Source organism: Kitasatospora sp. NPDC058048 (assembly GCF_042885555.1).
GTDB lineage: Bacteria > Actinomycetota > Actinomycetes > Streptomycetales > Streptomycetaceae > Kitasatospora > Kitasatospora lactacystinica.
Window position 1 is genome coordinate 1 of sequence record NZ_JBHVRT010000024.1, and the last position, 57,671, is coordinate 57,671.

At 73.7% G+C, this 57,671-nt stretch carries 43 protein-coding genes, 2 tRNA genes, 1 pseudogene and 1 riboswitch (1 of these 47 running past the window's edge); of the genes and pseudogenes, 11 read left to right on the plus strand and 35 right to left on the minus strand.

Features of this window, described 5'->3' with window-relative positions; translation table 11 throughout:
- Both ACFVVA_RS24270 and ACFVVA_RS24275 read left to right on the plus strand, forming a co-directional pair.
- Window positions 1-168, plus strand: a pseudogene (locus ACFVVA_RS24270) (ABC transporter ATP-binding protein); the annotation flags it as partial.
- A 58-nt stretch (window positions 169-226) separates the two neighbouring features.
- Window positions 227-2,785, plus strand: a complete 2,559-nt coding sequence (locus ACFVVA_RS24275) for an ABC transporter permease (protein ID WP_387692555.1) — start codon at window positions 227-229, stop codon at window positions 2,783-2,785.
- 178 nt (window positions 2,786-2,963) lie between these two features.
- On the opposite strand, the gene ACFVVA_RS24280 is transcribed toward ACFVVA_RS24275, so the two are convergent.
- The 7 genes from ACFVVA_RS24280 to ACFVVA_RS24310 all read right to left on the minus strand — a co-directional run bounded on the left by ACFVVA_RS24280 (window position 2,964) and on the right by ACFVVA_RS24310 (window position 11,337).
- Window positions 2,964-4,331 carry an NAD(P)/FAD-dependent oxidoreductase gene (locus ACFVVA_RS24280; protein ID WP_359909991.1) on the minus strand — a complete coding sequence of 456 codons (1,368 nt, stop codon included), beginning with the start codon at window positions 4,329-4,331 and terminating at the stop codon, window positions 2,964-2,966.
- Window positions 4,332-4,760: 429 nt separating this feature from the next.
- The gene (locus ACFVVA_RS24285) at window positions 4,761-5,702 is read right to left on the minus strand and encodes an exopolyphosphatase (protein WP_387692557.1); all 942 of its coding nucleotides are present in this window, start codon (window positions 5,700-5,702) and stop codon (window positions 4,761-4,763) included.
- Window positions 5,699-6,370, minus strand: a complete 672-nt coding sequence (locus ACFVVA_RS24290; RefSeq protein ID WP_387692559.1) for a DUF501 domain-containing protein — start codon at window positions 6,368-6,370, stop codon at window positions 5,699-5,701. Before ACFVVA_RS24290 ends, ACFVVA_RS24285 begins: the two co-directional genes overlap by 4 nt.
- Entirely contained in the window at window positions 6,342-6,863 is a 522-nt protein-coding gene (locus ACFVVA_RS24295; RefSeq protein ID WP_387692561.1) for a septum formation initiator family protein, read from the minus strand. The genes ACFVVA_RS24290 and ACFVVA_RS24295 overlap by 29 nt, the downstream gene beginning before the upstream one ends.
- A gap of 170 nt (window positions 6,864-7,033) precedes the next feature.
- Window positions 7,034-8,320, minus strand: a complete 1,287-nt coding sequence (gene eno, locus ACFVVA_RS24300) for a phosphopyruvate hydratase (protein WP_380634519.1) — start codon at window positions 8,318-8,320, stop codon at window positions 7,034-7,036.
- Window positions 8,321-8,647: 327 nt separating this feature from the next.
- A complete protein-coding gene (locus ACFVVA_RS24305) occupies window positions 8,648-9,553 on the minus strand; it encodes a transglycosylase family protein (RefSeq protein ID WP_387692563.1) in 906 nt (301 codons plus the stop codon).
- A 5-nt stretch (window positions 9,554-9,558) separates the two neighbouring features.
- Window positions 9,559-9,727: riboswitch (cyclic di-AMP (ydaO/yuaA leader) on the minus strand.
- A gap of 221 nt (window positions 9,728-9,948) precedes the next feature.
- Window positions 9,949-11,337, minus strand: coding sequence for a cytochrome P450 (locus ACFVVA_RS24310; protein ID WP_387692565.1), 1,389 nt, complete (start codon window positions 11,335-11,337; stop codon window positions 9,949-9,951).
- A gap of 300 nt (window positions 11,338-11,637) precedes the next feature.
- Here ACFVVA_RS24310 and ACFVVA_RS24315 point away from each other — a divergent pair, with 300 nt between their 5' ends.
- Complete coding sequence (locus ACFVVA_RS24315; RefSeq protein ID WP_387692567.1) at window positions 11,638-12,060, plus strand: SDR family NAD(P)-dependent oxidoreductase; 423 nt, start codon at window positions 11,638-11,640, stop codon at window positions 12,058-12,060.
- A gap of 4 nt (window positions 12,061-12,064) precedes the next feature.
- Here ACFVVA_RS24315 and ACFVVA_RS24320 read toward each other — a convergent pair whose 3' ends face one another.
- The 4 genes from ACFVVA_RS24320 to ACFVVA_RS24335 form a co-directional block, all read right to left on the minus strand.
- A complete protein-coding gene (locus ACFVVA_RS24320) occupies window positions 12,065-13,144 on the minus strand; it encodes a MazG family protein (protein ID WP_387692568.1) in 1,080 nt (359 codons plus the stop codon).
- 609 nt (window positions 13,145-13,753) lie between these two features.
- On the minus strand, window positions 13,754-15,382 hold the full coding sequence (locus tag ACFVVA_RS24325; protein ID WP_387692570.1) for a protein kinase: 1,629 nt from the start codon (window positions 15,380-15,382) through the stop codon (window positions 13,754-13,756).
- A complete protein-coding gene (locus ACFVVA_RS24330; RefSeq protein WP_387692572.1) occupies window positions 15,379-15,945 on the minus strand; it encodes a hypothetical protein in 567 nt (188 codons plus the stop codon). Before ACFVVA_RS24330 ends, ACFVVA_RS24325 begins: the two co-directional genes overlap by 4 nt.
- A 425-nt stretch (window positions 15,946-16,370) precedes the next feature.
- Window positions 16,371-18,563 (minus strand): N-6 DNA methylase, encoded by a 2,193-nt coding sequence (locus ACFVVA_RS24335; RefSeq protein ID WP_387692574.1) that lies wholly within the window; start codon window positions 18,561-18,563, stop codon window positions 16,371-16,373.
- Window positions 18,564-18,780: 217 nt separating this feature from the next.
- On the opposite strand from ACFVVA_RS24335, the gene ACFVVA_RS24340 reads away from it, so the two are divergent.
- Window positions 18,781-19,428: a DUF4352 domain-containing protein gene (locus ACFVVA_RS24340; RefSeq protein WP_387692576.1), complete on the plus strand. Its 648-nt coding sequence runs from the start codon at window positions 18,781-18,783 to the stop codon at window positions 19,426-19,428.
- A 133-nt stretch (window positions 19,429-19,561) separates the two neighbouring features.
- Here the strand turns inward: ACFVVA_RS24340 and mfd are convergent, their stop codons facing one another.
- The 6 genes from mfd to ACFVVA_RS24370 form a co-directional block, all read right to left on the minus strand.
- Entirely contained in the window at window positions 19,562-23,215 is a 3,654-nt protein-coding gene (mfd, locus tag ACFVVA_RS24345; protein ID WP_387692577.1) for a transcription-repair coupling factor, read from the minus strand.
- A gap of 781 nt (window positions 23,216-23,996) precedes the next feature.
- Window positions 23,997-25,466, minus strand: a complete 1,470-nt coding sequence (locus ACFVVA_RS24350) for a hypothetical protein (RefSeq protein ID WP_387692578.1) — start codon at window positions 25,464-25,466, stop codon at window positions 23,997-23,999.
- A 265-nt stretch (window positions 25,467-25,731) separates the two neighbouring features.
- Entirely contained in the window at window positions 25,732-28,455 is a 2,724-nt protein-coding gene (locus tag ACFVVA_RS24355) for an SUKH-4 family immunity protein (RefSeq protein ID WP_387692580.1), read from the minus strand.
- 85 nt (window positions 28,456-28,540) lie between these two features.
- Window positions 28,541-29,542 carry an SMI1/KNR4 family protein gene (locus ACFVVA_RS24360; protein WP_387692582.1) on the minus strand — a complete coding sequence of 334 codons (1,002 nt, stop codon included), beginning with the start codon at window positions 29,540-29,542 and terminating at the stop codon, window positions 28,541-28,543.
- A 251-nt stretch (window positions 29,543-29,793) separates the two neighbouring features.
- Complete coding sequence (locus ACFVVA_RS24365; RefSeq protein ID WP_387692584.1) at window positions 29,794-30,945, minus strand: DegT/DnrJ/EryC1/StrS family aminotransferase; 1,152 nt, start codon at window positions 30,943-30,945, stop codon at window positions 29,794-29,796.
- Window positions 30,942-32,105: a Gfo/Idh/MocA family protein gene (locus tag ACFVVA_RS24370; protein WP_387692586.1), complete on the minus strand. Its 1,164-nt coding sequence runs from the start codon at window positions 32,103-32,105 to the stop codon at window positions 30,942-30,944. Before ACFVVA_RS24370 ends, ACFVVA_RS24365 begins: the two co-directional genes overlap by 4 nt.
- Window positions 32,106-32,471: 366 nt before the next feature.
- On the opposite strand from ACFVVA_RS24370, the gene ACFVVA_RS24375 reads away from it, so the two are divergent.
- Complete coding sequence (locus ACFVVA_RS24375; RefSeq protein ID WP_359910045.1) at window positions 32,472-32,933, plus strand: YwqJ-related putative deaminase; 462 nt, start codon at window positions 32,472-32,474, stop codon at window positions 32,931-32,933.
- 60 nt (window positions 32,934-32,993) lie between these two features.
- Window positions 32,994-33,521: an SUKH-3 domain-containing protein gene (locus tag ACFVVA_RS24380; protein ID WP_359910060.1), complete on the plus strand. Its 528-nt coding sequence runs from the start codon at window positions 32,994-32,996 to the stop codon at window positions 33,519-33,521.
- A 34-nt stretch (window positions 33,522-33,555) separates the two neighbouring features.
- Here the strand turns inward: ACFVVA_RS24380 and ACFVVA_RS24385 are convergent, their stop codons facing one another.
- Complete coding sequence (locus ACFVVA_RS24385) at window positions 33,556-34,821, minus strand: sensor histidine kinase (protein ID WP_380539354.1); 1,266 nt, start codon at window positions 34,819-34,821, stop codon at window positions 33,556-33,558.
- A gap of 259 nt (window positions 34,822-35,080) precedes the next feature.
- On the opposite strand from ACFVVA_RS24385, the gene ppc reads away from it, so the two are divergent.
- Window positions 35,081-37,879: a phosphoenolpyruvate carboxylase gene (gene ppc / locus ACFVVA_RS24390; protein ID WP_387692589.1), complete on the plus strand. Its 2,799-nt coding sequence runs from the start codon at window positions 35,081-35,083 to the stop codon at window positions 37,877-37,879.
- 83 nt (window positions 37,880-37,962) lie between these two features.
- Here the strand turns inward: ppc and ACFVVA_RS24395 are convergent, their stop codons facing one another.
- The 6 genes from ACFVVA_RS24395 to ACFVVA_RS24420 all read right to left on the minus strand — a co-directional run bounded on the left by ACFVVA_RS24395 (window position 37,963) and on the right by ACFVVA_RS24420 (window position 42,916).
- Window positions 37,963-38,286 carry a hypothetical protein gene (locus ACFVVA_RS24395; RefSeq protein ID WP_387692591.1) on the minus strand — a complete coding sequence of 108 codons (324 nt, stop codon included), beginning with the start codon at window positions 38,284-38,286 and terminating at the stop codon, window positions 37,963-37,965.
- Window positions 38,287-38,431: 145 nt separating this feature from the next.
- Complete coding sequence (gene pth / locus ACFVVA_RS24400) at window positions 38,432-39,010, minus strand: aminoacyl-tRNA hydrolase (RefSeq protein ID WP_387692593.1); 579 nt, start codon at window positions 39,008-39,010, stop codon at window positions 38,432-38,434.
- A gap of 189 nt (window positions 39,011-39,199) precedes the next feature.
- Window positions 39,200-39,787, minus strand: a complete 588-nt coding sequence (locus ACFVVA_RS24405) for a 50S ribosomal protein L25/general stress protein Ctc (RefSeq protein ID WP_387692595.1) — start codon at window positions 39,785-39,787, stop codon at window positions 39,200-39,202.
- A gap of 280 nt (window positions 39,788-40,067) precedes the next feature.
- On the minus strand, window positions 40,068-41,045 hold the full coding sequence (locus tag ACFVVA_RS24410; protein WP_387692597.1) for a ribose-phosphate diphosphokinase: 978 nt from the start codon (window positions 41,043-41,045) through the stop codon (window positions 40,068-40,070).
- Between the two features lie 202 nt (window positions 41,046-41,247).
- Window positions 41,248-42,702 carry a bifunctional UDP-N-acetylglucosamine diphosphorylase/glucosamine-1-phosphate N-acetyltransferase GlmU gene (gene glmU / locus ACFVVA_RS24415; RefSeq protein ID WP_387692599.1) on the minus strand — a complete coding sequence of 485 codons (1,455 nt, stop codon included), beginning with the start codon at window positions 42,700-42,702 and terminating at the stop codon, window positions 41,248-41,250.
- Between the two features lie 143 nt (window positions 42,703-42,845).
- Window positions 42,846-42,916: transfer RNA gene (locus ACFVVA_RS24420), tRNA-Gln, on the minus strand.
- Between the two features lie 248 nt (window positions 42,917-43,164).
- On the opposite strand from ACFVVA_RS24420, the gene ACFVVA_RS24425 reads away from it, so the two are divergent.
- A complete protein-coding gene (locus ACFVVA_RS24425; RefSeq protein ID WP_387692601.1) occupies window positions 43,165-44,223 on the plus strand; it encodes an acyl-CoA desaturase in 1,059 nt (352 codons plus the stop codon).
- 212 nt (window positions 44,224-44,435) lie between these two features.
- A complete protein-coding gene (locus ACFVVA_RS24430) occupies window positions 44,436-45,038 on the plus strand; it encodes a TetR/AcrR family transcriptional regulator (RefSeq protein WP_359899730.1) in 603 nt (200 codons plus the stop codon).
- A 45-nt stretch (window positions 45,039-45,083) separates the two neighbouring features.
- Here ACFVVA_RS24430 and ACFVVA_RS24435 read toward each other — a convergent pair whose 3' ends face one another.
- Window positions 45,084-45,881: a methyltransferase domain-containing protein gene (locus tag ACFVVA_RS24435; protein WP_387692603.1), complete on the minus strand. Its 798-nt coding sequence runs from the start codon at window positions 45,879-45,881 to the stop codon at window positions 45,084-45,086.
- Between the two features lie 111 nt (window positions 45,882-45,992).
- On the opposite strand from ACFVVA_RS24435, the gene ACFVVA_RS24440 reads away from it, so the two are divergent.
- Window positions 45,993-46,490, plus strand: a complete 498-nt coding sequence (locus ACFVVA_RS24440; RefSeq protein WP_360351434.1) for a MarR family transcriptional regulator — start codon at window positions 45,993-45,995, stop codon at window positions 46,488-46,490.
- 48 nt (window positions 46,491-46,538) lie between these two features.
- Here the strand turns inward: ACFVVA_RS24440 and ACFVVA_RS24445 are convergent, their stop codons facing one another.
- The 5 genes from ACFVVA_RS24445 to ACFVVA_RS24465 form a co-directional block, all read right to left on the minus strand.
- Window positions 46,539-47,618 carry a LuxR C-terminal-related transcriptional regulator gene (locus ACFVVA_RS24445; protein ID WP_387692605.1) on the minus strand — a complete coding sequence of 360 codons (1,080 nt, stop codon included), beginning with the start codon at window positions 47,616-47,618 and terminating at the stop codon, window positions 46,539-46,541.
- 329 nt (window positions 47,619-47,947) lie between these two features.
- A complete protein-coding gene (gene galE / locus ACFVVA_RS24450) occupies window positions 47,948-48,925 on the minus strand; it encodes a UDP-glucose 4-epimerase GalE (RefSeq protein WP_387692607.1) in 978 nt (325 codons plus the stop codon).
- Between the two features lie 141 nt (window positions 48,926-49,066).
- Complete coding sequence (locus tag ACFVVA_RS24455) at window positions 49,067-49,735, minus strand: LuxR C-terminal-related transcriptional regulator (protein ID WP_387692609.1); 669 nt, start codon at window positions 49,733-49,735, stop codon at window positions 49,067-49,069.
- Between the two features lie 173 nt (window positions 49,736-49,908).
- Window positions 49,909-49,981 (minus strand) — tRNA-Thr (locus ACFVVA_RS24460).
- Window positions 49,982-50,151: 170 nt separating this feature from the next.
- Window positions 50,152-50,613 carry a winged helix-turn-helix transcriptional regulator gene (locus tag ACFVVA_RS24465; RefSeq protein WP_387692611.1) on the minus strand — a complete coding sequence of 154 codons (462 nt, stop codon included), beginning with the start codon at window positions 50,611-50,613 and terminating at the stop codon, window positions 50,152-50,154.
- 198 nt (window positions 50,614-50,811) lie between these two features.
- On the opposite strand from ACFVVA_RS24465, the gene ACFVVA_RS24470 reads away from it, so the two are divergent.
- On the plus strand, window positions 50,812-51,408 hold the full coding sequence (locus ACFVVA_RS24470) for a flavodoxin family protein (protein ID WP_387692613.1): 597 nt from the start codon (window positions 50,812-50,814) through the stop codon (window positions 51,406-51,408).
- A 51-nt stretch (window positions 51,409-51,459) separates the two neighbouring features.
- Here ACFVVA_RS24470 and ACFVVA_RS24475 read toward each other — a convergent pair whose 3' ends face one another.
- The 5 genes from ACFVVA_RS24475 to ACFVVA_RS24495 form a co-directional block, all read right to left on the minus strand.
- A complete protein-coding gene (locus tag ACFVVA_RS24475) occupies window positions 51,460-52,842 on the minus strand; it encodes an MFS transporter (protein WP_387692615.1) in 1,383 nt (460 codons plus the stop codon).
- A 148-nt stretch (window positions 52,843-52,990) separates the two neighbouring features.
- Window positions 52,991-54,283, minus strand: a complete 1,293-nt coding sequence (locus ACFVVA_RS24480) for a S8 family serine peptidase (protein ID WP_387692617.1) — start codon at window positions 54,281-54,283, stop codon at window positions 52,991-52,993.
- Between the two features lie 72 nt (window positions 54,284-54,355).
- Window positions 54,356-55,750 carry a S8 family serine peptidase gene (locus tag ACFVVA_RS24485; protein WP_387692619.1) on the minus strand — a complete coding sequence of 465 codons (1,395 nt, stop codon included), beginning with the start codon at window positions 55,748-55,750 and terminating at the stop codon, window positions 54,356-54,358.
- A 99-nt stretch (window positions 55,751-55,849) separates the two neighbouring features.
- Window positions 55,850-57,466 (minus strand): WXG100 family type VII secretion target, encoded by a 1,617-nt coding sequence (locus tag ACFVVA_RS24490; RefSeq protein WP_387692621.1) that lies wholly within the window; start codon window positions 57,464-57,466, stop codon window positions 55,850-55,852.
- Window positions 57,467-57,536: 70 nt separating this feature from the next.
- A protein-coding gene (locus tag ACFVVA_RS24495; RefSeq protein ID WP_380354720.1) for a hypothetical protein crosses the window boundary here: on the minus strand, window positions 57,537-57,671 show its final stretch. The gene runs 348 nt beyond the window's last position; the window shows 135 of its 483 coding nt (coding positions 349-483); the start codon falls outside the window, past its right edge; it ends in the stop codon at window positions 57,537-57,539.

Genomic DNA, 57,671 nt, shown 5'->3' on the forward strand with positions numbered 1-57,671 from the left:
CTCGGCCAGACCGTCGTCATGGTCACCCACGACCCGGTCGCCGCCTCCTACGCCGACCGCGTCGTCTTCCTCGCCGACGGCCGCATCGTCGACGAGCTCCACCACCCCACCGCCGACACCGTCCTGGACCGCATGCGCCGCTTCGACGCCAAGGGCCGCACCAGCTGACACCCGACCGATCCGGCCCGGCGGCCGAAGCCGCTCACCACCCTTCCCAGGACACCCCATGTATCGCACCGCACTGCGCAATGTGCTGGCCCACAAGGGCCGACTGCTGATGACGGCACTGGCCGTCATGCTCGGCACCGCCTTCGTGGCCGGAACCATGGTCTTCTCCGACACCTTCGGCAAGGCCATGCGGGACAGCAACTCCAAGAGCTACTCGGACGTCTCGGTCCAGGTGGTGGACCGCGCGGCCGGCTCCGCCGCCTCCGCCCGGCAGAAGAGCGAGGGCGGCTCGGCCGCCCTCACCGACGCCACCGTCCAGCAGCTGTCCGCCCTGCCGGGCACCGCCGGCGCCCGAGGCGTCGTCAGCGGCTTCACCGGCGTCGCCGACAAGAAGGGCAACCTGATCGGCCAGGTCTGGGCCGCCAAGGGCGCCAACTTCGCGCCGGGCCAGGACGGCAAGGACCCGCGCTACCCGATGGTCGAGGGCCAGGGCCCGAAGGCCGCCAAGGAGATCGCACTCGACCGCAAGACCGCCGACAAGGGCGGCTACAAGGTCGGCGACACCGTCCGCGTCGCCGCCAACGGCCCGGTCGTCGAGGCCAGGCTCACCGGCGTCTTCACCACCGACGACCCGGTGGTCAACACCGGCGGCTCGCTCACCCTGTTCGACCGGGCCACCGCCCAGCAGACCCTGCTGGAACCGGGCCGCTACAGCGGCATCGTGCTCACCGCCAAGCCCGGCACCAGCCAGGACGCGCTGCTCGCCCAGGCCCAGCCCGTGGTGCCCTCCGGCCACCAGTTCGACGTCGAGACCGGCGCCAAGCTCAAGGCCGACGAGCAGGACATGATCACCAGGAGCACCAGCAGCATGCGCACGATGCTCCTGGTCTTCGCCTTCATCTCGCTCTTCGTCGGCATCTTCATCATCGCCAACACCTTCACCATGCTGGTCGCCCAGCGCACCAAGGAACTGGCCCTGATGCGCGCCATCGGCGCCAGCCGCAAGCAGGTCACCCGGTCCGTGCTGATCGAGGCCCTGCTGATCGGCACCGTCTCGGCGGTGGCCGGCCTGGTCGCCGGCATCGGGATCGGCGCCGGGATGCAGTCGCTGATCGGCGCGATGAACGAGAACATGCCGAACGGCTCGCTGGTGATCAAGCCGCTCACCGTCGTGGTGACGGTCGTGGTCGGCGTCCTGGTGACGGTCATGTCGGCCCTGCTGCCCGCCATGCGCGCCTCCCGGATCGCCCCGGTGGCCGCGATGAGCAGCGGCGACCAGCCGGTCTCCCAGAAGAGCCTGGTGGTCCGCAACACGATCGGCTCGGTGCTCGCCGGCGGCGGCCTCGCCCTGATCGGCTACGGCGCCTCCACCGGCAACGACAGCGGCCGGCTGCCGGTCGGCCTGGGCGCCTTCCTGGCCCTGATCGGCGTGTTCGTCCTGCTGCCGCTGCTCTCCCGTCCGGTGGTCGCGCTGGTCGGCCCGCTGCTGCGCGGTCTCGGCGGCACCCCGGGCAAGCTCGCCCAGCAGAACGCGGTGCGCAACCCGCGCCGCACCGCGGCCACCGCCGCCGCGCTGACCATCGGTCTGACCCTGGTCACCGGGCTCACCGTGATCGGCGCCTCGGTCAACGACACCATCGACCGGGCCGTCACCAGCTCGATGAAGGCCGACTTCATCGTCGGTGCCGCCAACGGCATGAGCCTGTCCGAGCAGGTGCCCGCCCAGATCGCCAAGGCCCCCGGGGTGGCCGCCTCCTCGGCGATGACGACCTCGTACTGGGAGCTCAACGGCACCAGCAGGACGGTCAACGGCCTGGACGCGGCCGTCCTCGACCAGCTCGCCGACGTCGAGCTGACCAGCGGCTCCACCGCCGGCTTCGGCAAGGGTCAGCTGCTGCTCGACGAGGACGCCGCCAAGAAGCTGAACGTCACCACCGGCTCGGTGCTGACCGTGGCCTACCCGGACGAGTCCACCGGGCAGCTCACCGTCGGCGGCGTGTACAAGGCCGGCGGCATGCTCGGCCCGGTCATGCTGGCCAACAGCGAGATCGCCAAGCACGAGCCCAAGCCGTACGTCTCCGACGTCCTGGTCAAGGGCAAGGACGGCGCCACCGACGGCCTCAAGCAGGCGCTCAAGGACGCCACCGGCGCCAACCCGGTGATCGACGTGAAGTCCAAGCAGGACGTCCGGGACGAGTTCAGCCAGACCATCACCTTCGCGCTGAACCTGATGTACGGCCTGCTGGGGATGGCGGTCCTGATCGCGATCCTGGGCGTGGTCAACACGCTGGCGATGTCGGTCTTCGAGCGCAAGCGCGAGATCGGGATGCTGCGGGCGATCGGCCTGGACCGCAGCGGCATCAAGCGGATGGTCCGTCTGGAGTCCGTGGTGATCTCGCTGTTCGGCGCCGGCATCGGCCTGCTGCTCGGCTGCTTCATCGCCTGGGCGATCAACGGCACCCTGAAGTCCAGCCTCTCCGGCCTGACCACGGTCCTGCCGTACGGCCAGCTGGCGATGTTCCTGGCGCTGGCCGGGGTGGTCGGCCTGGTGGCCGCGATCTGGCCGGCCCGCCGGGCGTCCAAGCTGGACATCCTGTCGAGCATCAAGACCGACTGACCGGTCCCGCAACGAGAGAGGTCCCCTGCCGGAGGGTTTCGGCAGGGGACCTTCTACTTCTGTACTCCGCCCGGTCGCACGGCCGGCTGAGCACCACGGAGGTCGTGGTCCGGCAACGCTGCCGGGCGGAGGGCCTCCGACTCATACCCCGGTGCTCCCACACCGGGGTCTCAGTCGCTTACTTGCTGGCGAGTGCCTTGTCGGCGGCCGGCTTGGCGGCCTCGACGGGCTTGGTGGGCGGGGTGACCTCCTGGATCGGAAGCTGCGGCCGCTCCATCTGGGCGAGGCCGACCATCTCGCGCTTGAGGAACATCGCGAGCGTCCAGTCGGTGAAGACGCGGACCTTGCGGTTGAAGGTCGGCACCATCGCGCCGTGGTACAGGCGGTGGAACCACCAGGCCGGACGGCCCTTCAGCTTGTACTTGCCGAAGAGGATCGCCACGCCCTTGTGCAGGCCGAGGCCGGCGACCGCACCGAGGTTCTTGTGCTTGTACTCCTTCTGCGGGAAGCCGCGCATGCCGGAGATCACGTTGTCGCCGAGGACGACGGCCTGGCGGCAGGCGTGCTGCGCGTTCGGCGGGCACCAGGCGCCCTCGCCGGCGGCGAGGTCCGGCACCTGGGCGTTGTCGCCGGCGGCCCAGACGTAGTCGAAGCCCTGGACCTGGAGGGTCGGCGCGGTGTCGACGTGGCCGCGCGGGCCCAGCGGCAGGCCGAACTCGGACAGCACCGGGTTCGGCTTCACGCCGGCCGTCCACACGATGGTGGAGGCGTCCATCTCCATGCCGTTCTTCAGCATGACGTGGCCGTCGACGCAGGAGTCCATGGAGGTCTCGATGTAGACCTCGATGTTGCGCTCCTCGAGCTTCTCCTTGGTCCACAGACCGAGGTCCGGGCCCATCTCGGGGAGGATGCGGTTGGCCGCCTCGACCACCACGAAGCGCATGTCCTCGCGGCTGACGGTCTTGTACAGCTTGGCCGCGTCGCGGGCCATGTCCTCGACCTCGGCGACGGTCTCGATGCCGGCGAAGCCGCCACCGATCACCACGAAGGTCAGCGCCTTGCGGCGGATCTCCTCGTCCGTGGTGGACTCGGCCTTGTCGAGCTGGGCCATGACGTGGTTGCGGAGGCCGATGGCCTCCTCGACCGTCTTCATGCCGATGCCGTTCTCCGCCAGACCCGGGATCGGGAAGGTGCGGGAGACCGAGCCGGTCGCGACGACCAGGTACTCGAAGGGCAGCTCATAGCTGTCGCCGGCCGCGGGCTGGATGGTGGCGACCTTGCGGGCGTGGTCGATGCCGGTGACGGACCCGGTCAGCACCTCCGCCTGCTTGAGGGCGCTGCGCAGCGGCGCGACGAGGTTGCGGGGCGCGACGTTGCCGCCGGCCGCCTCGGGGAGGAAGGGCAGGTACGTCATGTACGACCGCGGGTCCACGACCGTGACGGTCGCTTCGCCGTAACGCATCTTCTTGAGGATGCGCATCGCGGCATACAGGCCGACGTAACCACCGCCGACAATGAGGATGCGAGGACGCTCCGTGGTGCTCATATCCGAAAGTATCCAGCACCGTCCGGAGCAGCCTTCGTGAGCCCGGTCACAAGATGAAGGACCCCCCGTGCTACACTGCGCGGCCGCAAAACCGGGCCCGGCACGGCGACCCCCACCCCTGGACGGCCCCGCGCGAGCGCGCGCCGGAGCACGACCGGCCTGAGCAGCAACGATCCGCACAGCGCCCGGGTTCCCGCGCATGATTTCGAATTTCAAACCTCAAGCGAGCCCTGACCTGCGATCCCATGGGCTACCCGGCCGACAGGCCTTCGGTCCCACATTTCGGACGTAGCGGGCGGGTGGGTGCGGCGAATGGCCGGATCGCCATGTGAAGAAATTCACGAACTTTTCCACCCGCGCTCGGGCGCGCCCCGGCCCCGGCCCCCCGAAAGGGGTGCCGGGGCCGGTCCGGGTAAGCCCCGCACGGGGTCAGGAGGCAATACCCCAGGCGATTCCGTCGAGGATGTCGTGCTCGCTCACGACCACCTCGGCGGCGCCGGTGCGCTCCATGATCTCCAGCAGCTCCAGCGCCCCGGCCGCGATCACGTCCACCCGGCCCGGGTGCATCGACGGGATGGCCGCGCGCTCGGCGTGGGTGGCGGCCAGCAGCTCCCGGGCGATCCCGGCGACCCGGTCCCGGCCGATCCGCGAGTGGTGGATCGCCGCCGAGTCGTAGCCGGGCAGGCCCTGGGCGATCGCGGACACCGTGGTGACCGTCCCGGCCAGACCCACCAGGGTGGCCGCGCCGGTCAGCGGGACGACCTCCTCGGCCCGGTCCAGCTCCGCCCGCACGTGCGCCCGGGCGGCCTCGACCTGCTCCTCCGAGGGCAGCTCGGCGTCGCCGAAGTACCGCTCGGTGAGCCGCACGCAGCCGATGTTCACCGAGCGCGCCGCCTGGACGTCCTCCGAGCCGAGCACGAACTCGGTGGAGCCGCCGCCGAGGTCGAACACCAGGTACGGACCGGGGAACTGACCACCCGTCAGTTCCTTGGTGGCGCCCACGAAGGACAGGTGCGCCTCCTCCTCGCCGCTCACCACCTCGGGCTCGACGCCCAGGATGTCGCGCACGCCCTTGACGTACTCGTCGCTGTTCTCGGCGTCCCGGGAGGCGCTGGTGGCGACGAAGCGGACCCGCTCCGGGCCGACGCCGAAGCCGGCGATGATCTCCTGGTACTCCCGGCAGGCCGCGAAGGTGCGGGCCAGCGCGTCGGGGTGCAGCCGGCCGGTGCGGTCCACGCCCTGGCCCAGCCGGTTGACGATCATCCGGCGGTCGAGGTCGGCGATCTCCCCCGTCTCCGGGTCGAGGTCGGCGACCAGCAGGCGGATCGAGTTGGTGCCGCAGTCGATCGCGGCCACGCGGGTCGTGCTCACTCGGACTCCCGCTCCGCCGCGGCTTCCTCCTCGGCGCGCTTCTTCGCGGCGCGCTCGGCGGTCTTCTGCTCCTTGGCGGCGATCACGGCCTCGTGGTCCTGCTCCTTGGCGCGGTTGCGGGCGACCCGCTCACCGGCGGCCTCGACCTCCGCCGGGGAGACGCACGGGCCCTTGGCCCACCAGTCCTCCAGCATGCCGATCGCCTCGTCGCCGAGCGGGTTGACGCCCTCGCCGGCCGCCAGCGAGTGGCCGACCAGCACGTGCAGGCACTTCACCCGGTCCGGCATGCCGCCGGCGCTCGGGAAGCCCTCCAGCACCTCGATCGCGTCGCGCCGGGCGATGTAGTCCTCGTGCGCCCTCTGGTAGGAGGCCGCCAGCTCCGGGTCCTCGGCCAGCCGGGCGCTCTGGTCCTTCATCACGCCCTCCGCCTCCAGGGTGCCGATCAGCGAGGCGGCCTTGGGGCAGGTCAGGTAGTAGAGCGTGGGGAACGGCGTGCCGTCCGGCAGCCGGGGGGCCGTCTCCACGACGTCCGGGTTGCCGCAGGGGCAGCGGTGCGCCACGCCGCGCAGGCCGCGCGGCACCCGGCCGAGCTGGGCGGCGATGGCCGCGACGTCGGCGTCGGAGACGGAGGGGTGGTTCTCAGTGGTCATGGGGGGAGGTGTCTCCAACGGGGGACGGTGGGAGGGGAAGGGGGGTGGCGGGGGCCGCCGCCGCGGTGTCGGCGGCGTCCACCGAATCCCAGATGCCGGCGTACCAGGGCTTGGCGGCCTTCGTCCGGTCGGCGGCGCTTCCGGAGGCCGCGCTGCCGGAGGAGGCCGCACCCGCCGCGGACGAGGAGGGCTGGGCGGAGGCCCGGCCGGCCGGATCCACCGCGATGTACGGGGTCTCCCCCGGCACCGCGTAGTGCAGCCGGGCGCGGGCCTGCGCCTTCACGTACTCCGGGTCCTGCCAGCGGGCCTTCTCCCGGCGCAGCTGCTCGACCTGCTGGCGCGCGTGGTCGGCCTTCGCCCGCTGGGCGGAGATCTCGGCGCGCTGGGAGATGAACTGCCGCGTCGGGTAGGCGAGGATCGCCACCAGCGAACAGAGCACCAGGACGAGGACGGTCGCCCGGCTCGTGAACCGGGGCCGGGCCGCCAAGCCCGGGATCCTCCAGCCAGCCATCTCCCGTATCCCCTCCTGGTCGCGACGGTGCCCCGCCGTCCACCCTACGGGGTGAACGGCGGGGCACCGGTCAGGCGTGCGCTACCGGGAGCGCCCGGCCCTCGTGCTCGCCGTGCGGATCGCTCCGCGCGGCGGCCGGGCCCGGTCGCTCCACGGAGCGGCCGTTCCTGCTACTCCGCGGCGCGGAAGCGCGGGAAGGCGCCGCGGCCGGCGTACTCGGCGGCGTCGTCGAGGATCTCCTCGATGCGCAGCAGCTGGTTGTACTTGGCGACGCGCTCGGAGCGGGCCGGGGCACCGGTCTTGATCTGGCCGCAGTTGGTGGCGACGGCCAGGTCGGCGATGGTGACGTCCTCGGTCTCGCCGGAGCGGTGCGACATCATGCAGCGGTAGCCGTTGCGCTGGGCCAGCTCGACGGCGTCCAGGGTCTCGGTCAGCGAGCCGATCTGGTTCACCTTCACCAGCAGCGCGTTGGCGGTGCCGGTCTCGATGCCGCGGGCCAGGCGGGCCGGGTTGGTGACGAACAGGTCGTCGCCGACCAGCTGCACCTTGTCGCCCAGCTTGTCGGTCATGGCCTTCCAGCCGTCCCAGTCGGACTCGTCCAGCGGGTCCTCGATGGAGACCAGCGGGTAGGCGGCGACCAGCTCGGCGTAGTACTCGATGAGCTCGGCGGCGGTGAGGTCCTTGCCCTCGAACTGGTAGGCGCCGTCCTCGTAGAACTCGGAGGAGGCGACGTCCAGGGCCAGCGCGACGTCACGGCCGGGCACGTAGCCGGCCTTCTCGATGGCCTCGACGATGAGGTCCAGGGCCTCGCGGTTGGAGTCCAGGTTCGGGGCGAAGCCGCCCTCGTCGCCCAGACCGGTGGACAGGCCGCGCTCCTTCAGCACGCCCTTGAGCGTGTGGTAGACCTCGACGCCCCAGCGGACGGCCTCGGAGAAGGACTCCGCGCCGATCGGGGCGATCATGAACTCCTGGATGTCGACGTTGGAGTCCGCGTGCGACCCGCCGTTGAGGATGTTCATCATCGGGACCGGCAGGACGTGCGCGTTCGGGCCGCCCAGGTAGCGGAACAGCGGCAGGTCGCTGGCCTCGGAGGCGGCGTGCGCGACGGCCAGCGAGACGCCCAGGATGGCGTTGGCGCCGAGCGAGGACTTGTCCGGGGTGGCGTCCAGGTCCAGCATGGCCTGGTCGATCAGGCGCTGCTCGGTGGCGTCGTAGCCGACCAGCTCCGGGCCGATCTGCTCGATGACGGCCAGGACGGCCTTCTCGACGCCCTTGCCGAAGTAGCGGTTCTTGTCACCGTCACGCAGCTCCAGCGCCTCGAAGGCGCCGGTGGAAGCACCCGACGGGACAGCGGCACGACCCGTGCTGCCGTCGTCGAGGCCGACCTCGACCTCGACCGTGGGGTTGCCGCGGGAGTCGAGGATCTCACGGGCTACGACGACATCGATGGACGGCACGAGGCATCTCCTTGCGGAAGCAGGGTCCGGTCTGACGGTGGGTGCTGTCAGCAGGACGATTGCGGAGTCGTTACGACCAGAGCCTAACCGCCCGGGCTCCCGGGGCCACGTCCGCCTCGGTCCCGTCTCAGCGTGTGGCCCCACTACCCACCGGTAGTTCACCTGCTTGTCCCAGCTTGTCCCACCGGAGCGGGCGAATGCGGACGAAGGGGACCGGTAGGACCGGTCCCCTTCGGACGGTGGGCCGGGGCGGCGTCGGCGCCGGGTGCGGCGGGCGGGCCGGCGTCGAGCGGGCGACGTCGAGCGGGCGACGTCGAGCGGGCCGGCTCAGCCGAGGTGCAGCACCTGGCCGGGCATGATCAGGTTCGGGTCGCCGCCGACCGTGCCGTGGTTCTGCTCGTACAGCGCGTGCCAGCCGCCGGACACGCCCTGGGCGGCGGCGATGGTCGACAGGGTGTCACCGGCGCGGACGGTGTAGTCGTGACCGGCGGTCTGCGGGGCCGACTGCGCGGCCTGCGGGGCGTACTGCGGCTGGGCGGCGGCCTGGCCGGCGTACTGCTGGTAGACGCTCTGGTGGCTGGTCCAGTACCAGGCGCCGTTGCTCTGGTACCAGTACACCTTGGCGTCGGCGTCCCAGCCGGCCTTGCCGGAGAAGCCCGGGGTCTGCGGCTGCGCCTGCTGCTGCGGGGCGGCCTGCTGGACCGGCTGCGCGGCGGGCTTCTGGGCCTGCTTCTGGGCGGCGGGCTGCTGCGCGACCGGCTTCTCGGCCGGCTTGGCGGCGGGCTTCGGGGTCTGCTGCTTGGCGGCGGACTGCGGCTTGGCGTCCGAGGAGGTGTCGACCGCGGCCGGGGCGCCGCCCTTGGTCAGACCGGCCTTCTGGGAGCAGACCGGCCAGGCGCCCGGGCCCTGCGAGGCCAGCACCTTCTCGGCGACCGAGATCTGCTGGGCCTTGCTGGCCTGGTTGGCCTGCGGCGCGTAGGCGGTGCCGCCGTACGCCTTCCAGGTGCTGGAGGTGAACTGGAGGCCGCCGTAGAAGCCGTTGCCGGTGTTGATGCTCCAGTTGCCACCGGCCTCGCACTGGGCGACGGCGTCCCAGGTGGAGGCGGGGGCGGCGGAGGCGCCGGTGGCGGTGAGGAGCGGCATCGCGAGTCCGACGCCGGCCACACCGGCGACGGCGATGGCCTTCTCGGCCTGGGTGCGACGACGGTGACGGCCAGTTCCAACGAACAGCATGAAGAGGTCCCTCTCCGCACGCCTGCGAGGTGAGCTGTCGGGTTCGGACCGGGAGGTGGCCCGGCCGCCGTATGCGGAAACGATTCCGCTCGGGCGGCTTCACCCCAAGCCGTGGGGAGACGGCAACAAACCTGGTTCCCCCGCCCCTGCCCAGGGTTCTGGTCGGTTTCCCGTGACGCGGCGGGCAGGACTCGGCGTTCCGCGTACGAGGTCCGCAGCTGCGAACTCCAGGGAGAGTAGACAGATCATCAGACCAATCACAAGCTCATATCGTCGATATCACACAATAATTACGGCGTGTGTTCGATCGCCTACCAACGGCGGTGTTATGTCCGGATTGATGGGTGTTCACACCCCCGTCGGCAGGTGGTTCACGACGTCCCGTCAGTGCGATCTCAGCACGTCGGAGGCGTGGCGGGAGTGTTCGGAGAGGCCTGCGGAGAGGCCTGCGAAGGCGCGTGCGAAGGGGTCTGCGGAGAGGCGTGCGGGGAGCGGCTCTCCGGACTGAATTCCACCGGCAGTTCGCGCAGCCCACGCATGATCAGACCACCGCGCCACCGCAGGTCGTCCGCGTTTTCCGCGAGCCGGAGATCGGGCAGCCGGGAAAGCAGCGTGGTCAGCGCGGCACGGCCCTCCAAGCGGGCGAGCGGAGCGCCGATGCAGTAGTGGATGCCGTGCCCGAAGCCCAGGTGGGGGTTGTCCGTCCGGGCCAGGTCCAGGGTGTTCTCGGCCGCGAACCGGGCCGGGTCGCGGTCCGCCGCGGCGAGCACCACCAGCACCGGGTCACCGACCGGGATGTCCACCCCGCCGATGGCCAGCGGACGGGTCGCGAACCGCCAGGTCGCCATCTCCACCGGCCCGTCGTAGCGCAGGAGTTCCTCGATCCCGGTCTCCAGCAGCGCGCTCTCCCCGCGGGCCACCGACTCCTGCAGCAACCCGCGCTGCTCCGGATTGCGCAGCAGGGCGTACGTGCCGTTGCCGATCAGGTTCACGGTGGTCTCGAAACCCGCGAACAGGAGGATGAAGGCCATCGCCGCGGCCTCGTTCTCGGTCAGGTGCTCACCGTGGTCACTGGCCCGGATCAGACCCGAGATCAGGTCGTCCCCGAGGTCCGCGCGCTTGCGGTGGATCAGCTCCAGCAGGTACGCCCGCATCCGCTTCACCGCCCGCCCCACGCCGCCGCGCTGGCCGCCGCCGTGACCCGGCTTCGTGTGGCGCACCATCATCCCGGCCCAGTCCCGGAAGTCGTCCTGGTCCTCGGCCGGCACGCCCAGCAGGTCGCAGATCGCGTAGATGGGGAGCGGGAAGGCGAACTCGTGGATCAGGTCCGCCGAACCGCGCTGCGCGAAGCCGTCGATCAGCCGGTCGGTGAGCTGCTGCACCCGCGGCTCGAACTCGGCCACCCGGCGCGGGGTGAACGCCTTCGACACCAGCCTGCGCAGCCGGGTGTGGTCCGGCGGGTCGATGTTCAGCAGGTGGGTCATCAGGTCCGCCTGCCGCTCCCCCGGGATGCCCACCCGGCCGGTGCGGTGCGCCTGCTCGCTGTGGTGCGCCGGGTTCTTCGACAGCCGGCTGTCGGCGAGCGCCTGCCGGGCGTCCGCGTACCGGGTCACCAGCCAGGCCTCCACCCCGCTCGGCAGCGTGGTGCGGTGCACCGGGGCGTGCTCGCGCAGCCAGGCGTAGGCGGGGTACGGGTCGGAGGCGAACTCCCAGGTGAACAGCTGCGGGGCGGTGGCGTCGGACGGCGTGGCGGCGGGCCGGGCGGAGTCGGGCTGAGCTGGCATGGACCGACCGTATCCGGTGCGACGGGCACGCCCCGCCCCGGCGGGCCGCCGCTCCTCCCGCCGACGGTCCGCGGCCGTCCTGCCGATGCTCCATGGACGGCCCATGGACGGTTCATGGACGGCTCGTTGACTGTCCGCGGACGGTCAATGGACAGCTCTTGGCCGACTCTTGGCCGCGGTGCGGGCGTGAGCCTGGTCACCTGCGGGGTAATCCCTGTTGCGGAGGGTCAGGACGTGCCTACGATCCTCCGCAGTACGCGTGGGCGCCGGTGCGGTGTCGTCCACAGGGAGGAGCAGGCCATGCGGGTCAGCGGGTCAGTCGTCGTCATCGCGGTCCTCGACGGCGGTTCGGGCGCGGGACTCGCCCGCCGGTTCGCCGCGGCCGGCGCCTCCGGAATGCTCATCGCCGACCAGTACGTCGGCATCGCCGAGGACCTCGCCGCCGAACTCGACCGGCCGGGCTGCCCCGTCGTCGGCGTCTGCGGCGACATCCGCCGCCCCAGCGACGTCGCCGCCCTCGTCGACACCGCCGAGAAGCACCTCGGACCGATCGACCTGTTCGCCGTGGCCGGCCCGGACGGCGAGCGGATCATCTCGCTGGCCGAACTGCCCGACCACCTCGACCTGGAGCGGCTCGCCGAACTCGTCGTCCTCGTCGGCGAGGCCATCGGCGAACTCGTCCCGCCGCAGCGGTGCCCGGAGCACACCGCCACGGCGGCCTGAGCGCCTACTTCCCGTCGGACTCCCCGGCCGGGTCCCCGTCGGGCTCTCCGGCCGGCTTGAGGCCTTCGGCCGCGCGCACCGCGTCCCGGTAACCGCGCGCGGCCGACCGCAGCGCCGCGTCCACGTCCACCCCGGCGTCGTGCGCCCGCTGCGCCACCGCGAGCAGCAGCCGGCCCGCCGAGTCGGCGGTCAGCTCGACCGGCAGCTCGTACGACTCGTCCGGCACCCCCGTGAAGCCCGCCCGGCGCACCCGGGACACCAGCTTCGCCGTGTACGCCAGCGCGGGCAGCCCGGCCGGCACACCGTCCAGCACCGACTCGCGGTCCGCCTTCTCGGCCGCCTTCAGCTGCTCCCAGTTTGCCTCCACCTCGGCGGCGCCGCCGGCCTCGACGTCCCCGAACACGTGCGGGTGCCGGTACATCAGCTTCTCGACGATGTCCCCGGCCACGTCGTCGACGGTGAACGGCTCGGTCGGGTGCTCCTCTGCGATCCGGGAGTGGAAGAACACCTGCAGCAGGACGTCGCCCAACTCCTCGCGCAGCGCCTCCCGGTCCCCCTCCTCGATCGCCTCGACCAGCTCGTACGCCTCCTCGACCAGGTACTTCACCAGGCTCTCGTGCGTCTGCTCGGCGTCCCAGGGGCAGCCGCCCGGGGAGCGCAGCCGGTCCATCACCGTCACCAGGTCCAGCAGCCGCGACCCCGGCAGGTCGTACGAGCCGGGCAGCACCTCGATCTCCGGCACCTCGCCGGCGTGCTCCACCGCCAGCCTCGCCAGCGCGTCGGTCAGCCCCGGATCCCCGTCCGGACTGCCCAGCCACACCGTCGGCCCGGCCCCGGCCGGCTGCCCGGTCAGCAGCCGCGCCAACGCGGGCGCCGACCCGGCCGGCACGACCTCCACCACCACCCCGGCCTGCCGCACCGCCGCCACCTGCGGATGCCGCTCGTCCCCCACCAGCACCCGCCCCGCCGACCGCAACGCCTCCCACGCCGGCCACGCCAGCAGGCCGGGAGCCACCCGGTGGGTGGTGGTCAGCAGGATCAGCTTCGCGCCCGGAGAATTCGTCGGCACAGCATTCGTCGTCACCCCCCGAACCTACCCCCGCACCCCCACCCCGCCCGCCCGTTCCCCGCCCCGGGGCTCCCTTCCCGGGCATGGACCCCACCCACCCGCGCAAGCGCAGCCCCCTGTGCTCACCGCAGCCCGTCGACTCCCCGCCCCGGAGTGCCGGCCGGGCCCGTCCCGGTCCAACGCGGGAAGCCAACACGCGGGCCGGGATGAGGGCCGGTGGAGGAGCCGTGCGTCCCGACAGTCCGGGGCTTCAGGCGGGCTGGAGCCGCTGGGGAATCTCCGAAGAGGGCACGACGGCACACCTGGGCCGGTACGGCGCCACTGCTGATGCGCCGAGGCCAGGGCTTTCCAGTGGCCGGCCCGCGAGGATCGAGGCTGCTGCACAGGTCGGCGGCGCAACCCCACCGGCCGTGCCGGGCCCGGGAGTCGGGCCGGCACGGAACCCCGGCGACAGCAGTGGGCGTCGGGGCCGGGGCAGCACAACGACCCCACCGGCGGCGCCCGGAGCCGACACCCGGGAGCCGGTACCCGGAGCCGACACCCGGGAGCCGGTGCCCGGGGCCGGGACCGCATCCCCACCGGCGGCGCCGGGAGGCGCAACGGTCCGGGACCGGGGTGGTGGGGTCAGTGCGGGGTCGGGGGCCAGGGGGTGGAGGTGGGGGTGAGGGTGGAGAGGGACTGGCGGAGGCGGCGGACGGTGGGGTGGTGGGGGCCGTCGCGGCGTTCGCGGTCGAGGAGGAGGGGGAGCAGCCACTGCCAGGCGTTCTGGGGGTCGCCGGTGGCGGCGAGGTGGAGGCCGATGCGTTCGCGGAGGTCGTAGGCGCGCTCGGGGTCGGTGTCGAGGCCGGATTCGAGGCGGGCGGTGTGGGCGGTGAGGAGGGCCTGGTACTCGGTGAGGGCTTCGGCGCCGTGGCCGAGCCGGTCGAGGCAGATGGCGGCGCGGTAGCGGTGGTCGAGGCCCTGGGGGCCGTGCGGGCCGCCGTCGGCGGTGGCGGCGAGGCGGCGGTACTCGGGGAGGGCCTGCTGGGGGTGGCCCTCGTGCAGGAGGGTGCGGGCGTAGATGGTGCGGATGGTGCGCACCAGGGGTGCGGCGGCGCCGAGTTCGGCCTCGGCCCGGGGCAGCAGGCGGGCGGCGAGGCCGAGCACCTCGGTGTGGCGGCCGGCGTCGACCAGGTCGGAGAGCCGGGCGCACTCGGCGCCGAGGTCGGATTCCGCGGGGACGGGCGGAGGTGTCGCGGGGGCGGGTGGCATGAGGAAGGGCCGTGACTCGGAGCGGACCACGGGCGCCGGGGCAGCCGCCGCGGCCGGCGGCTGCGGCTGGTGCGGGTAGCGGAAGGGGCGGGCCGGGTCCGGCAGCGGGGTGTAGCGGGGCTGCGGGGCGCCGTCGGCCGGGGGCAGCAGCGGGAGCAGCCGCGCGTACACGCTCCGGGCGTCGGCGGGGCGGTCGGCGGGCCGCTTGGCAAGCAGGTCGAGCACCAGCTGTTCCAGCGGCTGCGGCACGTCGGGGCGCAACTCCCGCAGCGGGACGGGTGGTTCGTCGACGTGTCGGCGCAGGACGCCGAGGGCGGTGGGGGCCCGGAACGGCTCCTCGCCGGCGAGCATCTCGTGCAGCAGGCAGCCGAGCGCATAGAGGTCGCTGCGCGGGTCGGTGGTGGCGGCGAGGGCCTGTTCGGGGGCCATGTAGGAGGGGCTGCCGACGGGTACGCCGGTGAGGGTCAGCCGGGTGGTCTCGGTGTCGAGGGCGGTGGCGATGCCGAGGTCGAGCAGGACGGTGCGGCCGTCCTCGCGGACCATGACGTTGCTCGGCTTGAGGTCGCGGTGGACCACCGGGATGGCGTGGACGGCGGCCAGCGCGGTGCACAGCTGGGCGGCGACGGCCGCCGCGCGTTCGATCGGGAAGGGCGCGTCCTCGGCGATGAGGTCGGCCAGGCTGACCCCGGGGATGCGCTGCATGACGAGGTAGAGCTCGCCCTCGTCCTCGCCCGCGTCGAAGACGGTGACCAGCCCGGGGTGGTCGAGCGCGGCCGTGATCCGGCACTCGCGCAGGAAGCGGCGGCTCAACTCGTCGCCGTGGCGGGCCCGTTCGCCTCCGGAGCCGGTCCCGCCGGGGAGCAGGTGCTCGGGGCGGAGCAGTTTGACCGCGACCGGGCGGTGCAGTCGTTCGTCCTGGCCGGCCCAGACCTGGCCCATGCCGCCGTGGCCGATCTTCTCGGTGAGCCGGTAGCGGCCGGCGATCAGCCGGGTGGCGGTCACGGCCGGTCCTCGCGGGCCTGGCGGCGCAGCAACTCGCCCAGCTCGCGCAGGTCGTGGGCGGTTTCGGGGGCGGGGGCCGAGGGGGCGGGGGCCGAGGGGGCGACGGCAGCGGTCGCGGTCGGCGCGACGGGAGCGGGCACGGGGGCGTGAGCGGGCACGGGGGCCTGCGTGGGCGCCCCGTACCCGGGCACGGTGGCCCCGTACGGCGAGACGTTCGGCACCGCGTACGGCGAGAGGACCTGCGGAGCGGCGTGCGGCACGGCCTGCGGCGCCGGAGGCCCGGCCAGCCAGACCGCGCGGCTGTCCATCACCAGGAAGTGAGCCGTCGGCAGGAGCCACAGCACGGCCAGCGTGATCTGGCCGGTGATGTCGGCGGTCGGGTCCTTCAGGGTGCCCGCGACCCCGGCGGAGACGATCATGGCGAGCAGCAGCGCGCAGAACACCGCCGCGCCGAGGATGTCGTACGCCCGTCGGCGCCGGACCGCCAGCAGCAGCGAGGGGACGACCCCGAGCAGGCCGAAGGTGACCAGCGGGGCCAGCGCGCACAGCACCCGCACAACCACCCCGAACCGTCCGGGGATCGGGGCCGGCCCGGCCACTCCCCCCGGCCCGACCGCTCCCCCCGGCCCGACCGCTCCCCCCGGTGCGGGCGAGCCCGGCACCGGGCCCGGCGCGTACCCCGGCGCGTACCCCTGCCCGGGCCCCGGCCCGTACGGCGCCCCGCCGGGCGGCGGTCCGAACTGCCCGGGGTACTGCCCTGACATGCGCGCTCCTGAGCTGGTGAGGACCGGCACCGAGGGCGGTGCGACCGGTTCCGCACACCGTACCGCCCGGCCCGGCCGCTCCGGAGGGCTTCCGTCCGCCCGCTGCCGCATCGGTATCCCGCCGGTACCGCGCCGCTACTGAGCCGGGGTCACCTGCGGGCGCGCGGCGCGGGTCCTGCCGGATCGGGCCCCCGCGGACCCGGCCCCGGCCCGCGGGGCGGGTGTCAGTCCGGCGGCGCCAGGGTGCCGGTCGCCAGGGCGTCGGTGGCGGCCTGGGCGAGGCTGCGGCCGAGGGCGGCGGCCTGGGCGAGGGCGGTGTCGAAGGCGGCGAGGCGGGCGAAGGCGGCACCGAGTCGCTGCTGGGCGGGGAGCGGGAGGCGGGGCAGTTCGACCCGTCGGATGTCGAGCCGGGCGGTGGTGGTGGCGTGGCTGGCGGCGCGCCGGGTGCCGGCGGTGGAGCGGAACTGGCCGGCCAGGAACTCGGGGTCGAGGGCGGCCGGGTCGGGCCGCAGGAGGTGGAGCTGGCGGCCGAGGGCGGCGCCGACCAGCGGGCCCTCGGCGGGGACGACCCGGGCGGTGCCGCCGCCGAGGGCGGGGACCAGGACGTCGCCGGGGCGGGTGCGGACGTCCCCGGCCGGGCCGGGGCCTGCGGCCAGGACGGCGCTGGGCGCGGCGCCGGTGGCGAGGTCCTGGTCGGTGACGACGGGGGTGCCGCCCGAGCCCGCCCCGGCCGGCCGGGTGGCGGCGCCGGTGCCGGAGGAGTGCACCTCCAGCGCGCCGCCGCGGACCAGCTCGCCGATGGTGACCACCCCGACGGGAGCCGTACCGGACGCCCCGCCGGGCGCCGCGCCGGCCACCCCGCCGGACGCGGCACCTGACGCGGCGCCGGGCCGCGGCAGCAGCGCAACCGGGTCGGGCAGGCCGGCCAGCAGCTCGGCCAGCCGGCCGCCGAGGTGGGAGAGTTCGGCCGCGCCGCCGAGCGGGGCGGCGGGCGGGACGTGCCGGGCCGGGGAGAGGTCGGTCTCGTCGTCGAGCAGGTCGATGGCGGCCATCGCCCGGTGGACGCCGGGACGGTCGGCGGGGACCGGCAGGCCCTCGCGCGCGGCGAGGTCGAAGCCGCGCCAGGCCTCCAGGACGGTGCGGCGCAGCTCGGTCCAGTCGACCTTGTCCCGGCCGCCCTCGGCGGCCTGCGTCCCGGCGGCCCCGCCCGGACCGGCGAGCGCCGCCCCGGCGTCGAGCATCAGCACCTGGCGGAAGTCGGCGCCCGGCCGGGGTGCGCGCAGCACCCACAGGTGCAGCGGGACGCCGTACGGCGGGGCGGCGCCGGCCGGCAGCGCGATGACGGCCCGCAGCGCGCCGGAGCGGAGCAGTTCGGCCCGGATGCGGCGGCCGGCCCGGCGGGCGGCGACGGTCGGCGGGAGCAGCAGGGCGGCGAGGCCGCCGGGGCGGGTGTGCGCCAGGCAGTGCAGCACCCAGGCGAGTTCGGACTCGCCGCGCGGCGGGACGAGCCCGCCGGGCCAGCGGGTGTCGAACTGCAGCTCGTCGTGGCCCCAGTCGCGCTCGTTGTACGGGGGCTGGCAGAGCACGGCCTCGAAGGTGTCGCCGGGGAAGCCGTCGGCGCGCAGGGCGTCGTCGGCCCGCAGGTCGAGCGGGAGCGGGCCGGGCTCGTCGGCGGGGGTGTGCAGGGCGATCCGGAGCCGGGCGAGGGCGGCGGTGACCGGGTCGGCGTCCTGGCCGTAGCGGCCGGTGGTCGGCGGGTGGGCGAGCAGGACGGAGCCGAGGCCGACGGCCGGGTCGAGCACGGTGGCGGGGACGCCGGCGACGGCGGCGAGCAGTTCGGCGGCCTCCGGCGGGGTGGGGCTGAGCTGCCGGGTGTTGGCCTCGGCGTACCGGGTGAGCAGCTGCTCGTACGCGCCGACCGGGCCCGCCTGCGCGGCGAGTTCGGCGAGCAGCCGGGCGAGGTCCAGCTGGGTGCTGCCGAGCAGGCCCGGGAGGCCGAGGGTGCGGGCGCCGTCGGGGCCGAAGGCGTGCACGGCGGCGCCGGTGACGGCCCGGGGCAGCGCGAGGGCGAGCCGGGTGTCGGGCCGGTCGGCGAGCCCGGCCCACTGCGCGGGCTCGCGGTGCAGCAGCAGGAGCAGGGCGCCGGCCTCGACCAGCGGGGCGGCGGGGTGGCCGGCCGGGTCGCGGAGGGTGTCGACGAGCTGCCAGACCCGCTCCAGCAGCGGGAGTTCGGCGATCTTGCCCTGGGCGCGCAGCCAGGACTCGACCTCGGCGAGCGCGAAGGCCGGGCTGGCGTCGGTGCCGCCGACCGGGCGCGGGAAGTCGGGGTGGCGGCGGCGCCAGTTGCTGACCGCGGCCCGGCCGACGCCGGCCAGCCGAGCGATCTCGGCGGCGGTCACTTCGGGACGGTCCGGCACGGGGGCTCCTTCGGTGGGGGCTGCGACCGCACAGCCGGGGCGGGGGCGGGGGCTGTGACCGCACAGCATAGCGACGCACCCCTCGATCACAGTTCACATGTGAACAGAGTTCTTTTGTGAAATCGCATTGACATGGTTCACGGCCGAGTGGTGTGATCTCTCCGTCGCCACCGAACGGGGCGGCGCAGGGAAGACCACCGATCACCGGGAGACACCCATGTCCGCGAACGCCCGCCGCACCGCCGTCCGCCGCGCCACCGCCCGGCGCGGCGCCACCCGCCGCACCGCCGTCCTGCTGCTGGGCGCCGCGCTGGTCACCCTGAGCGCGACGGCGTGCAACTCCACCGGCGGCGCCTCCGTCTCGACGGAGGCGAACCAGACCGCGGCCGCCACCGGTTCCGAGGCCGCCAAGCCCGCCGGGGACAAGCCCGCCGACACCGGCAAGGCGCCCGCCAAGCTCGGCGACACCATCGCGCTCAAGGGCAACGACCCGGCCGACACCGCCGACGTGACGCTGGTGAAGGTGGTCGACAACGCCGAGGGCGAGGACGAGTTCACCCACCCGGCCGACGGCAAGCGCTTCGTCTCGGTCCAGTTCCGGATCAAGGCGAGCGGCAAGAAGGCCTACAGCGACGTCCCGGGCAACAGCGCCAAGGTGGTGGACGCCCAGGGCCAGGCCTTCGGCAGCACGATCGCGGACACCAAGGCCGGCCCGGGCTTCCAGGTCCCCGCCAACATCGCGCCCGGCGAGAGCGCCCTCGGCTTCGTCACCTTCGAGGTGCCGAAGGACGCCAAGCTCGACAAGGCCCAGTTCGGCCTCGACAGCGGCTTCGCCCCGCAGACCGGCCAGTGGAAGCTCGGCTGACGCATCCGTTCACAGCCGGCCGGCCGCCGCACCGCGTCAACCACGGCCGGCGCCCGTCCACACGAAACGGCGGCCCCGGGGCAGAGCCCGAGACCGCCGTGAACCACCTGGAGGGCGGAGGCCCTCCGGATGCCTACTTCTTCGCCCCCGCCAGGTCGTCGAACATGGCCGACAGGAACTCGGTGCACCAGCCCAGCAGTTCCCGGCCGACCAGCGGCTTACCGCCGATCCGCCCGGTGCTCGGGCGCGGCACCAGCAGCTGCTGGGCCGCCGCCTTCACCTGGCTGCGCGGGTAGAGCCGGTTCAGCCGCAGCTGCTGGGACTCCCGCAGCTCCACCGGCCCGAAGCGGACGTTGGAGCCCTGGAGGGTGATGTCCGAGATCCCGCACCGCCGGGCGTACAGCCGCAGCGCCGCGACCAGCAGCAGGTTCTCCACCGGCTCGGGCAGCTTGCCGTAGCGGTCCACCAGCTCGTCCCGGACCTGCTGGATGTCCTCCTCCGAGTTGACCGCGGCGATCGAGCGGTACGCCTGCAGCCGCAGCCGCTCGCCGGGTGCGTAGTCGTGCGGCACGTGGGCGTCGACGGGCAGCTCGATCTTCACCTCCAGCGGCTCCTCCTCCGGCTCCCCGCCGCCCGCCAGCGACTCGCGGAACTCCGCCACCGCCTCGCCGACCATCCGCATGTAGAGGTCGAAGCCGACGCCCGCGATGTGCCCGGACTGCTCGCCACCGAGCAGGTTGCCCGCGCCGCGGATCTCCAGGTCCTTCATCGCGACGTACATGCCGGCGCCCATCTCGGTGTGCTGGGCGATGGTGGCCAGCCGCTCGTGCGCGGTCTCGGTGAGCGGCTTCTCCGGCGGGTACAGCATGTACGCGTAGCCACGCTCGCGGCCTCGCCCGACCCGGCCGCGCAGCTGGTGCAGCTGGGAGAGGCCGAAGGTGTCGCCGCGCTCCACGATCAGGGTGTTGGCGTTGGAGATGTCGATGCCGGACTCCACGATCGTGGTCGACACCAGGACGTCGAACTCCTTCTCCCAGAAGTCGACGACGACCTTCTCCAGCTGGTTCTCCCCCATCTGCCCGTGCGCGGTGGCGATCCGCGCCTCGGGCACCAGGTCCTTCAGCCGGGCGGCCGCCTTGTCGATCGACTCCACCCGGTTGTGGATGTAGAACACCTGGCCCTCGCGCAGGAGTTCACGCCGGATCGCGGCCGAGATCTGCTTCTCGTCGTACGGCCCGACGAAGGTCAGCACCGGGTGCCGCTCCTCCGGCGGGGTGGTGATGGTGGACATCTCGCGGATGCCGGTGACCGCCATCTCCAGGGTGCGCGGGATCGGGGTCGCGGACATGGTGAGCACGTCCACGTTGGCGCGCAGCTTCTTCAGCTGCTCCTTGTGCTCGACGCCGAAGCGCTGCTCCTCGTCGACGATGACCAGGCCGAGGTCCTTGAACCTGGTCTCGGAGGAGAACAGCCGGTGGGTGCCGATGACGACGTCCACCGAGCCCTCGAACAGCCCCTCCAGCACGGCCTTGGCCTCGGTGTCGGTCTGGAAGCGGGACAGTGCCTTCACGTTCACCGGGAAGTTCGCGTAGCGCTCGGCGAAGGTCGAGAAGTGCTGCTGCACCAGCAGCGTGGTCGGCACCAGGACCGCCACCTGCTTGCCGTCCTGCACGGCCTTGAACGCGGCCCGCACGGCGATCTCGGTCTTGCCGTAGCCGACGTCGCCGCAGATCAGCCGGTCCATCGGGACGGACTTCTCCATGTCCGACTTGACCTCGGCGATGGTGGTCAGCTGGTCCGGCGTCTCCGCGTACGGGAAGGCGTCCTCCAGCTCCCGCTGCCACGGGGTGTCCGGGCCGAAGGTGTGGCCGGGGGCGGCCATCCGCGCCGAGTACAGCTTGATCAGGTCGGCGGCGATCTCCTTGACCGCCTTCTTGGCCCGCTGCTTGGTCTTCGCCCAGTCCGCGCCGCCGAGCCGGTGCAGCGTCGGGGCCTCGCCGCCGACGTACTTGGTGACCTGGTCGAGCTGGTCGGTCGGCACGAACAGCCGGTCGCCGGGGTGGCCGCGCTTGGCCGGGGCGTACTCCAGCACCAGGTACTCGCGGGTGGCGCCCTGGACGGTGCGCTGCACCATCTCGACGTACTTGCCGACGCCGTGCGCCTCGTGGACGACGTAGTCGCCGGCCACCAGCGCCAGCGGGTCGATCGCGTTGCGTCGGCGCGAGGGCATCCGGCGCATGTCCTTGGTGGAGGACTTCTGGCCGGACAGGTCGGTCTCGGTGATGACCGTGAGCTTCAGGTTCTCGTCGACGAAGCCGTGCTCGATCGAGCCGCAGGAGACGTGGACGACGTCCCGGGTGGGCGCATCGGCGAGGTCGGCGACCAGGCGGGCCGGGATGCCCTCGTTGCCCAGCACCTCGGCGAGCCGGGAGGCCGGGCCGTGGCCCTCGGTCACCATGACGACCCGCCAGTCGGCGGCCAGCCGCTCCTTGGCGTCGGCGATCGCCCGGGCGGTGTCGCCCCGGTAGGCCTCGACGGCGTGCATGCCGAGGGTCAGCGTGTTGGCGTCGCCGTGCCAACCAGCGACTCCGTCGCGGGCCGGGATGCCGTCGACGGTCGACTCGCTGGTCGCGAACGGGCTGACGGACCACCAGGGAAGCCCGATCTCGGCGGCGTGCTCGCGCACCTCGGCGAGCGAGCGCAGCGAGGCGGCGGAGACGTCGATGGCCTCCAGGTCGATCGGGCGGTCCCCGCCGGACGCGGCCGCGACCCAGGAGGCGTGCAGGAACTCCTGGCTGGTCGCCACCAGGTCGGCGGCCCGGGTGCGGACCCGCTCGGGGTCGCAGACCACCGCGACCGAGCCGAGCGGCAGCACGTCGACCAGCAGCTCCATGTCGTCCACCAGCACCGGCGCCAGCGACTCCATGCCCTCGACCGCGATGCCCTCGGCGATCCTGTCCAGGATCTCGGCCAGCCCGGGGTGCTCGGCGGACAGCTCGGCGGCCCGGGCCCGCACCTCCTCGGTGAGCAGCAGCTCGCGGCAGGGCGGCGCCCACAGACCGTGCTCGGCGATCTCCAGCGAGCGCTGGTCGGCGACCTTGAAGTAGCGGACCTCCTCGACCTCGTCGCCCCAGAACTCCACCCGCAGCGGGTGCTCCTCGGTCGGCGGGAAGACGTCCAGGATGCCGCCGCGGACGGCGAACTCGCCGCGCTTCTCGACCAGTTCGACGCGCGCGTAGGCGGCGGCGGAGAGCCGGCGGGCCACCTCCCCCAGGTCGTACGACTCACCGCGCCGGACGGCCACCGGTTCCAGCTCGGCCAGCCCCTTGACCTGCGGCTGGAGCACCGAACGGACCGGGGCGACCACCACCTGGACCGGCCCGGCCGCCGGGTCGTCCGCCCGCGGGTGCACGATCCGGCGCAGTACGGCCAGCCGGCGCCCGACGGTGTCCGAGCGGGGCGACAGCCGTTCGTGCGGCAGGGTCTCCCAGGCCGGGAACTCGGCGACGGCGTCGACGGGCAACAGGGAGCGCAGCGAGGCCGCGAGGTCCTCGGCCTCCCGGCCGGTCGCGGTGACGGCGAGCACCGGGCGGCCCCGGTCCCCGGCGGCCTGCCCGGCGAGCGCGCGGGCCAGCGCGGCGATGGCGAACGGCCGGGCGGCGGGCGGTCCGACCAGGTCCAGGTGGGGGCGTCCACCGGCCGCGGCTCCGGGGGCGGTGGCCGCCTCGATCGCCTCGGCGAGCGCCGCGTCCCGCGCGACGACATCGAGCAGTCCGGTCAGGCTCATCTGGGGTCTCTTCTTCGTCCCGTGGCTGATGCTGCCCCGGGGCGGCGAAGGCCCGCCGGGGCAACGCGAACGGCCCGGCACGCCGAGCGGCCGGGGGTCTCCAGCCTACGCCGCGGCAGGGACGCGCACGCGGTCCACGGCTTCGGCGAGGCCGGACCGGGGCCGTCCCGGACCCGCGCCGGGGCCGCGCCGGGGCTGGAAGGGGTCGAAAGGGGGCGATAGGGGGCGATAGGGGTCGGCAGGGGATCCGGAGCACCGGGCATCCGCGCGGCCACCCGGACGGGTTGTCAGGAACACGTCCGAGAACGAACGACTGGACGGAACACCGGACCGGCCGGTGGACGAACCAACCGGGAGCCGTCCCGAACGGGGCACGGCTATCCGCCACGAACTGGACATACTCCTGTCACTGGCCGTCCATGGAGATCGCGCACCATGGTGAACGTGCCCGCCGCACCCAACCGTGGGGGATGGCTGTGGAGGGCACTGTCGCACCCCCGATGGGGGTCGGAGGTGCGAGGCCGGGCGGCCCTGGGTGGGGGCGCCCGCCCAAGCGCCGGGAACCGTGGCGCCCTTTCCTGGAGGGCGCCACGGGTCTCGGCCTCTTTCGTTCCCGGGGACCTACCCCGTCGACCGCCGTCCTACCCCGAAGCCCGCCCGTCCTCCCCGGCCTCCGGCCCCGGCCCCGCCCGAGGGCCCGGGCGCGCCCGGCACGGCGAAGGCCCCGACCGCCTCTCACCGGGCGGTCGGGGCCTTCGCGACGCGTGGTCGGGCGCGCCGGTCAGCGGCGGTTGTAGCTCACCGTGTGGGGGGTCGCGTAGTCGCTGCCGTCGTCCACGATGATGATCTTCGGAACGATCCGGGTCTCGGCCTCCGAGGACCGCCCGTCGCCCTTCCCGGCAGCGGCCGGCCCGTCGACCGACTTCGCCTCGGCCGTTCCCTCAGCCGTTCCCTCCGCCGTTCCATCGGCCGCGCCCTCGGCCCCGGCCGTCCCCTCGACCGTCTCCTCGGCGGGCGCCGAGGCCGGCTTCGGCGGCACCGGGCCGGTCGCCACGGGCCCGCCGATGGCCCTGGTGGCACTGCTGCCGACCACCGGCGTCCGCAGCACGGTCGCCGACCTCTCCCGGGCGGGGGCCTCGGCCCCGGCGGGAGCCGCGGGAGTCAGGGTCTTGCGCAGGTCGGCCACCGGGATCTCCCCGGTGTCCGCCTCCGAGTCCACCGGCGAGGCGTCGACGACCGCGTCCACGACCGCGTCCGCGACCGCTTCCCGCTGCGCGGGGGGCGCCGGCGCCGCGGTGGGCACGACGGTCCCGACGGAGTCCTGGGCGGCCCGGGCGGCCGCGACGGCGGCCGCCGCCACCCCGGGCTCGATCTGGCCGACCGCCGCCCCGGTGAGCGAGGCCAGCGTGGCCTTGATGTGGTCCAGGTGCTGCTGCACCGTCTCCAGCCGGGTGTCGAACTCGCGCTGCTCGCGCTCGCTCTCCGCGTTGATCTTCTCGGCCTCCCGGCGGGCCTGCTCGACCAGCTTGTCGGCCTTGGCCTGGGCGTCCGTCTCCAGCTGCTTGATCCGGTTCAGCACCGTCTCCCGCTGCTGCTCCGCCTCCTTGACCTTGCGCTCGGCGGTCGCCGAGACCTCGGTGTCCTCGGCGTCGGCCGCGGCCTGGGCGGCGGCGAAGGTCTCGTCGGCCTTGCGGCGACGGGCGGCCAGCTCGGCCTCGGCCTGCTCGCTGGCCTCGGCGGCGGCCACCCGCACCTTGGCGGCGTACGCGGTCGCGGTGTCCCGGGCGGAACGGCTCTCCCGGTCGGTGTCGGACCGGATGCCCTCGGCCTCGGCCCGGGTCCGCTCCTCGGTGCGGCGGGCGGCCGCGTCCGCGTCGGTACGGGTCGTGGTGCTGTACTCCTTGGCGGCGCGGTCGGCGGCCTGCCCCGCCTCGTAGACCTCGTCCCGCAGGTCCTCGGCGAAGCGCTCGGCCTTCTCCCGGACGGCGCGCGCCTCGTTCTCGGCCATCGCGGCCAGTCCGGCGGCCTGCTCGCTGAGCACCTGGTAGTCGGGTTCCGGGGCCTCCTCGGCAGTCCGGCGGATGTCGGCCAGCCGGGCCTCCATCTGCCGGATGCCGGCGCCCAGGACGCTCAACCGTTCCCACGCCTCGTCACGCTGCGCGGTGAGGGCGGCGAGGGCTCGGTCGACCTGCTCGGGCACGTAGCCACGGCGGGCCTGGGTGAAGCCGTACTGGGGGACGGCGTCGCTCATGGGCTCTTCCCCTCGTTTCGCGGGCTGCGGAGCCCATGATCGGACGGAACGGACGGATCCGGAACCGGTTCGGTGCCCCGGGCCGGATTCCGTCGTCGTGCGGACCGGAATATGTCGAGGACGAGACGAATAGACCCATCCTCTTGACCTATTTTGCGCAGATCTGGGCGAAACCCCAACGAGGCACAGCTGCGTAGGCATGCCGGAAGGGCCGTTCCGGACACCGGAACGACCCCTCCCACCTGCGAGGACCTGCGACGGTCCGCTACAGCAGGCCGTCCCAGAACTGCTCCAGCAGCACGGCCCACCAGGTGTCCGCGTTCTGCAGGGCCGCCGGGTCGATCGCGGCGAGCTGGGCCTGGAAGTCGGTCGTCCAGCGACCGGCCTGGTCCGGGGTCAGCCCGTACCGCAGCCGCCACATCCGGCCCAGCAGGGCCATCGAGCGGACGAACTCCGGTACACCGCTGTTGACGAACCGGGGCGGCTGGCCGGTTCCCTCGATGTCCACGGCCACCACGTGCGCGGTGCCGTACTGGACGCACAGCTGCCGTCCGTAGTCGTTGCCCAGCACCAGGTAGCCGCCGAAGTCCGGGCCCGCGGCCAGGCCGCGCTCGGCGGCCAGCTCGGCGAGCGTCGGGATCGGGCGGCCCTCCTGCGCCTGCGCCCAGAAGAACGGCCCGAAGTCGCGCGGCAGCCCGGCCCACATCAGGGTCTGGGACACCGGCTCGGGCACGCCCTGGCGGGAGACGGCGCGCTGCTCGTACCGGAACAGGTTCTGCCCGAAGGCGGCGCCGGTCTCCTGGGCGAGCTGCTGCGGCGGGAGCGGCGGCAGCGCCTGGACCGTCCCGGGTGCGGGCGGCGGCACCCGGAACGGGCGGACCCGCTGGGCGCCGGACGCCAGCTGGTGCAGCTCGTCCAGGTGGTCGAGCAGCTCGGCCATCCCGGCCTGCCGGGACGCGTGGTCGCGGCCGTACGGGGCGGTGTGGGTGAGCCGGACGTTCGGCCAGGACGCGGCGATCATGCGGTTGCAGTAGCCGCCCGGCAGGTCGCAGGACTCCAGCTCGGTGTAGAGCTCCAGCACCTGCTCCGGCGGCACGTTGAGCCGGCGCAGGTCCTGCAGGATCTTCCACTCCGGGTGCGGGGTGCCGGGCTCGCTGCGGTGCAGCAGCTTCTGCTCCGAGCCGTCCGGGCCCCGGTAGCTGAGCGCGGCGAAGTACCCCGGGCCGACCGCGGGCACCCCCGGGGGCACCGGCGCGGCCTGCGGCGAACCGGGCACCGCCGGCGGGACGATCCCCGCGGCACCGCCCGTGTTCGGGTAGCCGTAGCCGGCCGCAGGCGCGGCGGGGGCCGCCGGGCCGCCGGGCGGCGGCGGGACGGCGGGACCGCCGGACGGCGGGGTGCCCGGGTCCGCCGGGCCGCCCAGCAGCGCCGGGTCGATCGCGCCCGCCAGCTGGGTCGCCTCGTACGCCGTACCGGAGGCGGACGGGCCGGCGGACGGCGCGCCCTGCGGGGCCGGCGGGGCCTCCCCACCGCGCAGGCCCGCCGGGGGCGGAGGCGGCGGGGCGGAGGCCGCGCCGCGGCCGCCGGAACCGGCCGGGGCGGCGACGGGCGTACCGGAGCCCGGGGTGTGCTTCAGCCCGGCCGGCGGGGGCGGCGGCGGGGCCGAACCCGCACCGCGTCCGAGTCCGGCGGGGGCGGCGCCCGCACCGGGGGCACCGGCGGGGCCACCGCGCAGCGCGGCCGGCGGGGGCGGCGGCGGGACCGAGCCGGCACCGCGTCCGAGTCCGCCCTGCGGCGCGGCGCCCTCCGGGGCACCGGGGACGGGGGCACCGGGCAGGCCGGCGAGGCCGGGCATGCCGCCCGGCGGGGCCAGCATCGTCGGGGCGTGCTCCGCCTGCGGACCAGCGGCGGGCGGGGCGGCCGGGGCACCCGGCAGGCCCATCAGCCCGGGCATGGCGTCCGGCGAGGCGAGCAGGGTCGGCGCCGGCTCGGCGGCCGGGGCGGGTGCCGGGGCCTGGGCCGGCGGGGCGGCCGGCGGCTCGGCGAACGGCGGCTGCGCCCCCTGCGGCCGGTCGGCGAACGGCGGGACCGGGGGCATGCCGGGGCCGCCGCTCGTCGGCGGCATCAGCATGGTCGCGGCCTCGGCACCCGCCGGCGCGGCGGGCCCGGGCAGGTCCGAGCCGGTGATCCGCAGCCCCTCGGGCATCAGGACGGTGGCGGCGTCGGCCCCGTCCGACGGGCCCGGCACACCGGGCACACCGGGCGCGTCGGGGGCGACCGGAGCCACGGGCGGCGGCAGCGGCGCGACGGCCTGCGGCTGCGGCGAGGGCTGCGGAGCGACGACCGGCTCCTCGTGCCCGGGCGGCGGCGCGAGCATGGTGGGCGCGTCCCCGGCGGGCCGGCCGGAGACCGGCGGCTCGGTCAGCACGGCCGGGACGGGCAGCGGCGCGGGAACGCGCTGCGGCGCCGGAACGGGCTGCTCCTCGACGGGCGTGGCAGCGGCGGCGCCAGGCACGGCAGCGGCAGCAGCGGCCGCGACCGGAGTCTCGGCGCCCTGCGGCCCGGCCGGGGCCGTCCCGAGCCGCTCCGCCTCCGCCGCGATCGCCGCGGCCCCCGCCTCCTGGAGCCACTGCGGCGGGCTGAGCAGGAAGGAGGTGGCCTCCACCGGTCCGGGCGCGGGCTTCGCCGCCCCGGCCGGGTTGGCCGCCACCGGCCGCCCGTAGACCTCCTCGTACTGCCGGACCACCTCGTTGACGGGCAGCGCGGGCCACAGCGTGCTGGCGCCCGAGTCCCGGGCGATCACCAGCCGTGCCTCCCCCGTGCCGCCGCCCGCACCGCCCGTGCCCTCGGCCGGGCCCGCGGGCGCGACCGCCCAGCAGACGAAGCCCAGGTCGAACTCCCGGACCCGCACCTCGCGCTGCTGCGAGCGCGGCACCCCGCCGTTGATCCACTCCTCGGCGAGCTCCTGCGCCTGCGCGTACGTCACCACGCCCGGTTCACCCCTGTCCGCATCCTCTTCGTCCCCCGTTCCACCGACACCACCGCGACCATCGCGACCACCGAGACCACGCGCCTCAGCCCATCGGGACGGCCCGGGCGAACCCGCCGTCCACCATCAGCTCCGCGACCGTCTCCAGCTCCGGCGGGCTGCCCGCCAGCCTCAGCAGGAAAGCGTCGAAGTCCTCGCCGCAGGGCAGCAGCAGCCGGGCGCAGCGGTCCTCCGGGGCCTCCGGGGCGCCGGTGTCGCGGGCGTCGTCGTGCAGGTGGAACCAGACCGAGCCGGTCCGCTCGCCGCGCACCTTGAGCGCGACCAGGCCGCCCTGGGCGTAGGCGACGGCCAGGTAGTCCTTGGTGAGGTGGTCGCGCAGGCACTTGTTGGCGTACACGACGTCCGCGGTGCCGTACTCCTCGGTGAGCGTCAGGAAGGGCTGGTCGAGCAGCAGTCCGAGCTCGGTGTCCAGCGCCACGCCGACCGGGGTGCGGCCGCCGCCCAGCTTGAGGAAGGTGCGGTAGGCGTCGGGCAGCCGGTAGCCGAGGCGCTGCTCGGCGCGCTGCACCAGGTCCTCGGGGACGCCGATCGGGTCGCCGCCGTCCCCGGCCAGCGAGAAGTGCACCGCCCGGCGCTCCTGCAGGGGGCGGGTGCCGCGGCGGGTGTGGTCGGCGCCGGAGGTGGCCAGGCCGCCGTGGTGCCGCAGCAGCGCCTTGACCTCGACCGGCACGAGCTCCATCCGCCGCCAGCCGGGGGCGGCCCGGCCGACCGCGTGGTGCCAGGTCCAGCCGGGCGGGGTGGCGACGGCGGTCGGGAGGTCGGCCCAGAGCGGGTGGCCCTGGGTGTAGAGCGCGGCGTTGGCCGACACGTAGTCGGTCAGCCGCAGCTCGTCCACGCCGAAGCCCTCCGGCGGGTCGGCCACCTCGGCCGCGGCGGCGGCGTACGGGCCGAAGTCCGGAAAGCCGTACTCGTCCACCCTGACCCCGGCGGGGTGCCGCTCCGCGCGGACCGGGTCCGGGAAGTGCACCACCTGACCTGCGTACGCCGCGTTCGGTGCGGCGGCGACGCCGGGCCGACCTGTCGTCATCTGGGAGCCCCCACTGGCTGCTGCAAATACGGTGCCTGCTGGGCACCAGCCTAGGGCCTGCCTTCAACCCCCCGTCCGTCAGGCGGACGACGGGGGAGCGACGGCGGGCCCCGGGGGCGGCGCACGGCCGGGACCTCGCCCGGAGCCCGCCCGGAACCCCGCCCGGAGCCTTTCCCGGAACCCGTCCGGAGCCTTGCCCGAAGCCTTGCCCGGAGCCTTGCCCGGAGCCGCGCCCGGGAGCGTCCCCGACGTCACAACCGCGCGCCCAGCGCCCGCCCCAGCGCCTCGGCCACCCGCAGCTGCCCGGCCTCGGTGAGGTGGGGGTGCAGCGGCAGGCTGAGCAGTTCACGGGCGGCCCGCTCGGCGACCGGGAACGTCCCTTCGCGGTGCCCGAGGTGATGGAACGCGGGTTGCCGGTGGACCGGCAGCGGGTAGTGCACCCCGGCGCCGATCCCGGCCGCCCGCAGTTCGGCCAGCACCGCGTCGCGGTCCCGGCCGGGGCCGATCCGTACCGGGTACAGGTGCCGGACGTGCTCGTTGCCGGGCGCGGTGCGGGGCAGGGCGAGCCCGTCCAGCCCGCCCAGCAGCTCGTCGTAGCGGGCGGCGGCGGCCCGGCGGGCGGCGTTCCAGGCGGGCAGCCGGCGCAGCTTGGCGCGCAGCACGACGGCCTGCAGCGCGTCCAGCCGGGAGTTGAAGCCGAACCGTTCGTGCCGGTACCGGTCGCGGGCGCCGTGGTCGCCGATCAGCCGGACGGCGCCGGCCAGGGCGTCGTCGTCGGTGAGCACCGCCCCGGCGTCGCCGTAGGCGCCGAGGTTCTTGCCCGGGTAGAAGCTGGTGGCCGCGATCCGCCCGTACCGGCTCCGCCCGTGCTGGCGGGCGCCCTGGGACTGCGCCGCGTCCTCCACCACCGGCTTTCCGTCGGCCGCCGCCAGCAGCGGCCCCATCGGGGCGAGTTGGCCGAAGAGGTGGACGGGCAGCAGCGCGGCCGCGCCGGGCAGCGCGGTGGCGGCCCGCTCCGGGTCCATCAGCAGGTACTCCGGGTCGGCGTCGACCAGCACCGGGCGCAGCCCGGCCCGCAGCACGGCCTCGGCGGTGGCGACGAAGGTGTTGGCGGGCAGCACCACCCCGCTGCCGGGTGGCAGGCCCAGGGCGCGCAGGGCCAGTTCGAGGGCGTCGGTGCCGTTGGCGGCGCCCACGCAGTGCCGGGCACCGGCGAAGGCCGCGTACTCGCGCTCGAAGGCGGCCACCTCGGGGCCCTTGACGAAGGCTCCGGAGGCGAGCACCCGGTCGAAGCCGGCCCGCACCTCGTCCGCCACCTCGGCGTGCGCCGCCGCCAGATCGACCAGCGGGACGCACTCCCGCACCGGATCCCGCGCCGCGCCCCCGCGCACCGGCCCGCTCACCGGGCGGCCTCCGCCCCGGTCCGGGCCGCCGCGCCCACCGGGACGGTGGCGCCGCCGAGTTCGAGGCTGAGCGAGGCCGCCTCCAGCAGCTGCAGCACCCGCACCCCGGCCCGGCCGTCGGTGAGCGGGGCCCGGCCCTCGGTGATGGCGGCCGCGAACTCGGCCATCACGTTGCGCAGCGCCTCCTGCTCGACCAGTGCGGGCGCGACCATCTCGCCGACCCGGTAGGAGATCAGCGCCCGGTGCCGGATCGCGTCGGTCAGCCGGTCGGGCGGGGTGAGGTCGACCCCGCGGTCGTGCACGGCCAGCCGCGCCTGCGGGTTGAGGTCGTCCCAGACCAGGGTGCGCCGCGAGCCGCCGATCAGGGTGGTGCGGACCTTGGTCGGGGAGAGCCAGTTGACGTGGCAGTGCGCCAGCGCGCCGTTGCTGAGCCGGACCGTCAGGTACGCGACGCAGGCGCGGCCGGCCCCGATCGGGTCGGCGCCCTGGGCGGACACCCCGACCGGCTCGACCCCGGGCGGCAGCACGAAGTCCAGGATCGACAGGTCGTGCGGGGCGAGGTCCCACAGCACGTCCACGTCCGGCTGCACCAGGCCGAGGTTGATCCGCACCGAGTCGAAGAACTGGACGTCCCCGATGTCCCCGCCGTGGACCAGTTCGCGGATCCGCCGCACCGCCGGGGTGTAGCAGAAGGTGTGGTCGCACATCAGCACCAGCCCGCGCCGCTCGGCCAGGTCGACCAGTTCCTGGGCCTCGGCGGCGGAGGTGGTGATCGGCTTCTCCACCAGGACGTGCTTGCCGGCCTCCAGGGCCGCCCGCACCAGCGCGTAGTGGGCGCCCGCCGGCGTGGCCACCGCGACCGCGCCGACCCGCCCGTCCGCCAGTACCCGCCGGTAGCTGTCGGTCGCCCCGACGGTGCTGTACTCCCCCAGCACCGCCCGGGCCTTGGCCTCGTCCAGGTCGCACAGCCAGTGCAGCCGCAGCGCCGGGGTGTGCTGCGCGTTGCGGACCAGCTTCGGGCCCCAGTAGCCGGCCCCGACCACGGCCAGTCCCACCGGGTGTTCGGGCACCGGCCGGGGCGGCTCGTCCGGTGCGGGCACGTGTCCGCCGGGTGCCTGGTTGGCGGTCTGCCAGTGCTCGTCCTGCGGTTCCGACGTCATCGCACGAGCCCCTTCGCTCAGCGCCGGGGCGGGCGACAGGCCTTCCCCGGCGGCCTCAACGTCCGGCGCGGGCACCGGAGTCGGGCTGCCGGCGGCTGTCCGCACGGTCGGCCGCGTCCCCTTCGGCTCGCTGCCGGAACGGTACCGGCCGGGCACCGGGCCCGGGGGCCGTTTCGGTAGATCGGCGGACAAGTCGTGACGGGCGGGTGCGTGTTCGGCCGGCATCGGGCGGCCGCCGGCCGGCCCGCCGCGGCACCGGCCGCCGCCGCACCCCGGTTGTGCGGTTGTCAGTACCGTTTGACAGGCTTGCCCCGGACCGGCCCGGTCACTCCGGCCGATGCCGGGTTACGAGGAGGAGGACGACGGATGACCACCGGTGAGCCGGCGGGCCCGCCCGTGCTGCGCCACCACCGCGACAGCCTGCTGCCCGCCGTCGCCGCCGCGCTGTCGCTCAAGGGCGGCGAGGTGCACACCCTGGCGGGCGACAAGGACCCGCGCCGCCCGGTGCTGCACCACCTGGTCGCCGACTTCCTGGACACCCTGCCGGCGGAGGCCCGCGAACGGTTCACCGGCCGCTGCCCGGAGGCCGTCCTGCTCTCCCAGCACCTGGCCGCGGTCGACGGCCGGCGCTCCAAGCGCGCCGCCCGCAAGCCGATGACCCTGCAGGAGGCCCGGAAGTCGCTCAAGGGCGCCCGGATGACGACCGTGCGCATCCGCGAGGAGGACGACCCGGCGCACGGCAGCCACGCCCCGCCGTGCCGCTCCTGCGCTCCGATGCTCGAGCACTTCACCGTACGCAGCGTCGCCGTCGGACCGCCCGCGCACTGACCGGCCGAGCGCCGGCACGTCCCCCGTCCCCCAGCCCTGGAGTCCGTCCTGAACCCGCCGATCCCGTCCCCACCGGCCACCCTCTCCCCCGCCGGCACCCGGACCCGCCCGCGCTTCCCCGCCGACGTCGCCGCCGAGCTCAAGGCGGCCGGCTGGCACCCCGGCCGCTGGGAGATCCGGCAGGCCGAGGAGTGGGCCGACGCCCTGGCCGGGTACGGCGCGCCCGCCGGCGTACGGCACGCGGTGTTCCCTGCGGCGGTGGAGGCCTGGGCCGAGTTCGGCGGCCTCGCCTTCGACCTGTCCGGCCCGGGCCGCCAGCTGGCCCGCACCCCGTTCCTGATCGACCCGCTGTGCGGGCTGCACCAGCCGCGCACCCTGCTCGACCTGGGCCGGGCGCTGGGCACCCGGCTGGCCCCGCTCGGCGAGGAGGCGTACGGGCAGGCGCTGCTGGCCGTCGACGAGGAGGGCCGGGTCTACAGCCTGGACCACACCGGCGAGTGGTTCCTCGGCCACGGCATCGACCAGGCGATCTCCACCCTCGTCCTGGGCACCGCCCCCGAGCGGCTGCGCACCGCCGAGGAGTACTGACGGCCGGGGGCCGGGGACGGCACAGCGCAGCCGCTCAGCGCAGCCGCTCGGCCCGCACCGCCAGCCGGGACGGCAGCACCGCCTCGATCCGGAACCCGCCGTCCGCCTCCGGCCCGGAGGAGAAGGTGCCGCCCAGCGCGATCACCCGCTCCCGCATCCCGACCAGCCCGTTGCCGCCGCTGGGCAGCTTCGCCGCGCCCCGCTCCCCGCCGGGGCAGGCGTTCACCACGGCCACCCGCACCCCGTTCGGCGCGTACGAGAGCAGGACGGACACCTGGGCGCCGCCCGCGTGCTTGTGCGCGTTGGTCAGGCCCTCCTGGACGACCCGGTAGGCGGTCTGCTCGGCCTCGCCGGTGAACTCCTGCCGGCTGCCGCTGACCGTCAGGGTCACCGCCATCCCGGCCGCGCGGGACTGGTCGACCAGCCGCGGCAGCCCGGCCAGCGAGTCCGGCTCCGGCTGCCGTTCGTCGTCCATCCGCAGCACCCCGAGGATCTCGCGCAGTTCGTTCAGCGCCTGCCGGCCCACCTCGCCCATCAGCTTGGCGCTCTGCGCCGCCTTGTCCGGGTCCTTGCCGGCGATCCGCTCCAGCGCCCCGGCGTGCACCACCATCAGGGACACCCGGTGCGCCACCACGTCGTGCATCTCCCGGGCGATCCGGGTGCGCTCCTCCAGCCGGGCCCGGCGGGCGCGCTCCTGCGCCTGCTCGGCCAGCAGGTCCAGCTCGGTCTCCAGGCCGTGGGCGCGGTCCTTGAGCGACTCGATCAGCCGCCGCCGCGCGCCGACGTACAGTCCGGTCACCACCGGGGCGACGGTCAGCCCGACCGACACCAGCAGCGACAGCAGGATCTGACCCCACAGCGGCGGCGGGTCCATCATGTCGCCGGGCGTCATCAGCGACACCGCCATCACCGCGGCCGCCTCGGCGAAGGCCAGCCCGGACAGCGCCACCACCCGGCGCCGGCGCGAGGGCCACTCCCAGGTCGAGGCCAGCGTGTACAGCGCCACCACCAGCAGCACCACGCCCAGCATGCCGGGCATCACCAGCAGCGTCACCAGTACCGGGACGGCCGGCCAGCGCCGGCGCACCACCAGCGAGCCGCCGGCCAGCGTGCCGAGCACGGCTATGCCGACCGCTCCCGCGGTGCTGACGTGTATCCGGGCGGAGAGGAAGGCGATCGTGCTGGCCGCGCACTCCACCGCGGCGAGCAGCCCCAGCCCGACGTCCAGGAAGGCGCTGCGCGGCCGCTTCCACCACCAGAACCACCGGACCGGCATGCGCTCCCCAGGCGACTTGCTCATGCCCCACAGCGTAAGCGGCAACCCCCTCCCCTCCCCACCGGGATCTCCCGGCACACCCCCCGAAGCCGCCAAGTGGTCCAGACCACAGGTGGTTTTCGGCAGCCCTGTCCGCCATCCGGCCACCTCGCGGACAGCACCCGCCCCGACACCTATGCTGGTCGCGTCGGACAGCGCGGTCCGCACGCGTCACACCCGCCACACCCGTGTGGACCTGTGACGATGAGCCGTTGCCGAACCCCACCACCAGAGGGAGCCAGCCGTGACCGCTCCGGTCCCCACCCCGGCGGACAGCCCCACGCCCGTCGTCGCCGACAACGCCGCCCTGCGTGCGGACATCCGACGCCTCGGCGACCTGCTGGGCGAGACGCTGGTCCGCCAGGAGGGCCCCCAGCTGCTGGGCCTGGTCGAACAGGTCCGCCTGCTGAGCCGCACCGACGGCGAGGCCACCGCCGAACTCCTCTCCGACATCGACCTGGACACCGCCGCCAAGCTGGTCCGGGCGTTCTCCACCTACTTCCACCTCGCCAACGTCACCGAGCAGGTGCACCGCGGCCGCGAGCTCGCCACCCGCCGCGCCCGGGAGGGCTCGCTGCTCGCGCAGACCGCCGACCAGCTCGCCGAGGCCGACCCCAAGCACCTCCAGAACACCCTGGCCCACCTCGCGGTCCGCCCGGTCTTCACCGCGCACCCCACCGAGGCCGCCCGCCGCAGCGTCCTCAACAAGCTGCGCCGGATCGGCGAGCTCCTCGACCGCATCCACCGCGACGAGGTCACCTCCGGCCTGGCCGCCGCCGACCAGGCCCGCACCAGCAGCGCCAAGCGCTCCGCCGACCGCCGCCTGGCCGAGGTCATCGACCTGCTCTGGCAGACCGACGAGCTGCGCATCGCCCGCCCCGAGCCCACCGACGAGGCCCGCAACGCCGTCTACTACCTGGACGAGCTCTACCGCGAGGCCGTCCCCGAGGTCCTGGAGGAGCTGCACGAGGAGCTCGCCCGGGTCGGCCTGAGCCTGCCCGACGGCGTGCGGCCGCTCACCTTCGGCACCTGGATCGGCGGCGACCGCGACGGCAACCCCAACGTCACCCCGCAGGTCACCTGGGACGTCCTCAACCTCCAGCACGAGTACGGCATCAAGGACGCGCTCTCCGCGATCGACGACCTGCGCAACACGCTCTCCACCTCCGAGCGGCTGGCCGGCGCCTCGGTCGAACTGCTCGCCTCGCTCAACACCGATCTGCACCTGCTCCCCGAACTCAGCCCGCGCTACAAGCGGATGAACGCCGAGGAGCCCTACCGCCTCAAGGCCACCTGCATCCGGCTCAAGCTGGAGAACACCCGCGAGCGGCTGGCCGGCGGCACCCCGCACGTCGAGGGCCGCGACTACCTCGGCACCCGCGAGCTGATCGCCGACCTGCGGCTGATCCAGGACTCGCTGCGCGCCCACCGCGGCGAGCTCATCGCCGACGGCCGCCTCGCCCGCGCCATCCGCACCGTCGAGGCCTTCGGCCTGCAGCTCGCCACCATGGACGTGCGCGAGCACGCCGAGGCCCACCACCACGCCCTCGGCCAGCTCTTCGACCGGCTCGGCGAAGAGGCCTGGCGCTACGCCGACATGCCCCGCGAGTACCGGCAGAAGCTGCTCGCCAAGGAGCTCCGCTCGCGCCGCCCGCTCGCCCCCACCCCGGCCCCGCTGGACGAGGCCGGCACCAAGACCCTCGGCGTGTTCAACACGATCCGCCAAGGCTTCGAGCGCTTCGGCGACGAGATCGTCGAGAGCTACATCATCTCCATGTGCCAGGGTGCCGACGACGTCTTCGCGGCCACCGTGCTGGCCCGCGAGGCCGGTCTGATCGACCTGCACGCCGGCATCGCCAAGATCGGCATCGTGCCGCTGCTGGAGACCACCGACGAACTCCAGCAGGCCGACCGCATCCTCGACGAGATGCTCTCCGACCCGTCCTACCGCCTGCTCGTCTCGCTGCGCGGCGACGTCCAGGAGGTCATGCTCGGCTACTCCGACTCCTCCAAGTTCGGCGGCATCACCACCTCCCAGTGGGAGATCCACCGCGCCCAGCGCCGCCTGCGCGACGTCGCCCACCGCTACGGCATCCGGCTGCGCCTGTTCCACGGCCGCGGCGGCACCGTCGGCCGCGGCGGCGGCCCCTCGCACGAGGCCATCCTGGCCCAGCCCTGGGGCACCCTGGAGGGCGAGATCAAGGTCACCGAGCAGGGCGAGGTCATCTCCGACAAGTACCTGCTCCCCTCGCTGGCCCGGGAGAACCTGGAGCTGACGATCTCCGCCACGCTCTCCGCCTCCGCGCTGCACACCGCCCCGCGCCAGGCCCCCGAGTCGCTGGCCCGCTGGGACGCCGCGATGGACCAGGTCTCCGAGGCCGCCCACACCGCCTACCGCGGCCTGGTCGAGCAGGAGGACCTGCCGAAGTACTTCTTCGCCGCCACCCCGGTCGACCAGCTCGCCTCGCTGCACCTGGGCTCCCGCCCGTCCCGCCGCCCCGACTCCGGCGCCGGCCTGGACGGCCTGCGGGCCATCCCGTGGGTGTTCGGCTGGACCCAGTCCCGGCAGATCGTCCCCGGCTGGTTCGGCGTCGGCTCCGGCCTCGCGGCCGCCCGCGCGGCGGGCCTCGGCGGCGTGCTGGACGAGATGTACGGCGAGTGGCACTTCTTCCGCAACTTCCTGTCCAACGTCGCCATGACGCTGGCCAAGACCGACCTGCGGATCGCCCAGCACTACGTCGAGCAGCTGGTGCCCGGCGAGCTGCGCCACGTCTTCGACGAGATCAAGGCCGAGCACGCGCTCACCCTGCGCGAGCTGCTGCGGCTCACCGGCGAGAACGAACTGCTGGAGCACAACCCGGTGTTGAAGCAGACCTTCGCCGTCCGCGACGCCTACCTCGACCCGATCTCCTACCTCCAGGTCGCGCTGCTGCGCCGCCAGCGCGAGGAGCTCTCGGCCGGGCGTCAGGACGACCCGCTGCGCGCCCGCGCGCTGCTGCTGACCGTCAACGGCATCGCCGCCGGCCTGCGCAACACCGGCTGACGGCCGCCCGAGAACGGCCGATGGGCCGGTGTCCCGTCCGGGACACCGGCCCATCGCCGTGAGGTTCCTGATCCGCGCGGGTGCTACTCCGCCGCCTCGCCCGCGCGCCTGCGCTTCAGCCACAGCGCCGCGCCGCCGGCCGCCACCACCAGGCCGCCGCCGACCGCCAGCAGCCCGGCGTCGGGGCCCATCGAATCGCCGAGCACCGGGCCGAACTGCGCCGCCGCCGGCTCCGGGGAGACCGCCGGGTCCGACTCGGCCACCGGCTCCGCGTGCGCCAGCGCACCGCTCGACAGCAGGACGCCGGCCGCCCCCAGCGCACCGGCCGTACCGACCCGCCGCCCGAGCCGCTTCAGCTCGACCACCCGGCCCCGCCGCACTCGGCGGACCGGACGCAATCCCCGCATCGAGAACTCCCCAGGACTCGTTCGCGTACCCGGTCGACGCTATCCGATCCCGCACGGGGTTCTCACACCGATTCAGGTGTGGACGGGCAAGCGTTGTACGACCGTTGCGTACCCGCACACGGTCCTGACGGACGGTCAGCGGCGATCAGGAGTTGTACGTGCCCTGGGCCCGCTCCAGCCCCTCGGACAGCAGCGCCTCCACCGCGTCCGCCGAGCGGTCCACGAACCACTCCAGCTCCTTGCGCTCGGTCGAGGAGAAGTCCTTCAGCACGAAGTCCGCGACCTCCATCCGGCCCGGCGGACGGCCGATCCCGCAGCGCACCCGGTGGTAGTCCGGGCCCAGCGACTTGGTGATCGACTTCAGGCCGTTGTGGCCGTTGTCCCCGCCGCCCAGCTTCAGCCGCAGCGCCGCGTAGTCGATGTCCAGCTCGTCGTGGACCGCGATCAGCGCCGAGGCCGGCGCCTTGTAGAAGTCGCGCAGCGCCGTCACCGGCCCGCCGGAGAGGTTCATGAAGGACATCGGCTTGGCCAGCACCACCCGCTTGCCCGCCAGCCGTCCCTCGGCCACCTGCGCCCGGCTCTTGTGCGCCTTGAACCTGGCGCCCATCCGCTGCGCCAGCAGGTCCACCACCATGAAGCCGATGTTGTGCCGGTTCCGGGCGTACTGATCCCCGGGGTTGCCCAGCCCCACCACCAGCCAGGGGCCGTCGTAGTCCTCGCTCATGCGCCCACCTCGCTGCGCTCGGCGGCCGCTTCGCGGACCGCGCACCTCTCCATGGCTCGCTCGCTGCGCTCGCTCACGCTTCTCTCCTCGCCTTCGCGCTCGACGTCATCATCCCGGACACACCGCTGCCCCGGTCGCTCCAGCGGGAGCGACCGGGGCAGCGGTCTCAGCTATTGGGCGTCAGGAGGCTCAGGCCTCGGTGCCCTCGGCCTCGGCGGCCTCGTCCTCGACCGGGGCGGCCTGGGCGGCGATGACCTGCAGCACGACGGCGTCGGCGTCGACGGCCAGCGAGACGTTGGCCGGCAGGACGATGTCCTTGGCGTGGATGGAGGCGCCGGCCTCCAGGCCCTCGACGGAGACGGTGACCGACTCGGGCAGGTGGGTGGCCTCGGCCTCGATCGGCAGGGACTGCAGGACGTGCTCCACCAGGTTGCCGCCCGGGGCCAGCTCGCCCTCGGTGTGGACCGGGATCTCGACGGTGACCTTCTCGCCGCGCTTGACCAGCAGCAGGTCGACGTGCTCGATGGTGCGCTTGATGGCCTCGCGCTGGACGGCCTTCGGCAGCACGTACTCGTCCTTGCCCTCGATCGGCACGACCAGCAGGGCGTTCGGGGTCTTCAGGGCCATCATCAGGTCGTGGCCGGGCAGGTTCAGGTGAACCGGGGCGTGGCCGTGGCCGTAGACGACACCGGGGACGAAGCCGGCGCGGCGGGCACGACGGGCGGCACCCTTGCCGAACTCGGAACGGGTCTCAGCGGCAATACGGATCTCGGACACGACTGCACTCCTCGTGGAAATGGCGCGGGGGTGCAGGCAACGCGAAAAACCGCCGGGACCACACCCTCAGTACGTTCGGGGGTCACTCGGCGGCAACGGCCTGCCGGGCGGACGGGAGTCCGGCACCGGCAGCGCGTCGATCACGGATCGGGCACCCGTCGAACGGGCACACGGCATCCCTCGCCGAGCAGTTTCACGAGTCTAACCGCACCTGCGGCCTCCCGCGAAATCGGCGGCGGCCCCGGTCCGTCCGGACCGGGGCCGCCTGCACGGGCCTTCGTCAGTGCACACCCTCGAAGAGGCTGGTCACCGAGCCCTCCTCGAAGACCTCGCGGATCGCGGCGGCGATCGACGGGGCGATGGAGAGGGTGGTGATCTTGTCCAGCTGGAGCTCCGCCGGGGTGGGCAGCGTGTTGGTGAACACGAACTCGCTGACCCGCGAGTTCTTCAGCCGGTCCGCGGCCGGGCCGGAGAGGACACCGTGGGTGGCGGCGACGACGACGTCCGCGGCGCCGTTGTCGAACAGCGCGTCGGCCGCGGCGCAGATGGTGCCGGCGGTGTCGATCATGTCGTCGACCAGCACGCAGACCCGGCCCTCGACGTCACCGACGACGTCGGCCGACAGGATGGTGTTGGCCTGGGTGATGTCGCGGCGCTTGTGGATGATCGCCAGCGGGGCGTCCAGCCGGTCGCACCACTGGTCGGCGACCTTCACCCGGCCGGCGTCCGGCGAGACGACCGTCAGCTTGGAGCGGTCGACCTTCCCGCCGATGTAGTCGGCCAGCAGCGGCAGCGCGAACAGGTGGTCCACCGGGCCGTCGAAGAAGCCCTGGATCTGCGCGGTGTGCAGGTCCACGGCCATCAGGCGGTCCGCACCGGCCTGGCGCAGCAGGTCGGCGATCAGCCGGGCCGAGATGGGCTCGCGGCCGAGGTGCTTCTTGTCCTGGCGGGCGTAGCCGTAGAACGGCAGGATCGCGGTGATGCTCTTGGCGGAGGCCCGCTTCAGAGCATCGATCATGATCAGCTGCTCCATGATCCACTGGTTGATGGGAGCCGTGTGGCTCTGCATCACGAAGCAGTCCGCGCCGCGCGCGGAGTCCAGGAAGCGGACGTAGATCTCGCCGTTGGCGAAGTCCAGGGCCTTGGTGGGGACCAGCTCGGTCCCGAGTGCCGCGGCCACCTCCCCCGCCAGCTCCGGGTGGGCACGGCCGGAGAAGAGCTTCAGCTTCTTCTCACCCGACGTCGTGATCCCGCTCACTGCACCGTCTCCTCGCGTTGCGAACGCTGAACCCTCGACCCGGTGGCGGGCAGGCAGGGCCCGCTCGTGGCACGGGTAGGGGAATTGTCGGTACGCCTGGACACGGGCGGTAAGCCCAGTGGCGCACGTATGTCCCCAAGGTTACGCGCCCGCGCAGAAACCGTCCGCCTCGGGACCGCCCCCGGCCCCCCGGCCCGGCCGCTCAGGCCTGCTCGGCGCCGTCCGCCGCAGCCTGCGCGGCCTGCGCGGATGCCGTTCCGGGGCGCTTGCGCTCGACCCAGCCGTCGATGTTGCGCTGCGTGGCCCGGCTCACACCGAGTGCCCCGGCCGGGACGTCACCGGTGATCACCGAGCCGGCGGCGGTGTAGGCGCCGTCACCGATGGTGACCGGCGCGATGAACATGTTGTCCGAGCCGGTGCGGCAGTGCGCGCCGATGACCGTGCGGTGCTTGTTCACGCCGTCGTAGTTCACGGTGACCGAGGCCGCGCCGACGTTGGTGCCCTCGCCGATCGTCGCGTCGCCGATGTAGGACAGGTGCGGCACCTTGGCGCCCTCGCCCAGCTCGGAGTTCTTCACCTCGACGTAGGTGCCGACCTTCGCCTTGCGGGCCAGCCTGGCGCCGGGCCGCAGGTAGGCGTACGGACCGGCGGTGGCCAGCTCGCCCACCTCGGCGCGGTCGGCCGTGGTGTTGCTCACCCGGGCGCCGGCGCCGACCAGGGTGTCCTTGAGGGTCGAGTTCGGGCCGACCTCGCAGCCCTCGCCCAGGTGCGTGGCGCCCTGGAGCTGGGTGTTCGGCAGCACCACGGCGTCCGGCTCGTAGCTGACCTGCACGTCGAACCAGGTGGTCGCCGGGTCCACCACGGTGACGCCATCGCGCATCGCCCGCTCCAGCAGGCGGTCGTTCAGCAGCCGGCGGGCCTGCGCCAGCTGGACCCGGTCGTTGATGCCCAGGATGTCCCGGTGGTCCTCGGCCACCACGGCGCCGACCCGGTGACCCGCCTTGCGCAGGATCTCCAGGGTGTCGGTCAGGTACTCCTCGCCCTGCGAGTTGTCCGTGGTGAGCTCGCCCAGCGCCGCGGTGAGCAGCTTGGCGTCGAAGGCGAAGACGCCGGAGTTGATCTCGGTGATCGCGCGCTGGGTGGCGCTGGCGTCCCGCTCCTCGACGATCGCGGCGACGGTGCCGTCCTCGTCCCGCAGGATGCGGCCGTAGCCGAAGGGCTCCGGGACGACGGCGGTCAGCACGGTGACGCCGTTCTGCTGGGCGATGTGCGCGTCGGCCAGCCGGCGCAGGGTCTCCCCGGTCAGCAGCGGCGAGTCGCCGGCGGTGACGATGACCGTGCCGTCCAGCGCCACGCCGTCGGCTGCCAGCGACTCCAGCGCGGTGCGCACCGCGTGCCCGGTGCCGTTCTGCTCCACCTGCACCGCGGTGCGGGTGGCCGGGTAGTGCTCCGCCAGGTGCGCCTCGACCTGCTCGCGCTGGTGGCCGACCACCACGACCAGCTGGCCGGGCGTCAGCTCCCGGGCCGCCGAGACCGCGTGACCCACCAGCGAGCGCCCGCACACCTCGTGCAGCACCTTGGGCAGCTTGTTCGACTTCATCCGGGTCCCGCCACCGGCGGCGAGCACGACAACGGCGGCAAGCGAATTGGCACCCATGCGGGGAGGCTCCTCGGTAAGTTCACAGAGAGGGCAGAGCAGGCCCGGCCCGGACCCAGGCCGGTCGCCATTCGCACAGTCCGCCGAGCAGCACCGACAATACCGGCGCGAGGGAAAACGCCCGAACCCGAGGCGTGCAGAGGCTCCGCCGCTAGGATTCGAACCCAGACAAAGGCCTCCAAAGGGCCCTGTGCTGCCATTACACCACGGCGGACAGTCGTGTCAGACCCTACCGGAGAGGGCCCTGCCGTGGGTATCGACTTGCGTCGATCCGCGGGCCCGATTACGCCCCCGGCGACCGAACGCGCCGGGCCCCCGGTTCATCCATCCAGTCGGGTGAATTCACTCAAGCGCCGCGCGGCGGAGTGTTCCCCTGGACACGGAGCGCAACCTACGATGCCGTAGGTTACGCCAACGTAGCTCCGCTTCCCTCCCGCTCCGGGACGCCGCAAAGGGACCCCCATGACCATCCAGGCCGGCGAGACGCGCGCGGGGAACGCCGCGTCCCGCACCCCGTCCTCCGACTCCGATCCCGCCGATCCCACCGGTCCGGCCGAACCGGCCCCGATCACCCGGACCGTCGGGACCGCCGACGCCGACGCCGCGGCCACCCGGCTGTCCGCCACCCGCGGCGGGGAGAAACAGGGCCTGGCCGAGCGGATCGCGCTCTCCCTGTTCATCCTCGTGCCGTTCACCGCCCTGGTCGCCGCCGTCCCGGTGGCCTGGGGGTGGGGACTGGGCTGGACGGACCTCGCGATCACCGTCGCGATGTACTACCTCACCTGCCACGGCATCACCATCGGCTACCACCGCTACTTCACCCACGGCGCCTTCAAGGCCAACCGCCCGATGCGCCTGGCGCTGGCGATCGCCGGGAGCCTCGCGGTCGAGGGCCCGCTGGTGCGCTGGGTGGCCGACCACCGCAAGCACCACCGGTTCAGCGACAAGGACGGCGACCCGCACTCGCCGTGGCGCTACGGAGAGAGCGTCCCGGCGCTGATGAAGGGCCTGTGGTGGGCCCACATGGGCTGGATGTTCGACGAGGAGCAGACCTCGCAGGCCACGTACGCCCCCGACCTGGTGCGCGACCCGGCCATAAGGCGGATCTCCCGGCTGTTCTGGCTCTGGACCACCATCTCGCTGCTGCTGCCCGCGCTGATCGGCGGCCTGGTGAGCCTGTCCTGGGAGGGGGCGCTCTCCGCCTTCTTCTGGGGTTCGCTGGTCCGGGTGGCGCTGCTGCACCACGTCACCTGGTCGATCAACTCGATCTGCCACGCCGTCGGCCGCCGCCCGTTCCGCTCCCGGGACCGCTCCGGCAACGTCTGGTGGCTCGCCGTGCTCTCCTGCGGGGAGTCCTGGCACAACCTGCACCACGCAGACCCGACCGCGGCCCGGCACGGGGTGCTGCGCGGGCAGATCGACTCCTCGGCCCGGCTGATCCGCTGGTTCGAGCTGGCCGGCTGGGTCCGGGACGTCCGCTGGCCGGACGCGCAGCGGATCGCCGCCCGCCGCGCCGCATGAGGCGGCGCTTCCAGCATGATGTAGGGGTGAACGGGAGCAGCGCAGACAGCACAGGCGGTCACCACGGCACGCGGACGGACGCGGCGCCCGCCACGGCGCCGGCCCGTCCACGGGCCGCTGCACCGGCGGCCGGCACCGGCGACAGCGGTCCGGACCGGGGCGCCGGCGGCGGCTCGACCGCGGCCCCGCGCCGCCGGGGCGGCCGGGTCCGGATGACCGGCAAGCAGCGGCGCGAGCAGCTGCTGGAGATCGGCCGGACGGTCTTCGCCGAACGCGGCTACGACGGCACCTCGGTGGAGGAGATCGCCGAGCGCGCCGGAGTGTCCAAGCCCGTGGTGTACGAGCACTTCGGCGGCAAGGAGGGGCTGTACGCGGTGGTCGTCGACCGCGAGATGCAGCTGCTGCTGGACATGGTGACCGGGGCCCTGACCGGCGGGCACTCGCGCGAGCTGCTGGAGCAGGCGGCCTTCGCGCTGATGGACTACATCGACACCTCGACGGACGGCTTCCGGATCCTGGTCCGGGACTCCCCGGTCGCCCAGTCGACCGGCACCTTCGCCTCGCTGATCAGCGACATTGCCACGCAGGTCGAGGACATCCTGGGCCTGGAGTTCAAGTCCCGCGGCTTCGACGCCCGGCTGGCCCCGATGTACTCGCAGATGCTGGTCGGGATGGTCGCGCTGACCGGGCAGTGGTGGCTGGAGGTCCGCAAGCCGGACAAGGCGACGGTGGCGGCGCACCTGGTGAACCTCGCCTGGCACGGGCTGGAGGGCCTGGAGCGGCACCCGCGGCTGGTCGGCGAGCGCACGGCCTGACCGGCCGGGGCCGGAACGCCCCGGCCCGGCCACGGCACGCCCGGCTCAGCCCGACCGCCCGGTCCCCACGGCGAAGATCCGCCGGAACGGGAACACCGTCCCGTGCGGCCCGGCCGGATAGGCCTCGCGCAGCAGCCGCCCGTACTCGGCCAGGAAGGCCGCCCGGTCCGCCGGGTCGGCGAGCCGGGTGAGGACCGGGCGCAGCGCGGTGCCCTTGACCCATTCCAGGACCGGGTCCGGCCCCGGCAGAAGGGTCAGGTAGGTGGTCTCCCACACATCCGGGAGGCAGCCGGCGGCGGCCAGGGCGTCGAGGTAGCGCTCGGGCGGATGGACGCCGGCCCGTACGGCCTCCTCGCCGAGCGCGTCCCGCCAGCGGGCGCTGCGGCGCAGGTCGGCGAGCAGGGTGTGACTGGGGGCGTCGAAGTTGCCGGGCACCTGGAAGGCGAGCACCCCGCCGGGTCCGAGGGCGTCCGCCCAGCGCGGCAGCAGCGCCAGGTGTCCGTCCACCCACTGGAGGGTGGCGTTGGAGACGATCAGGTCGGGCCCGGCCGGGGCCGGGTCGTAGTCGCGGGCGTCGGCGAGCAGGTACTCGGCGTCGGGCTCACCCTCGCTGCGGGCGGTGGCCAGCATCGGGGCGGAGTTGTCGACGCCGGTGAGGCGGGCCCGCGGCCAGCGCTCGCGCAGCACGGCGGTGGAGTTGCCGGGGCCGCATCCGATGTCCAGGATCACCTCGGCACCGGGGTGCGGGAGGGCGGGGACGCGGGCGAGCAGGTCGCGCAGCGGGCGGGTGCGTTCGTCGGCGAAGCGCAGGTACTGCGCCGGGTCCCAGACGGGGGTGGTCATGGTTCACCTCGCATGTATCTCGACATCAAGATATCTCGCGGTAGCCTCTCTGGCACATTTCTCGACGTCAAGAGACTTCACATCGACACATCCACCGATACACTGATCGTCATGGAGGACGAGGTCGACAGGCTGGTCGCAGCATGGCGCCGGGAGCGCCCCGACCTCGACGTGGAGCCGCTGGAGGTGCTCAGCCGGGTCAGCCGGCTCGCCCGGCACCTGGACCGCGCCCGCCGCACCGCCTTCGCCGAGCACGGCCTGGAGCCCTGGGAGTTCGACGTCCTGACCGCCCTTCGGCGGGCCGGCTCCCCCTACCAGCTCTCCCCCGGCCAGCTGCTCACCCAGACCCTCGTCACCTCCGGCACCATGACCAACCGGATCGACCGGCTCACCGGCAAGGGCCTGGTCAAGCGCCTGCCCGACCCGGACGACCGGCGCGGCGTACTGGTCCGGCTCACCGACGACGGCCGCGACCGCGCCGACCAGGCGCTCGCCGGACTGCTCGCGCACGAGCGCGAACTGCTCGCCCAGCTCACCTCCGGCCAGCAGACCGAACTCGCCGCGCTGCTGCGGCTGCTGGTCGCCCCGTTCGACAACATCCCGGGCTGACGACGACCCCCGGCTCCCGGCCCGTGGGCCCGCCTCGCAGGTCCCGGCTCAGGGCCGTTCGACGGTGCCGACCACCGAGGGCGGCGGGGGCACGGCCGGCTCGGCCGGGCTGACCCCGGCCCGGCGGGCGACCGCGACGGCCGCCAGCGTGGAGTGCACCCCGAGCTTGCCCAGCACGTTCTGCATGTGCGTCCGGACGGTGTGCGGCGACAGGTAGAGCCGCTCCGCGACGGCCTGCCGGCCGAGACCCGCGACCATGCAGCGCAGGATCTGCTTCTCCCGCGGGGTCAGGGTGTCCACCAGCCGCTCGCTCTCGGTGCGGTCCCGCCGGGCAGTGGTGAGCTCGCGGATCACCCCGGTGAGCAGCGCGGGCGGCAGGTGCGTCTCGTCCCGCAGCACGCCCCGGACCACCGCGAGCAGCCGGGCCAGCGAACTCTCCTTCGCCACCCAGCCGGTGGCGCCCGCATGCAGGGCGCGGGCGGCGCGGTGCGGGTCGTCGGCGGTGGCCAGGACGATCGCGCGCAGTCCGGGATGGGCGCGGCGGAGGCGGGCCAGCAGGGTGATGCCGTCGGGCGGCTGGGCGGAAGGTCTGAGCTGGTCGCCCCGCAGCGGATCCACCGCGGACCGGGCGACCGGCGGCAGGCCGCCCGACAGCGGAACCGGCAGCCCCGGCGGTACGGCCGCCCGGCGCGGCTGCGGCACGGGCGGGGCGGCACGACCGCGCCGGGCCTCGTCGCCGTGCTCCGCGGCCGGCCGGCGGCGGGCGTGCGCCCCGACTCCCGGTGCTGCCGGTGCTCCCAGCACTCCCGACGCGCCGTGCGAACCGGCGCCTCCGTACGGACCCGCGGCTCCGGGCCCGCCGGGTAATCCGGCCGGGCCCGCTGTTCCGATCGGCCCGGCCGCACCGGCGGCGGTGCCGACACCCGACGCCTCGACGCCGAGGTCGGCGTCGATCAGTGCCACGTCGTAGGCCCGGCCCTCGCCGGCCGCGCGCTCCAAGGCCCGCTCGGCGGCGGCCGCGCTGCCCGCCGCCCCCACCTCCACGTCCGGCTCGGCGGCCAGTGCCGCGGCCAGCGCCTCGGCGAAGATCCGGTGGTCGTCGACCACCAGGACGCGAATCCGCCCCATAGTCCCTCCCCCTGCTCAGACCGCCCGAGCCCGGGGACGGGAACCGGCCCGGCATCCACGTTCCGGACCCGCCGTTCCGCCCGCCCACCGGTGGCCGGTGAGGCCGAACGGTCGCCGGCCCCCACCGGTACCGCACTCAGCCTACGGGGCGGGAAACGCGCTCGTGGCGATTCGGTGAAGTTTCGTCAGAAGATGCGTGAGTGGCCGGACTTGGACCGTCCGGGGCCGTTCCGGGCGCCGCTCCCGGAGGCCCCTGGAGGCCCCTGGAGCGACACCCCGCGGCGGCCGGTCCGGCCGTCGCCCGCCGGCCGCTGCTCACCGGCCGTCACTCACCCGCCGTTCTTCGCCAGGGTGAACTTCCAGGCGTCGGCGACGATCTCGTCCAGGTTCGAGCGGCGCGGGGTCCAGCCCAGCGTCTCGTGGGCACGGGCGGCCGAGGCCACCAGCACCGCCGGGTCACCGGCCCGGCGGCCCTCGACCCGCACCGGGATCTCCCGGCCGGTGACGCGCTGGACCGACTCGATCACCTCGTGCACCGAGAAGCCGCTGCCGTTGCCCAGGTTGCAGATCAGGTGCTCGCCCGGCTCGGCCGCGTCCAGCGCCAGCAGGTGCGCCTCGGCCAGGTCGGCGACGTGGATGTAGTCCCGGATGCAGGTGCCGTCCGGGGTCGGGTAGTCGTCGCCGTACACCGCGATGTGCGGACGCTGCCCCAGCGCGGCCTGGAAGACCAGCGGAATCAGGTGCGACTCGGGGTCGTGCCGCTCACCGAACGCGACACCGGACGAACTGCCGTACGCACCGGCCACGTTGAAGTAGCGCAGCGAGACGGCGGCCAGGCCGTGGGCGACGGCCTCACCGGTGATCAGGTGGTCCACGGCGAGCTTGGTGGCGCCGTAGGTGTTGGTCGGCGCGGTGCGGGCGGTCTCGGCGATCGGCACGGCCTCCGGCTCGCCGTAGGTGGCGGCGGTGGAGGAGAACACCAGCTTGCGCACACCCGACGCGCGCATCGCGCTGATCAGCTCCAGCGAACCGGCCACATTGTTGCGCCAGTACTTCTCCGGGTCCGCGACCGACTCGCCGACCTGCGAGGACGCGGCGAAGTGCAGCACGCCGTCGAAGGAGCCGTCCAGCACCTTGTCGGCCTCCTGGATCCGGCCCTCGACGAACTCGGCACCGGCCGGGACACCCTCGCGGAAACCGGTGGAGAGGTCGTCCAGGACGGTCACCCGGTGACCCGCCTCCAGCAGGTGGGCGGCAACCACACTGCCGACGTAGCCGGCGCCACCCGTGACCAGGTACTTACTCATGTTGCGACCTCCAGCGAACGACGGTCCGCCCGTTCGAGCGGAAGCCATCGACGGAATGCGTACGACTGGGGTCATTCTCCCAATGCCACCGGGGTGCTCCGCGCCACACGGGCGACTGCTTCCAGCCTTCTCACCAAGTCCTCAGCCGCCGGCCATCCGCTCCAGCAGGCCGGTGCGCGCCGCCACCGCGGCCGCCTCCAGGCGGGTCCGCGCGCCGAGCTTCATCAGCACCCGCTGGACGTGCGTCCGGGCGGTGCTCGCGGCGATCCGCATCCCGGAGGCGATCGCCGCGGTGTCCTCGCCGTCCGCGATCCGGGCCAGCACCTGCACCTCACGGCGGGTCAGCAGCCGCAGCAGCCGGACGGCCTCGTCGTCCGGCTCGACCGCCGGGCGCAGCAGCTGGTCGAAGGCCCCGCGCAGAATGTCCACCGCGACCGCGGCCTCGCCCGCGCGCGCCCGCCCGATGGCCCGCTCGACCACCTCGATCCGCTCGTCGCTGGGCACGTACCCGGCCGCACCGGCCGCGAACGCCCCTGCCACTCCGCGCAGTTCACCCACGGGACCGAGCACGATCACGGCCACCTCGGGACGCTCCCGGCGGATCCGGCGCAACCCGTCGAAGGCCCCCGACTCCCCCGGCGCGGCCACCCCCAGCAGACAGACCTCGGGCCGCCGTCCGACCACCAGATCGGCGGCGACCGCAGCCGGGGAACCGACCGCGAGCACCCGGTGGCCTCGCAGTTGAAGTGCGGTGGCCAGCGCCTCGGCCAGCAGCCGGTGGTCGTCCACCACCACGAGTCGAACACCCATGACGCCCTCCAGGTCGGGGTCCGGCTCGCGCCCGCACCCCTCGGGCGGGCGGCCGATGACGCACCATCACAGCGCATTCCGTACCCGACCCGCTAGGCCGGGGCGTATCGGCGGCACGGAACCGGCCGGAGAACGCGAAAGACCCCCGCCGCCAGGCGAGGGTCTTTCAGTTGAGCCCCCATGCGGAATCGAACCGCAGACCTTCTCCTTACCATGGAGACGCTCTACCGACTGAGCTATAGGGGCTTGCTCGCTTGCCCGGGTGTTTCTCCCGGCCGCTCGAACAAGGAAGACATTACACGGCTCCGGGCCGGGAAGGGAAATCGGCCTCCACCCGGAGCACTCCGCCGGTCCCGACCCCGCCGCGGGCGATCCGGCCCGCGCCGCGGAGCGGTCCTGGCCCCGCCGCGGCCGGCTCAGTCCTCGCCGTGGGCCGCGTCGAACTCCTCGCGGGCCACCACCATCCGCCCGGCGCGATGCTCCGTCCACCGGCCGACCGGCGCGAGCAGCTCGGCCAGTTCACGACCGAGCGGCAGCAGGTCGTAGACCACTCGCGGCGGCGTCTCCGGGAAGACCGTACGGAGCACCAGTCCACTGCGCTCCAGGTTGCGCAGGGACTGGGTGAGCATCTTGCGACTGACCCCGCCGACCCCGCGCTGGAGTTCGGAGAAGCGCTGCGGCCCGCAGCCGAGGAGGCTCATCAGGATCAGCATCGACCACTTGTCGGCCAGCTCCGCGAACACGTCGCGACTGGGACAGAGCCGGGCGAACACGTCGTACTCCTGCCCATCCCGACCTTCCCGCTCGTCCTGCTCGTCCCGCTCGTCCTGCTCCGCGGGCTGTCCGGGCCGGACCCGGGCCGCTTCCTCCGTCGTCATGCCTCCAGGGTAGTCCCGAGGTCTCCAATCCACCCTTGGTAACCAATAGAGACCTGGTCTATATTGGAGACCAGCCGAGGCCGGGGCCGCGGGCCATCACGGTGCGCCCGGCTCTGCCCTGCTCTGCCCTGCCCCGTCCCGTCCCCATGCCTGCCCGCTGGCCTCCGCCGGCCCGCGCCCGTCCCCCAGGAGTGCCGCATGACCGCCGTCCGTCCGACCGTCGCCCTCGCCTACCACTCCGGCTACGGCCACACCGCCGTGATCGCCGAGGCCGTCGCCCGCGGCGCCGCCGCCGCAGGTGCCGAGGTCCTCTCGATCGCCGTCGACACCATCACCGAGGAGCAGTGGGCGCAGCTGGACGCCGCCGACGCGATCGTCTTCGGCTCCCCCACCTACATGGGCACCGCCTCCGGCGCCTTCCACGTCTTCGCCGAGGCCACCAGCAAGCGCTGGTTCACCGACGCCTGGAAGGACAAGGTCGCGGCCGGCTTCACCAACTCCGCCTCCAAGAGCGGCGACAAGGCCGGCACCCTCGCCTTCTTCCAGACCCTCGCCGCCCAGCACGGCATGAGCTGGGTCAACCTCGGCCTCAAGCCCGGCTGGAACGCCACCACCGCCTCCGAGGACGACCTCAACCGGCTCGGCTTCTTCAACGGCGCCGCCGCCTCCTCCCCGTCCGACGCCGGCCCGGAGGCCGTCCACAAGTCCGACATCGCCACCGCCGAGCACCTCGGTGAGCGCGTCGCCCGGCACACCGCCGTCGTGCTGGCCGGCCGCGCCGCCCTGGCCGGCTGAGCCCCGGGCGACCGCGTCCGCCCACGGGCGACCAAGCCCGCCCACGGCTGCCTACGCCGCCGGGTCCGCCCCCAACCGGGGCGCCCGGCGGCGTTCGCCGTCCGCGGACCCGTCCGCCAGGCCGTCCACCGACCCGTCCACCGAGCCGCCCACCGACCCGAGCTCCGCGCCGGTGTTCTCCGGCAGCATCCGCAGACACCCCAGGGCCAGCACACCCAGCACCGCCAGGTACCAGCCCACCGGCTGCGCCGTCCCGTACGCCCCGGTCAGCCGGGTGGCCACCAGCGGCGTCGTCGCCCCGCCGACCACCCCGCCCAGGTTGTACGTCAACGCCGCGCCCGTGTAGCGCACCCGCGTCGGGAACAGCTCCGGCAGGAACGCCGCCAACGGCCCGAACATGGCGCCCAGCACCACCATCGCCCCCGCCAGCGCCACGAACATCAGCGGCCGGCTCACCGTCTCCAGCAGCGGGAACAGCACCAGCGACCAGACCGCGGCCAGGCCCGTCGCCCACCGCAGCGTCCGCCGCCGCCCCCACCGGTCACTGCACGAGGCACTCAGCCACACCGTCGCGGCCATGCCCGCCGCGCCGACCAGCAGCATCGACAGCACCAGCGTGCTCGCCACCCCGAGCCCGGTGGTCGCGTACGCCAGGGCGTACGTCGTGGTCAGGTAGAACAGCGCGTACCCCACCGTGATCGCCCCACTGCCCGCCAACACCGGGCGCCAGTGCTCGCGCAGCACCTCCAGCACCGGCAGCCGCTCCCGCCGCACCCCCGTCCGGAACAGCGGCGACTCCTCGACCCGCAGCCGGACGAACAACCCCACCGCGACCATGACGAACGAGGCCAGGAACGGCACCCGCCAACCCCACGCGCGGAACTCCCCCTCGTCCAGGACGAGTTGCAACGCCAGGAACACCCCGTTCGCCAGCACGAACCCGATCGTCGGCCCCAGCTGCAGGAACCCCCCGTACCGCCCCCGCCGCCCGGCCGGCGCGTTCTCCGCGATCAGCAGCGCCGCCCCGCCCCACTCCCCACCCAGGCCGACGCCCTGACACACCCGCAGCACCACCAGCACCGCCGGCGCCCACCACCCCCACACCCCGAACCCCGGCAGCAGCCCCACCCCCGCCGTCGCCAGCCCCATCAGCAGCAACGACACCACCAACGTCGCCCGCCGCCCCACCCGGTCCCCGAAGTGCCCGAACACCACCGCCCCCACTGGCCGGGCCAAAAACGCCACCGCGTACACCGAGAACGCCGCCAGCAACGCCCCCACCGTGCCCAGCCCGGGAAAGAACACCGGCCCGAACACCAACGCGGCCGCCGTCCCGTAAAGGAAGAAGTCGTAGAACTCGATCGCCGTCCCGATCAGCGCCGCAGCCGCCGCCCGCCGCACCTGCCCGACCCGCCCAGCATCCTCCGCATCCATACCACCACCCTCACCACCCCCACCCCACCCCACCAGCCGCCACCCGAGTGACCCCGGCGCACCCCCACCGCCCTCGCGCCCCCACCACGCGCGAAGGGCGCCAGGCTTCCCTGGCGCCCTTCGCGCACGGCCCTGCTCGCGCAGACGACTACCTCGCGTACGGGTTGTCCTCCGGCGGCACCGGCGACTGGTAGGACGGCAGGGACGGCGGCGGCACCTGGACCAACTCCGGCTGTGCGACTGGCTTCCGACGCCGCATCACCACGAACACCACGCCCGCCACCAGCACCAACCCGGCCGCCACGCCCGCCACGATCGGCAGCGTGCTGCTCGAACCCGACGACTTCCCCGCCTCCGGCTGCGCCGACGGCGCACCAGCGGCCACATCGGTCGGAGTCTCCAACGGAACCGGCACCGCCGACGCAGGAGCGGACGCACTGGCCGTCGGCTGCGGAACCGCCGACGGCGCAGCCGCATCGGCCGACAGCGGCGACACGTTCGCCGGGCCCGGATCCCCCGGATCCGTCAACGCGATACGCGGCCGCACCGCACCCCAACCGGCGTCATCCGTACGGACCGTTCCCCCGTTCGGCCTGCTCGCCGTGTTGATGAGAACTCGCAGAATCTGGTTAGGAGACCACTCCGGATGAGCCGACCAGATCAACGCCGCCGATGCGGAAGCCAGTGCGGTCGCGTCCGATGTTCCATGGCCTTTGCAGTAGCCGGACGAAGTCGTGCAGGCTCCGATCGTGTCCATCCCCGGGGCGACAAGAGCCACCTGTGGCCCGTAGGAGGATTCCGACGTCACGGCTCCATTGTGATCGATCGCGCCGATGCCGACGACGTTCGGAAGAGCCCCCGGATATTCGATCGGGTTCCCGGACTGCGCCTCATTCCCCGCCGCTGCGAAGACCAATGAACCCTTCGCTCTCGCGGACGCGAGGATGCGGTTCAGCTTGGCCACATTCTCCTGGGTGGCGGTTACCGAGTTCATCCCTTGAGAAATGCTGATGACCTTGGCGCCCTGGTCGACGGCGTAGTTGACAGCCTCCCCGACCTGCCCCAGGAAGTCGGCCGAGACAAGGCTTCCCACCGAACCATTGTTGATCTTCAAGGGGAGGATCTTTACTCCGGGCGCCAATCCATACGCACCCTTGCCCCCGTTGGCCTTTCCCGTCCCCGCGATGAGACCTGCCATCAGCGTGCCGTGGGGGTCACCGTACGTGCCAACCCCGCCAGGGCTCCCACTGAAGTCCTGCCCCGGCAGGAACTGCCCCGCCAAATCTGGATGATCCAACTTGAAGCCACCGTCGATCACCGCAACGGTGACCCCTTGCCCCGTGGATACCTTCCACATCTCCGGAGCGTGCATGGCGTCCAGATGCCACTGAGCGGCACGAATCGAGCCATCGGCGGCGGCCGGTGTCACCGCGGTCCCCACCACACACAGGCTCGCAGCTCCAAGAGCCACAAGCCGACGAGCCCACATCCCGCGTTCCCCCAACAACGTGAACTACCTCGTGTACGGGTTGTCCTCCGGCGGCACCGGCGGCTGGTAGGACGGCGGAGCCGACGGCACCGCCCCCATCGGCTGCTGTGACGGTACCGGTGGGACCTGAGCCGGCTCGGGCTGCGAAGCCGGCTTCCGACGCCGCATCACTGCGAACGCCACGCCTGCCACCAGCACCAACCCGGCCGCCACACCCCCCACGATCGGCAGCGCACTGCTCGAACCCGACGACTTCCCCGTCTCCGGCTGCGCCGACGGCGCACCAGCGGCCACATCGGTCGGGCTCCCGGCCGGGCTCGGCGCCGACGACGCGGGAGCCGACGCGTTCGCCGAAGGCGACGGAGGCGCCGACGGCACAGCCGCGTCAGCCGGAAGCGGCGATACGTTCGCCGCACCGGGATCCCCAGGATCCGTCAGCGCAATGCGCGGGCGCACCGCACCGTAACCGATGAGGTCGTTGCGACCGGCTCCGTCATTCGCCTTCCCCGCGGTATTGATGAGCACCCGCAGGACCTGGTTTCCCGTCCAGTCCGGATGCAACGACCACACTAGAGCTGCCGATGCGGAAACCATGGCGGTCGCATCCGATGTGCCATGCCCCTTGCAGTACCCAGTCTGACTTGCACAGGCCCCGATCATGTCCACACCGGGAGCGACCAATGCAACCTGCGGTCCGCGCTCTGACTCAGCGGTGACTGTGCCGTTCCGGTCCGAGGCGCCCACCCCGACCACATTGGATAGGCCACCCGGGTATTCGACGATGTTCCCCTTGTCGCCGGAGTTTCCCACGCTGGCGACCACGAGCGATCCCTTTGCCCTAGCCCACGCCAGGATCTTGCCCAACTTCTCCACATCGGCCGGAGAAGTCGTGACAGCGGCCATCCCTTGCGAAATGCTGATGACCTTGGCGCCTTGCTCGACCGCATACGTCACGGCCTGCCCGATCTGGTCCAGGAAGTCAGCCGAAACCACCGCATGCTCGGACCCATTCGCAATCTTCAAAGGAAGGATCCTTGCACCGGGGGCAAGGCCGTAGGCGCCCTTGCCCCCGGCCGACTTCCCGGACCCCGCGATGAGGCTGGCCATCTGCGTGCCGTGATCCTCCGCATAGGACCCGACTCCACCTGGACTTCCACTGAAGTCCTTGCCCGGAAGGAACTGTCCGACCAGATCCGGGTGATCCAACTTGAAGCCGCTGTCGATCACGGCAATGGTGACGTTCTCCCCCTTGGAGACCTTCCACATCTCCGGGGCATGCATGGCATCGAGATGCCATTGATCGGCACGGATCGAGCCATCGGCAACCGCGGGTGCTGCGACCGGGCCGACCACGATTCCCGCCGCCAGAAGTGCCGCAGCAGCAGCCCGCCACCGCGCTCGCGCGTCCGTCCGCCCCATCACAACTCCTCGTCAATCTCTCCGTCGACCGGGAAGCGTGCCCCGAACAAGCCTGCCCGGCCACTGGGGATGCCCAGTGGCCGGGCAGTCGTTGCCGTCCTACTCAATCACGTCCGGGTTGCTGTGCGGCGTACCGCTCGTCCAGGTCTCCTCGTCCTCGTGCAGGTAGTCGGCCCGCTTGCGGCGGTCACGCTCGTTCCGGCTGCCGTGGCCCGAGGACCCGGGCGCCATCATGCCGTTCTGCCTGGACTGCGCACCGCCCTCGGCAGCGCCCGCCGCGCGGTTGCGCAGGCCGGTACCGCCGGGCGTGAACTCCCCGCCCGCACTCGGCCCCTTGCGACCGCCGACCGTCCCGCCGGTGGTCGAGGACAGGCCCCGGCCACGCGAACCGCCGCCGGACCCGACCGCACCGCCGTGGGCACCGCCCATGCCGGGGTGCATGCCGCCCGCACCGCCGGGCCCACCGACCCGGCCGCCACCCGGACCCGCCTCGCGGGCGCCGAAGACCGTCCCGCTGGGCAGTCCCGGAGTACCGCTCCTCCCCTGCCCCGGGCCGCCGCCGAACGGGGTCGTCCGCGGCTGGATCTGGCCGCCGCCCTTGCCGGGGACGTACCCGCTGCCGCCGCCCTTGGTCGGGACGGTGCCGCCGCCCGCTCCGGCGGGGAAGCCCGTGATCGGACCGCCGCCGCCGGGGACGCCGGGCCCGTTGTTCGGGCCGCCCGTCCCGTTCGGGTAGCCGGGGAGAGTGGTCGGCCCGTCCGTGGGCAGCTGGCCGCCGCCCGGACCGTACGGGCCGGTCTGGGTCGGGATCGTCGGCAGGGTGGGCACGCTGTTGAGATCCGTGCCCGGACGGTTGACCGGGTCGGACGGGTAGGACGGCGGGGTCGAGGTCCCCGGGTCCTGCGGCGCGGGCGGCACCTGACCGCCGCCGTGCGGCGGGGGCAGGGTGTTGCCCGGGGTGCCCGGGCCGGGACCGCCCGAACCCGGGTCACGGGGCTGGACCGTGCCGCCGCCGTAGTTTCCGCCAGGCGACCCATCGCCTCCACCGACACGTCCACCACTCGAACGGGGTGTGCGTACCGAACCCCCGGAGCCGCCGGTGCCTCCACCGTTGGGGTAGACGGAAGTGTCGCCCCTACTGGCCGAACCAGGCGTTCCCGGCAGCACCACGTCCGTGGGAATCCCGTTCAGCGTCGTCGTCGCCGCGCTGTAGGCCTGTGCCAGCTTCTCCATCTGGAGAACGGCTTCCTGGTGCTCCTTCTCGACCTTCGCCTTGGCCAGGCTGAACTCCGTCCCCGTCACCCACTTGGGGTCGACCGTCTTCATGTAGGCATCGACGGACTGACCGACGGCGAGTTGGGGCACCTTCACCAGGTTCGACTGGCTGTTGTACTTGTTGACCGCCTGGATCTCCGTCTTCGGAGGCTCCGGCACGGCGACCTTGGCGGTACTGAGCGCCTCGCCGGCCTGGTGCATCGCGTCGCCGGCAGTCGTGGCGTGGTCGCCGATGATCTGCGCCGACTGCTGCAGGTTGTTCACCCAGGTCTTGAAGTTCTCGGCAGCCGGCCCTTCCCAGGTGACATTTCCGACGTGCGACTTGAGCGCCGTACTCAGTTCCTTCAACACCCGCCCGGCCGACTGCAGTTGGGTGCCGCGGCTGAGGATCGTCGCCGGATCCGTGCTGTCCACCATCTTGCGCAGGTGGGTGTGTTCCATTCCTTCGAAGTTCGTGCTGCCTGCCACTACTTGCTCCCCGTCTCCCCGTGGGACTCTCCCCGGACCGCCATCAGTACTTGCCGTCGCCCGACCCCGGTGCCGGTGTGGTGGCACCCACGTTCTGCGCGACGGCGTTCTGAGCGGCCGTCGTGTGGTCCTCGTTGGTTCCGTAGATGCTCGCCGTCCGCGAAACCGCCGTCTGCAT

What these genes read in the sequence shown, in the direction of transcription:
- ACFVVA_RS24440 (WP_360351434.1), top strand. Translation starts at nt 45,993, where the DNA reads ATGGAGGACGAGGTCGACAGGCTGGTCGCAGCATGGCGCCGGGAGCGC.
- ACFVVA_RS24305 (WP_387692563.1), bottom strand. Translation starts at nt 9,553, where the DNA reads ATGCTGTTCGTTGGAACTGGCCGTCACCGTCGTCGCACCCAGGCCGAG.
- ACFVVA_RS24340 (WP_387692576.1), top strand. Translation starts at nt 18,781, where the DNA reads ATGTCCGCGAACGCCCGCCGCACCGCCGTCCGCCGCGCCACCGCCCGG.
- ACFVVA_RS24445 (WP_387692605.1), bottom strand. Translation starts at nt 47,618, where the DNA reads ATGGGGCGGATTCGCGTCCTGGTGGTCGACGACCACCGGATCTTCGCC.
- ACFVVA_RS24310 (WP_387692565.1), bottom strand. Translation starts at nt 11,337, where the DNA reads ATGCCAGCTCAGCCCGACTCCGCCCGGCCCGCCGCCACGCCGTCCGAC.
- ACFVVA_RS24360 (WP_387692582.1), bottom strand. Translation starts at nt 29,542, where the DNA reads ATGACGACAGGTCGGCCCGGCGTCGCCGCCGCACCGAACGCGGCGTAC.
- ACFVVA_RS24490 (WP_387692621.1), bottom strand. Translation starts at nt 57,466, where the DNA reads ATGGAACACACCCACCTGCGCAAGATGGTGGACAGCACGGATCCGGCG.
- ACFVVA_RS24295 (WP_387692561.1), bottom strand. Translation starts at nt 6,863, where the DNA reads ATGGCTGGCTGGAGGATCCCGGGCTTGGCGGCCCGGCCCCGGTTCACG.
- galE (WP_387692607.1), bottom strand. Translation starts at nt 48,925, where the DNA reads ATGAGTAAGTACCTGGTCACGGGTGGCGCCGGCTACGTCGGCAGTGTG.
- ACFVVA_RS24280 (WP_359909991.1), bottom strand. Translation starts at nt 4,331, where the DNA reads ATGAGCACCACGGAGCGTCCTCGCATCCTCATTGTCGGCGGTGGTTAC.
- pth (WP_387692593.1), bottom strand. Translation starts at nt 39,010, where the DNA reads ATGAGCGAGGACTACGACGGCCCCTGGCTGGTGGTGGGGCTGGGCAAC.
- ACFVVA_RS24485 (WP_387692619.1), bottom strand. Translation starts at nt 55,750, where the DNA reads ATGGGGCGGACGGACGCGCGAGCGCGGTGGCGGGCTGCTGCTGCGGCA.
- ACFVVA_RS24470 (WP_387692613.1), top strand. Translation starts at nt 50,812, where the DNA reads ATGACCGCCGTCCGTCCGACCGTCGCCCTCGCCTACCACTCCGGCTAC.
- ACFVVA_RS24350 (WP_387692578.1), bottom strand. Translation starts at nt 25,466, where the DNA reads ATGAGCGACGCCGTCCCCCAGTACGGCTTCACCCAGGCCCGCCGTGGC.
- ACFVVA_RS24425 (WP_387692601.1), top strand. Translation starts at nt 43,165, where the DNA reads ATGACCATCCAGGCCGGCGAGACGCGCGCGGGGAACGCCGCGTCCCGC.
- ACFVVA_RS24430 (WP_359899730.1), top strand. Translation starts at nt 44,436, where the DNA reads ATGACCGGCAAGCAGCGGCGCGAGCAGCTGCTGGAGATCGGCCGGACG.
- ACFVVA_RS24385 (WP_380539354.1), bottom strand. Translation starts at nt 34,821, where the DNA reads ATGAGCAAGTCGCCTGGGGAGCGCATGCCGGTCCGGTGGTTCTGGTGG.
- mfd (WP_387692577.1), bottom strand. Translation starts at nt 23,215, where the DNA reads ATGAGCCTGACCGGACTGCTCGATGTCGTCGCGCGGGACGCGGCGCTC.
- ACFVVA_RS24375 (WP_359910045.1), top strand. Translation starts at nt 32,472, where the DNA reads ATGACCACCGGTGAGCCGGCGGGCCCGCCCGTGCTGCGCCACCACCGC.
- ACFVVA_RS24465 (WP_387692611.1), bottom strand. Translation starts at nt 50,613, where the DNA reads ATGACGACGGAGGAAGCGGCCCGGGTCCGGCCCGGACAGCCCGCGGAG.
- ACFVVA_RS24475 (WP_387692615.1), bottom strand. Translation starts at nt 52,842, where the DNA reads ATGGATGCGGAGGATGCTGGGCGGGTCGGGCAGGTGCGGCGGGCGGCG.
- ACFVVA_RS24455 (WP_387692609.1), bottom strand. Translation starts at nt 49,735, where the DNA reads ATGGGTGTTCGACTCGTGGTGGTGGACGACCACCGGCTGCTGGCCGAG.
- glmU (WP_387692599.1), bottom strand. Translation starts at nt 42,702, where the DNA reads ATGGGTGCCAATTCGCTTGCCGCCGTTGTCGTGCTCGCCGCCGGTGGC.
- ACFVVA_RS24435 (WP_387692603.1), bottom strand. Translation starts at nt 45,881, where the DNA reads ATGACCACCCCCGTCTGGGACCCGGCGCAGTACCTGCGCTTCGCCGAC.
- ACFVVA_RS24370 (WP_387692586.1), bottom strand. Translation starts at nt 32,105, where the DNA reads ATGACGTCGGAACCGCAGGACGAGCACTGGCAGACCGCCAACCAGGCA.
- ACFVVA_RS24315 (WP_387692567.1), top strand. Translation starts at nt 11,638, where the DNA reads ATGCGGGTCAGCGGGTCAGTCGTCGTCATCGCGGTCCTCGACGGCGGT.
- ACFVVA_RS24275 (WP_387692555.1), top strand. Translation starts at nt 227, where the DNA reads ATGTATCGCACCGCACTGCGCAATGTGCTGGCCCACAAGGGCCGACTG.
- ACFVVA_RS24395 (WP_387692591.1), bottom strand. Translation starts at nt 38,286, where the DNA reads ATGCGGGGATTGCGTCCGGTCCGCCGAGTGCGGCGGGGCCGGGTGGTC.